The sequence below is a fragment of the Acidovorax sp. FW305-C-20-28 genome (genome assembly GCF_058783375.1).
This window is the reverse complement of sequence record NZ_JBYSYM010000030.1, coordinates 1-57671: the sequence shown is the minus strand read 5'-3', so window position 1 is coordinate 57671 and position 57671 is coordinate 1. Positions and strand designations below refer to the sequence as shown.

General features: G+C 69.7%; 40 protein-coding genes and 3 pseudogenes (1 of these 43 running past the window's edge). 25 read left to right on the top strand and 18 right to left on the bottom strand.

What is annotated here, in order from left to right; all coding sequences use genetic code 11:
- On the bottom strand, positions 1 to 478 hold the 5' portion of the coding sequence (locus AC3WOH_RS27460; protein WP_492232478.1) for a GNAT family N-acetyltransferase. The gene continues 8 nt to the left of window position 1, outside the view; the window shows 478 of its 486 coding nt (coding positions 1–478); the start codon lies at positions 476 to 478; its stop codon lies off the left edge, out of view.
- A gap of 140 nt (positions 479 to 618) precedes the next feature.
- On the opposite strand from AC3WOH_RS27460, the gene AC3WOH_RS27455 reads away from it, so the two are divergent.
- The 3 genes from AC3WOH_RS27455 (at position 619) to AC3WOH_RS27445 (ending at position 2310) form a co-directional block, all read left to right on the top strand.
- Positions 619 to 888 (top strand): hypothetical protein, encoded by a 270-nt coding sequence (locus AC3WOH_RS27455; protein ID WP_492232477.1) that lies wholly within the window; start codon positions 619 to 621, stop codon positions 886 to 888.
- Between the two features lie 586 nt (positions 889 to 1474).
- Positions 1475 to 1870, top strand: coding sequence for a hypothetical protein (locus AC3WOH_RS27450; RefSeq protein WP_492232476.1), 396 nt, complete (start codon positions 1475 to 1477; stop codon positions 1868 to 1870).
- A 20-nt stretch (positions 1871 to 1890) separates the two neighbouring features.
- Positions 1891 to 2310 carry a hypothetical protein gene (locus AC3WOH_RS27445; protein WP_492232475.1) on the top strand — a complete coding sequence of 140 codons (420 nt, stop codon included), beginning with the start codon at positions 1891 to 1893 and terminating at the stop codon, positions 2308 to 2310.
- Between the two features lie 108 nt (positions 2311 to 2418).
- On the opposite strand, the gene AC3WOH_RS27440 is transcribed toward AC3WOH_RS27445, so the two are convergent.
- The 4 genes from AC3WOH_RS27440 to AC3WOH_RS27425 form a co-directional block, all read right to left on the bottom strand.
- Entirely contained in the window at positions 2419 to 3420 is a 1002-nt protein-coding gene (locus AC3WOH_RS27440) for a hypothetical protein (protein ID WP_492232474.1), read from the bottom strand.
- 192 nt (positions 3421 to 3612) lie between these two features.
- The gene (locus AC3WOH_RS27435) at positions 3613 to 4260 is read right to left on the bottom strand and encodes a hypothetical protein (RefSeq protein WP_492232473.1); all 648 of its coding nucleotides are present in this window, start codon (positions 4258 to 4260) and stop codon (positions 3613 to 3615) included.
- A gap of 144 nt (positions 4261 to 4404) precedes the next feature.
- A complete protein-coding gene (locus AC3WOH_RS27430) occupies positions 4405 to 6243 on the bottom strand; it encodes a pentapeptide repeat-containing protein (protein WP_492232472.1) in 1839 nt (612 codons plus the stop codon).
- 44 nt (positions 6244 to 6287) lie between these two features.
- Positions 6288 to 7979, bottom strand: a complete 1692-nt coding sequence (locus tag AC3WOH_RS27425; RefSeq protein ID WP_492232471.1) for a DUF4124 domain-containing protein — start codon at positions 7977 to 7979, stop codon at positions 6288 to 6290.
- Positions 7980 to 8050: 71 nt separating this feature from the next.
- Between AC3WOH_RS27425 and AC3WOH_RS27420 the strand changes: the two genes are divergently transcribed.
- The gene (locus tag AC3WOH_RS27420; RefSeq protein ID WP_492232470.1) at positions 8051 to 9004 is read left to right on the top strand and encodes a LysR substrate-binding domain-containing protein; all 954 of its coding nucleotides are present in this window, start codon (positions 8051 to 8053) and stop codon (positions 9002 to 9004) included.
- Between the two features lie 47 nt (positions 9005 to 9051).
- On the opposite strand, the gene AC3WOH_RS27415 is transcribed toward AC3WOH_RS27420, so the two are convergent.
- Positions 9052 to 9633, bottom strand: a complete 582-nt coding sequence (locus AC3WOH_RS27415; protein ID WP_492232469.1) for a hypothetical protein — start codon at positions 9631 to 9633, stop codon at positions 9052 to 9054.
- 213 nt (positions 9634 to 9846) lie between these two features.
- Here AC3WOH_RS27415 and AC3WOH_RS27410 point away from each other — a divergent pair, with 213 nt between their 5' ends.
- Positions 9847 to 10356, top strand: coding sequence for a hypothetical protein (locus AC3WOH_RS27410; protein WP_492232468.1), 510 nt, complete (start codon positions 9847 to 9849; stop codon positions 10354 to 10356).
- Between the two features lie 70 nt (positions 10357 to 10426).
- Here the strand turns inward: AC3WOH_RS27410 and AC3WOH_RS27405 are convergent, their stop codons facing one another.
- Positions 10427 to 11323, bottom strand: a complete 897-nt coding sequence (locus tag AC3WOH_RS27405) for a LysR family transcriptional regulator (protein WP_492232467.1) — start codon at positions 11321 to 11323, stop codon at positions 10427 to 10429.
- Between the two features lie 314 nt (positions 11324 to 11637).
- Here AC3WOH_RS27405 and AC3WOH_RS27400 point away from each other — a divergent pair, with 314 nt between their 5' ends.
- The 5 genes from AC3WOH_RS27400 (at position 11638) to AC3WOH_RS27380 (ending at position 16720) form a co-directional block, all read left to right on the top strand.
- Positions 11638 to 12513: an HpcH/HpaI aldolase/citrate lyase family protein gene (locus tag AC3WOH_RS27400; protein WP_492232466.1), complete on the top strand. Its 876-nt coding sequence runs from the start codon at positions 11638 to 11640 to the stop codon at positions 12511 to 12513.
- 90 nt (positions 12514 to 12603) lie between these two features.
- A complete protein-coding gene (locus AC3WOH_RS27395; protein ID WP_492232465.1) occupies positions 12604 to 13593 on the top strand; it encodes a tripartite tricarboxylate transporter substrate binding protein in 990 nt (329 codons plus the stop codon).
- A 7-nt stretch (positions 13594 to 13600) separates the two neighbouring features.
- Entirely contained in the window at positions 13601 to 14791 is a 1191-nt protein-coding gene (locus tag AC3WOH_RS27390; protein ID WP_492232464.1) for a CoA transferase, read from the top strand.
- Positions 14791 to 15705 (top strand): amidohydrolase family protein, encoded by a 915-nt coding sequence (locus AC3WOH_RS27385; protein ID WP_492232463.1) that lies wholly within the window; start codon positions 14791 to 14793, stop codon positions 15703 to 15705. Before AC3WOH_RS27390 ends, AC3WOH_RS27385 begins: the two co-directional genes overlap by 1 nt.
- 25 nt (positions 15706 to 15730) lie before the next feature.
- Positions 15731 to 16720 carry a tripartite tricarboxylate transporter substrate binding protein gene (locus tag AC3WOH_RS27380; RefSeq protein WP_492232462.1) on the top strand — a complete coding sequence of 330 codons (990 nt, stop codon included), beginning with the start codon at positions 15731 to 15733 and terminating at the stop codon, positions 16718 to 16720.
- 148 nt (positions 16721 to 16868) lie between these two features.
- Here the strand turns inward: AC3WOH_RS27380 and AC3WOH_RS27375 are convergent, their stop codons facing one another.
- From AC3WOH_RS27375 to AC3WOH_RS27355, 5 genes are all read right to left on the bottom strand, one after another.
- The gene (locus tag AC3WOH_RS27375; RefSeq protein ID WP_492232461.1) at positions 16869 to 18059 is read right to left on the bottom strand and encodes an MFS transporter; all 1191 of its coding nucleotides are present in this window, start codon (positions 18057 to 18059) and stop codon (positions 16869 to 16871) included.
- A 173-nt stretch (positions 18060 to 18232) separates the two neighbouring features.
- Entirely contained in the window at positions 18233 to 22447 is a 4215-nt protein-coding gene (locus tag AC3WOH_RS27370) for an RCC1 domain-containing protein (RefSeq protein ID WP_492232460.1), read from the bottom strand.
- A gap of 185 nt (positions 22448 to 22632) precedes the next feature.
- Complete coding sequence (locus AC3WOH_RS27365; protein ID WP_492232459.1) at positions 22633 to 26820, bottom strand: RCC1 domain-containing protein; 4188 nt, start codon at positions 26818 to 26820, stop codon at positions 22633 to 22635.
- Positions 26821 to 26985: 165 nt separating this feature from the next.
- Complete coding sequence (locus tag AC3WOH_RS27360) at positions 26986 to 31194, bottom strand: RCC1 domain-containing protein (RefSeq protein WP_492232458.1); 4209 nt, start codon at positions 31192 to 31194, stop codon at positions 26986 to 26988.
- A gap of 164 nt (positions 31195 to 31358) precedes the next feature.
- On the bottom strand, positions 31359 to 35795 hold the full coding sequence (locus AC3WOH_RS27355) for an RCC1 domain-containing protein (protein ID WP_492232457.1): 4437 nt from the start codon (positions 35793 to 35795) through the stop codon (positions 31359 to 31361).
- Positions 35796 to 36034: 239 nt separating this feature from the next.
- On the opposite strand from AC3WOH_RS27355, the gene AC3WOH_RS27350 reads away from it, so the two are divergent.
- Positions 36035 to 38932 carry a choice-of-anchor J domain-containing protein gene (locus AC3WOH_RS27350; protein ID WP_492232456.1) on the top strand — a complete coding sequence of 966 codons (2898 nt, stop codon included), beginning with the start codon at positions 36035 to 36037 and terminating at the stop codon, positions 38930 to 38932.
- Between the two features lie 64 nt (positions 38933 to 38996).
- On the opposite strand, the pseudogene AC3WOH_RS27345 reads toward AC3WOH_RS27350, so the two are convergent.
- Positions 38997 to 39254, bottom strand: a pseudogene (locus tag AC3WOH_RS27345) (ArsB/NhaD family transporter); the annotation flags it as partial.
- On the opposite strand from AC3WOH_RS27345, the pseudogene AC3WOH_RS27340 reads away from it, so the two are divergent.
- The 7 genes and pseudogenes from AC3WOH_RS27340 to AC3WOH_RS27310 all read left to right on the top strand — a co-directional run.
- Positions 39242 to 39469, top strand: a pseudogene (locus AC3WOH_RS27340) (arsenical resistance protein ArsH); the annotation flags it as partial. The pseudogenes AC3WOH_RS27345 and AC3WOH_RS27340 overlap by 13 nt on opposite strands.
- Positions 39470 to 39567: 98 nt before the next feature.
- Complete coding sequence (locus AC3WOH_RS27335; protein WP_492232455.1) at positions 39568 to 40047, top strand: MarR family winged helix-turn-helix transcriptional regulator; 480 nt, start codon at positions 39568 to 39570, stop codon at positions 40045 to 40047.
- A gap of 46 nt (positions 40048 to 40093) precedes the next feature.
- Entirely contained in the window at positions 40094 to 40654 is a 561-nt protein-coding gene (locus tag AC3WOH_RS27330; protein WP_492232454.1) for an arsinothricin resistance N-acetyltransferase ArsN1 family B, read from the top strand.
- 16 nt (positions 40655 to 40670) lie between these two features.
- Positions 40671 to 41561: a sterol desaturase family protein gene (locus tag AC3WOH_RS27325; RefSeq protein WP_492232453.1), complete on the top strand. Its 891-nt coding sequence runs from the start codon at positions 40671 to 40673 to the stop codon at positions 41559 to 41561.
- 56 nt (positions 41562 to 41617) lie between these two features.
- A complete protein-coding gene (locus AC3WOH_RS27320; protein WP_492232452.1) occupies positions 41618 to 41935 on the top strand; it encodes an ArsR/SmtB family transcription factor in 318 nt (105 codons plus the stop codon).
- 66 nt (positions 41936 to 42001) lie between these two features.
- Entirely contained in the window at positions 42002 to 43471 is a 1470-nt protein-coding gene (locus AC3WOH_RS27315; protein ID WP_492232450.1) for an FAD-dependent oxidoreductase, read from the top strand.
- Positions 43472 to 43508: 37 nt separating this feature from the next.
- Positions 43509 to 44729, top strand: coding sequence for an MFS transporter (locus AC3WOH_RS27310; protein ID WP_492232449.1), 1221 nt, complete (start codon positions 43509 to 43511; stop codon positions 44727 to 44729).
- A gap of 600 nt (positions 44730 to 45329) precedes the next feature.
- Here the strand turns inward: AC3WOH_RS27310 and AC3WOH_RS27305 are convergent.
- Positions 45330 to 46298 carry a serine/threonine dehydratase gene (locus tag AC3WOH_RS27305; protein ID WP_492232448.1) on the bottom strand — a complete coding sequence of 323 codons (969 nt, stop codon included), beginning with the start codon at positions 46296 to 46298 and terminating at the stop codon, positions 45330 to 45332.
- A complete protein-coding gene (locus AC3WOH_RS27300; RefSeq protein WP_492232447.1) occupies positions 46295 to 47275 on the bottom strand; it encodes a nitrilase-related carbon-nitrogen hydrolase in 981 nt (326 codons plus the stop codon). The genes AC3WOH_RS27305 and AC3WOH_RS27300 overlap by 4 nt, the downstream gene beginning before the upstream one ends.
- 55 nt (positions 47276 to 47330) lie before the next feature.
- Here AC3WOH_RS27300 and AC3WOH_RS27295 point away from each other — a divergent pair, with 55 nt between their 5' ends.
- From AC3WOH_RS27295 to AC3WOH_RS27275, 5 genes are all read left to right on the top strand, one after another.
- Positions 47331 to 48095 (top strand): IclR family transcriptional regulator, encoded by a 765-nt coding sequence (locus tag AC3WOH_RS27295; protein WP_492232446.1) that lies wholly within the window; start codon positions 47331 to 47333, stop codon positions 48093 to 48095.
- 145 nt (positions 48096 to 48240) lie between these two features.
- Positions 48241 to 51792, top strand: coding sequence for an EAL domain-containing protein (locus AC3WOH_RS27290; RefSeq protein ID WP_492232445.1), 3552 nt, complete (start codon positions 48241 to 48243; stop codon positions 51790 to 51792).
- Between the two features lie 252 nt (positions 51793 to 52044).
- Positions 52045 to 52686 carry an SHOCT domain-containing protein gene (locus AC3WOH_RS27285; protein ID WP_492232444.1) on the top strand — a complete coding sequence of 214 codons (642 nt, stop codon included), beginning with the start codon at positions 52045 to 52047 and terminating at the stop codon, positions 52684 to 52686.
- A gap of 37 nt (positions 52687 to 52723) precedes the next feature.
- Positions 52724 to 53608 carry an SHOCT domain-containing protein gene (locus AC3WOH_RS27280; protein ID WP_492232443.1) on the top strand — a complete coding sequence of 295 codons (885 nt, stop codon included), beginning with the start codon at positions 52724 to 52726 and terminating at the stop codon, positions 53606 to 53608.
- A 121-nt stretch (positions 53609 to 53729) separates the two neighbouring features.
- Positions 53730 to 54608, top strand: coding sequence for an SHOCT domain-containing protein (locus tag AC3WOH_RS27275; RefSeq protein WP_492232442.1), 879 nt, complete (start codon positions 53730 to 53732; stop codon positions 54606 to 54608).
- Between the two features lie 133 nt (positions 54609 to 54741).
- Here the strand turns inward: AC3WOH_RS27275 and AC3WOH_RS27270 are convergent, their stop codons facing one another.
- On the bottom strand, positions 54742 to 55200 hold the full coding sequence (locus tag AC3WOH_RS27270) for an SHOCT domain-containing protein (protein ID WP_492232441.1): 459 nt from the start codon (positions 55198 to 55200) through the stop codon (positions 54742 to 54744).
- A gap of 273 nt (positions 55201 to 55473) precedes the next feature.
- Here AC3WOH_RS27270 and AC3WOH_RS27265 point away from each other — a divergent pair, with 273 nt between their 5' ends.
- A complete protein-coding gene (locus AC3WOH_RS27265; protein WP_492232440.1) occupies positions 55474 to 55929 on the top strand; it encodes a hypothetical protein in 456 nt (151 codons plus the stop codon).
- A gap of 52 nt (positions 55930 to 55981) precedes the next feature.
- Entirely contained in the window at positions 55982 to 56551 is a 570-nt protein-coding gene (locus AC3WOH_RS27260) for a hypothetical protein (protein ID WP_492232439.1), read from the top strand.
- 172 nt (positions 56552 to 56723) lie between these two features.
- On the opposite strand, the gene AC3WOH_RS27255 is transcribed toward AC3WOH_RS27260, so the two are convergent.
- Positions 56724 to 56966, bottom strand: coding sequence for a hypothetical protein (locus AC3WOH_RS27255; RefSeq protein WP_492232438.1), 243 nt, complete (start codon positions 56964 to 56966; stop codon positions 56724 to 56726).
- A 105-nt stretch (positions 56967 to 57071) separates the two neighbouring features.
- Positions 57072 to 57557, bottom strand: a pseudogene (locus tag AC3WOH_RS27250) (LysR family substrate-binding domain-containing protein); the annotation flags it as partial.
- Between the last annotated feature and the right edge of the window lie 114 nt (positions 57558 to 57671).

Genomic DNA, 57671 nt, shown 5'->3' with positions numbered 1-57671 from the left:
TGGCCGCCACCGAGCGCCGCATGAGCGCATTGGGAATGACGACACCGCGACGCTCCGGATACCTGTGCTCCACCACGGAGAAGCCAAATTTCTCGTAGAAGGCTTGGGCGGCCCGGCTCACATCCGAGGTGAGTTCGTCGATTCCAAGGGAGCTGGCTTCGGCGAGCAGGTGCTTCATCAGCTCGGTGCCAACCCCCCGCCTGGGGTAGGCGCCCGAGACAAAGAAGTGGTCGATGTAGCCATGGGGCTGCAGATCGGCGTAGCCGGCAATCGCGCCATCCAGTTCCGCAACGAAGGGATTGATGCCGCGAATCCTGTTCGCCCAAAGGTCCATGTCCAGGTCCCGGGGCGCCCAGGCCTGTACCTGCTCGGGTGTGTAGTGCTGGCTCGCCACGCGGTGAATGGCCGAGTGGTACACCTCGAACAAGGCCTGCTCTTCACCGGGCCTGTAGCGGCGAATGTCGATTGCTTTGTGCATAGGGCCTCCATCATCTGTGAAAAACCAGGGCATCGAACATGGGCCTGGGGGATTGCGGTGTCCGCCATCGCGTTGGGTCGCCTTCTTGGGGGCACAGGCCCTAGACTGTCGCTATCTGCCACCACCGGACCTTCGCCCCCATGACCCATTCACGAACCAAGCTGGAGGCTGCGGCGGGCAAGCTCATCAGTGCGATTCAAAAGGAGTGGCATTGCGAAGCTGGCCAACCGGAGTCGGCTGTGAGCGAGGCAGTCATGCATTCGGCCCACGAGCTGCTGCAGGCCAGCAAGTCCGGGTCGCTCGCGACGGTCATTGGCTCAGGCCCCGTATCCTCATACCTGGGCGACCCATGGGTCCAGGCGCATCCGCGAGTGGTGCCCTATATTGAGGCACTTGAAGCAGCCTGTTGAATATCAGACTGCAACCGGCCAGAAGGCGACACTGGCGGCAGTTCTAAACTCACCTGAAGCTAGGAAACATGTACGCGCTGTACCGCTTGGGCTCCGTGCATCACGACCCTGATGCCCTATGGCTTTTGTACGAATGGGGAGCCTCGTTCACAAATTCTGAGTGGCGCCCGTGCGTCGAGCATTTTGTGGGCGAAGTTGCGAATCAAGGTCACATCGTTGAGGGGATGCCATCGCCTCCGTTTGTCGAGGGTGAGGACTTCGTAGAGGTCGCCTACCTAGTAGATGGGGTGAAGACAGTTTTTACCTCAGACCATCTGTTATCGCTGATCGTCATTACATCGGAAGACTCTAGTGTCCTGCGTGGTGTGTGGAACCACATTGGTACGAAGGTCGGTTGGGTTGATTGATTGAGCAGCCAATGTCCGCTTCGGGCCCAAAGCAGCCAGCCGTCGGACCAAACTACCCCAAAGCTGCCGTTGATTCACCACCCGCTGGCTTGCAGTCCAAACCGCGCTGACCCAGCGGCCGGTGCCAGTTCACGTCAGTTTGCAAAAATGGAGCGCCTGTGCGATTTCGAACCCTCTTGATGGCTTCCGCCTTGGGCGTTGGCGTGGCATGGCTGGCGCTCAACGCTTTCGGACTCTGGGTGGCGTTCCATCCTTTCGGGCGCGATGCGGAGCGGACCGCTTGGCTTGTCCCGCTCCTTCAAGTCCTTTCCTGGCTGCCCTTCGTGGCCCTTGGAACCCTCCTCACGTCCTGGGTGTTTCGCGGGCTTTCCGTGGTGGGGGGTCTTGTCGCCGGTCTGGCCGCCTCGGCCGCCGTGCTGGGCGCTGCCTTCTACTACGCACCGGGAGAGAGCCTCGCGGACGTCGCTTCACTCGCGTGGCTCCACCTGCTGTGCCCCGTGGCACTCTTCCCCGCTTTTGTCGGCCTGCTGGCCAACAGGTCGTTCAAGCAGATGCCGCGCAGCGGTGCCGATTAACCCCAACGTCAAAACCCACGATGGGACGATCACGCATAGCCCTTGCTCTGGCAGGTGCGGCCATCGCAGCCATTCTTCTTTGGAATGTGAGCGCTGCATCGGACAACACGTGGATAACCAACACCACGGCGGCGATTGAGCCAACGGATGGGCTCCCAACAACTGTGTGGATGCACCGCGCCGGTCCTGATTTGATGGTGGAACTGAGAAACTTCCCTTCGTACAGAAATCAGTTCAAGCAGCCGGGCATTTCCAAAGGCCCAGACGGAAGTGTCACGGTGTCCTTGGAAAGTGCATCGTCTGGTTTCGTGTCCAACAAGAGCGAACAACTCACCCATGTTTCAATGAAGCTCCCCTCGCAGAGCATTCCGTCCCAAAGCAGAGTGGCATTTCGAAGCGATGACTATGACCAGGTGTTTGTGAGCGGTGTTGCGCCCTGAGCGCAGGGTGGCCGGTTGCCGAAGTCTAGCCGCCTGCGGCGGCTTGCGGTCAATGCAGGGGTGACCAGCCGTTGACGAGCTGGTTGTAGCGCCCCCGTGATGTCTGGGTCACCAGAACCTCCACGGCCATTTCCATCGTCCCGGTGGCGGTGCGTGAATCTCTGACTTCGGAGATACGGGCTTTTCTGGATCGACCACCGGGGGCGCAGGACATCCCAGTTGGACCCACTCAAGGTGCCGCAAATCGATGTATCCGATAAGTCCGGTCTTCATCGCCGTCCTCGCTGCCTCTACCCCTTCGGTTCGATAGAGCACACGAACCGCCTCGAGTTCTTTCCTCAATTCCCTGTACATGAACTCTGTCAAAGGAGGGCGCAACGGCAGTGGCACGAACGGCAGTTCATCCAGCATTTCCCGGACGCTGGTGCAGTGGGCATGAAATTTCTGCAGGTCGGGTGCCAGTGGGCTGAAGCCCCCGCACGCCACCATCGCCAGTTCAATGGCCCGGTCGGCATATTTCCACCGAGACGACGCATCCACCAGCAGCGGAAGATATTCGGGCTTGGGCGCAAGCAGCACCAGCAATGCGCCGTAGTTTGCGCCACGCCACCCGTGGTTGAGCAGCAGATCCTTCACGATCGGGAACGTGAGAGCGCCAGTGACCCTTCGGCAAATGTAGAAGGGCTCCAGAGGTTCACATCTGACGTCAGGATAGAGCTTCAAGAACTTCCGGTAGCCTGTACCCGCCTGCACCATCGTTGAGATGGTTCCCAATACACCAATGCCGCTGAGGTTGACTGCGGGCCAAGGCAATGCAGTTATCAGCTCCAGTTCATCCCCGTAGAACGCGGACCAGGTGTCGCCATGGTTCAAGGCCATCTCCGTGAAGGTAGCGTCCTCAGTGCGCAGGTTCACTCGGAGCGATGTCGAGGTGAAGGTGGCGATCCAGTGGACGGTGTTGTGGCCCTCGCGCTCGTGCAGCAACAGGGCATCGGGCTCCACATGAAGCAACGAACCTTCCAGCTCCTTGGATCTCATGAACTCCAGGGCGATGCATTCGACCTGTTGGAGGATCTCTTGCGGGGACAGTTTGCACAGGGGACGTGCCATGGATGATCGCTGGATGCGGGGAGGTCTGCTTCTGGTGGCATGGCCTTGAAAGCGCGACCGAGACGGGGGCTGCCGCCCGCTATCGGCCGATGACAGCCATCCTAGCAAGGCAGATCGTGCAGTACCCGGATGTGGGGCAGGCCCCTTCATTGCCGCTTCAACGGGGTATCCCGTCCTCTGGCGCGCCGAGGCTCAGAAGCAGACATCCGGCAAAGGGAATAGCTGCTGCGGCACCTTCTCGAAGGTGTCGCCCTGCCGCCGGAGCTTCATCGACGTGATGCACCCCTTGCCAAAGCTGACCGAGATCTGGTCACCATGCTCGCTCACCGAGAATTCGCGCTCGGACCGGATGCCCACGTTGATCAAGGGCACTGCGAAATCCAGGATGCGGATCGCCAGCTCCGTGGGCATATCGGTCGGCAGCCGGGCGGTGACGGTCATGTCGTCGATGACCCGCGTGAGCCGTTCGTGGTAGCTGCAGGTCCACTGGGCACCTGGCGCCCGTTGGCATGAGCCCAGGCGGTGGCGGCGGTGCCCTGGCCCCGTGTCGAAACCATCGATCTGGAAGCTCGCCCACTGCGCGCCGGGTGCGCCGCCGGCTGGCTCGTCGTTTGCGTACACACCGGTGACCATGAGCAGCGCATCGGGCCGTGGCAAGGCAATCGCGGCGCGCAAGCGCGCCATCTCTGCATCGCCGAGTGGGATGGTCAGCCTCTGTGGTTCGGAGGCGGGCTTGAACGGGGGCATGGCGGCCGCGCCCGCACAGGCCAGCAATGCCAGCAGTGCCAGCCCTGCATTGGCCAGCGCGCGCCCGGGCCGGAGCCCCTTTTTCGTTCGCATTGGATGTACTCCCATGGGCTTGTCTCTCTTTCTCTCTCTCTTTGGGCTGTGCAGCATTGCGCGCCGCAGGCCGTGTGCGACGGCCGCCCTCCTGCTTTGCTGCGCAGGCCTTGAGCGCATGCGCTCCAAGGCTTGCCAGGCAGCTTACCTGCAGAGCCTGGCGCCAGCCGCCGTGGCATCGAACCCTTTGGGCCAGTTCGTATCCTCCCGAAAGCAAGCGTCTCGAAGAATGGCGCCTTCCAGGTTGACGTCTTCAAGGCGGGCGCCGCTGAAATCGGCGCCGACGAAGGAGGCACCCTTGAAGCTCGCGCGGCTCACGCTGGCATTCTTCAAAATGGCGCCATCGAGCCGGACGCCCTCGTAGCTGCCACCCTGGATGTCGGCGTTGGTAAGGTTCGCGCCGCGCAGATCGCTGCCATCGAGTTGGACTCTCCAAAACGCAAATCCCGAGAGATCGCGTTTCGCAAGCCGGGAGCCCTTCGCGTCCACGCCTTCCAGCTTCGGCCCACGCTGGAACTCATAGCCTGCGGGCAATGCCGTCATGGGGGGCTCTCCATCGCAATCGCGCCAGAGCGGCAGCAGGGGGAGTGTCTCGACCTTGAGGTGCGCGGGCAGCTTCGTGCGGCAGTCGATCATGATCGCGCCCCATTGGACGTCCGTCAGGTCTGCCGTCGCCAGGTCGGCTCCGCGCCAGTCTCCAATGACTCCAGACCCACGGGAGTAACCCACCTGAGCGCCTTTGAGCGATACCCGCCGCAGTACGGCGCCGTTGAGCTTCGCGACGCGCAAGTCGGCCCCGGACAGGTCTTCCCCGTTCCAATCGACTTCGGTGAGGTCCGCCTCCCCCATTGATGTTCCCTTGAAGTTGGCACCCCGCACCGCAGCACGTTTCAATGAAGCGCGGTCAAGTCGCGCACCCTCGAAGTCGGCCTTGACGAGCACGGCATCTTCGAAATTGACGTCTCTGAGGCTTGCTTTGCGAAAGCTCGCAAACTGCGCCGCGGCCCCTTTGAAGGTGGGACCAAAGGAGCGCGTCAAGCCGTCGAACCTTGCGCGCTCCAATCGGGCACCGTTGAAGTTGACCTGGCTAATATCGGCACCGCTGAAATCAGCACCGCGCAAGTCGGCGCCGGTGAAGTCCACTCGGCCGAGTCTGGCACCTTCGAAGGACGCGCCTCGCAGGTCCATGCCGGCAAAGGAGTAGCGCTTTTCGTGGCCGCTGTCAAAACCCGCGAAATCCCTGTCCTTCGGGCCCAGTTGCTGCGGCCTGTCCAACTTGACGAGGCTCAGGGTGCGGCCACGCTGGGCTTGCGTATCGTTTGGCTGCAACGACAGCGCGAGGTCATAGTCCACCAGAGCACCCTCGAATTGCGCCGTTTGGTAGCGCGCATTGGCCCGGCCCACGAGCGCCGGCACATCGCGGGGAGCCACCGCCATGACTTTGCCAAAAGCCTCCTCGGCATCTGCGAAGTCCTTGTACCGAAAGAACAGATGCGCCCGCTCTGCCAGCGCCTCGGGGTCGGCGGGGTTCTTGGCAAGCCGCCGGTCCAGGCCATCAAGCTTGGCGCGGTAAGAGGTTAGCGCGTTCATGTAGCGCGTGTCGCCCTGCCCTGTGTAAGCGTCGAAGGGAATCATCAGGCACATGTCGGTGCTGTAGACCCCAGGAGACCAGCTGGCTGCAAAGACGGTGACCTCCTGGCCCACCTTGAAGTTCCAGCCGCAGTTGCGACCGTCGCTCGCCGTGTAGGAGATGTCCACCTCGCCAGGCGCAGCGCCCTTCCACAGCTTGTCGATCTGGAATCTCGCCCGCCTGCCGGGAGCGCTACCGCTGTTCTCGCTGAGTACTCTGCCCGTGAAGATCAGCCTTGCGGATGCAAGATACTCGTCAGGCTCGGGGTGCCAGCAGCTGCAAGCGAGTGCCTGCAGGGGGGACAGCACCAGCGCTGCAAACAGCGCAGCGTAGAAGGGCCGAAAGTTGCGCATGTGGATAAATCGTCGGTGTCGTTGGTTTGGTCGGGTCGCGCGCATCACCGCGACTGCGCCACCGGCTTGAACGCCGGCCGGCCCTCTGGGGCGGGTGCGCGCCAGGTGAGCTGCACGGCGCGGGTGGTGGTGTTGAAGGTCCAGATGGCCTGCACGGTGCTGCCTTGCACCTGGAGCAGCGCGATGCCGTTGCCGCGCGGTACCAGCAGCGGGCGGCCCAGTTTTTCGGTGGGGATGCCCATGGGCTTTTCCAGGCGGTGGCGGCTGGTGAGATCGCCCTGGGCCGAGATCACGAGCAGCTCGCCGCTCGTGGTCCAGGCGGCGTAGCCGCGGGTCACGGGGTCGTGGGCCAGGGCGGTGATGTCGATGCCGGAGACGGAGCGGTAGTCCAGCCAGCGCTCGGCGCGCACGTCGTAGCGGTACAGAAAGCCTTCGCCGCCCAGGGTGGTCAGCACCAGGATGCCGCCCACCGGGTCGTAGGCCAGGTCGGTGGGCCGGTTCACGCTCGGAAAGCTGGGCGGCAGGGGCGCCAGCGGCGTGCGGCTGCCGCCGCTGGCGCGCAGCACGTTGTCGCCCATGACCCCGAAGAGGGTGCCATCGGGGGTCTGTGCCAGCATGTTCTCGGTGAAGTAGACGCGCGCCGCGTCGCCGGACGACACCGGCCCGGCGTTGGTCCAGGCCACGGGCAGGCGCTGGTCCAGCGTGGGCAGCTCGAAGCGGATGTCCACCGACGGCGCCTCGGGCGGCGGCGGCGTGGGCACCACGCGCGCGCCCGCCGGGTCGGGGCGCTCGTAGCGCTGCACGCCGGGCAGGCGGTAGCCCGAGCGCAGCGCGTGCAGCTGCGCGGCGCCAAAGCGCGAGCGCACCAAGGCGTCCCAGGTGGCGAAGACCTCGGGCGTGGCTGCCTGCGCGGTGTAGCTCAGGTTGGCCTCCCACAGCCGCGCGCCGGGCGGCCCGCTCACGGCGCTGACCGGCTTGTGCAGCGATGCCACCAGGATGGCCTGGATGCGCGTGCCGGGCGTGGCGCTCACCTTCCACAGCACCTTCTCGTAGGTGGACAGCACCAGCACCACCTGCTGGCCGGGGCGGTCCACCACCACCTCGGGCACGCGCTCGCTGGTCTCGTAGCCGGTGACCACCAGCACCTCGCTGCCGGCCGCCACGTCCGCCGGGGGCTGCGCACCGAGCGAGGCCAGCAGGGGCAGCTCCACCGGCCGCATGGCGGGGCCAAAGCCCGGCCGGTGCATGCCGTGCACGCCGCCCGTGTCGGCAGGCGCTGGTGGTTGCGCAGGCGCTTGTGCCAGCGCGGGTGCAGGTGTGGATGTGGATGTGGATGTGGATGTGGGTGCCTGCAGCCCGGGCACCGGCGACTGCTGCGGCTGCCCCAGGCGGGCCGCGGCCTCGCGCACGCGGGCCACCTGGGCCTCGGTGGCCTGGCGCTGCACATCGGCGGCGTTGGCAGAGGGTGGGGGTGGTGCCGGCCGTTGCGGTTGTTGCTGCGCCGGCAGGTCCAGCAGCCTGTGCGTGCTGGTCGGGCCCTCGCAGGGCAGCGCGCGGTACTCGACCACGCCATTGGCGCCCGTGCAGCGGTGGATTTGGGCGCCCGCGCCCCCGGGCAGCAGCAGGGCCGCCAGGCCCACCAGGCCCATCAGGCCCAGGGCTAGCGGGGCGATGAAGGGTGCGGTGAGCGGCGCACAGGCTGGCGCGCAGCGGGGCAGGGGGTTCTTCAGCACCATGTCGGTAGAAGGTGAAGGGTGGAAAGATGGGAAGATGGCCGTGCCAGCCGCCCCGACGAATCGAAACGCCCATGACCGCCCACGCCAGCAGCAGCAACAGCAGCAGCAACGCCCACCACCAAGGCAGCCCCACCGCCCCGCCCCTGCAGGGCCTGCCCTCGCTCAAGGCGCTGCACGCCTTCGAGGCTGCGGCGCGGCACTTGAACTTTCGGCTCGCGGCCGAGGAGCTGGGGGTGACGCAGGGCGCCGTGGCGCAGCAGGTGCGCGCGCTGGAGGCCGAGCTCGGTGTGCGCCTGTTCGAGCGGCGCGCGCGCGGCCTGGCGCCCACCGAGGCGGGTGCCACCTACGCGCTGCGCGTGCGCCGCGCGCTCGAAGAAATTGCCGACGCCACGCGCCAGCTGCGCCCGGGCGAGCGGCAGCTCACCATCAGCGTGGCGCCCACGCTGGCGGCCAAGTGGCTGTTGCCACGCCTGCCGCGCTTTGCCGAGCGCCACCCCGGCACCGAGCTGCGCGTGCTGGCCACCGAGCGCGTGTCGCGCTTCCATGCCGAGGGGGTGGACCTGTCCATCCGCTACGGCCAGCCGCCCTTCGGCCCGGGCCTGCAGGTGCAGCGCCTGCTCGAGAACACCCTCATCGCGGTGGGCAGCCCGGCGCTGGTGGGGGACGTGGGCGCGCTGCCCCCCAAGCGCCTGGCCAAGCTGCCGCTGATCCACGACGCCCACGGCTCCTGGCCCGCCTTCTTTGCCCAGGCCGGCCTGCCGGCCCCGGCACCCGGTGGCACGCGCTTCAACCAGATCGGCCTGGCCATCGACGCGGCCATCGCCGGCCAGGGCCTGGCGCTGGCCAGCCCCTTCTTCGTCGCCCCCGACATCGCCGCCGGCCGCCTGGTGCGCGTGCTGCCCCAGGTGGCACTGCGCACCGGCACCGACTACCACCTGGTGTGGCCGCAGCAGGCGCGCAGCGGCGAGGCGCGCCTGCTGCTCGACGAAGTCACCACCTGGCTGCTGCAGGAGGCCGCGCGCTAAGCGATGGGCCTTGGGATGGGCCTTGGCGGCGGGCGCTGGCGGCAGCCTCAAATGCAGGCCTTCGCGGACACCGGGTGCGGGTGCACCCGCTCCAGGATCTCGCCCTTGCGCTGCAGCCAAATGGTCCAATGGCAATCCTGGGCGTCGCTCACGTTCACCGCAAACTTGCCGTCGCTCTCGGCGTTCAAGGAAAAGCGCTGCTCCTCCTTGGCCAATGGCATCGCAAAATCCAGGATGTGCAGGGCCTGGGCGGTCGGCATGGTGGTGGGCACGCCCGCGCGCACGCCCGAGTCCAGCAGCAGCCTGTCGCGGCCATCGCAGGTCCACTGCCCTTGCGCGGTTTCGCACCGGCCCACCCGGTTGCGGCGGTAGCCCGGCCCGGTCTCGAAGACCTCGGTCTCGAACCACGCACGCGGCCTGCGCGGTGGTGCGTGGTCGTGGGTGTAGATGTTCAGCACGGTGATGGCCGTGTCCGGCCGCGGCAAGGCAATGGCACCACGCAGCTTGGCCATGGCCACGCCATCGAGGTCGAACGCAAACATGGGCATGGGCCCTGCCCAGGCACCCCCGCTGGCGCTGCCCAGCAGCACAGCCAGGGTGGCGGCCCCAATCGTTGGTCGTCGTCGCATCGGCGGTTTTCCCTCTCTCTTGCCGCGGTGGCGCGAGTCTAGGGCGCCGTACGGCCCGTGGGTACCACCCAAATGGCGCAGGCGGGGCCGCGGCATGGCCGGCGTAGCGGCTGCCCGGTTGTCTGTCCGACGGCCCGGGCCATTTTTTGCTGGGCCTTGCCTGCCGGCGCTGCTACATTGCGCAGCGCCCCCGTTCCCCCTGGAAGGCCACGCATGACCCCCTGCCACCCTCGCCACACCGCCATGGCCCAGCCACGGCGCCGGGCCGCAGCGCTGCGGTGCTGGCAGCTGCCCTTGTTGCCCCTGCTCCTGGCCACCGCAAGCGCAGGTGCCCAGGCGGCGCCCGATGCCGCCCCTGTCGCGCAGCCGGGGCTGCAGGTCTGCCCCATCCTCGTCGAGGCCCGTGCGGTGCCGGGCGGGGCGGCGCTCAAGTTCCATGAGACCACCGGGGTGAGGTTCTCGGACACACTGGGCAACCAGGGGCACATCCATGGCCGCAAGGTCACCCGTTGGTCGCGCGATCCGAACGGCCCTGACCTGCCTGAAGAGCAGAGCCTCACCGTGCAGAGCGGGGCTGTGCTCACGCTGTCCGAAAGCCACTTCGGCTGCACCGTGGCGGTGGAGACAGCGGTGGACGGCCGCACCGTGCTCAAGGTCCGCAGGGGCATGAGCTACCCAGGCATACCGGCCCAAACGGCGGAGGGCGTGGTGTCGCTGCCGTAGCGGCGTGGCGGCCCACGCAACGCGGGCGGCGTGCCGGCCTGCCCCCACGCCGTGGGCTCCCGCCTCCTTGTTACCGCCCCCGCCCGCGCGCCGGCCTGGCCACCACCGCGCTGGCGCTGTCCACCAGGCCCTGGATGAGGCGCTGGCGGCGCGAGGCGCGCAGCCACAGGATGCCGAAGCGCCGCGCGTCGGTGGGCTGGGGCAGGGGGATGCGCGCCAGCCGCAGCCCCGACAGCAGGGGCGAGGCGATGTCGGGCACCAGCGACACGCCCAGGCCCTGCTCCACCATCATGGCAATGGCCAGCAGCGAGCTGAGCTCAAAGCGCTCCTGCGGAACGATGCCGGCCGCGCGCAGGTAGCGGTCGGCCTGCTTGCCGCCGCCCAGGCGCCGGTCGTAGCGCACCAGGGGCGAGCTGCGCAGCAGGGCATGCGGGTCGGCGCCGGCCAGGCGCGCCGGGGCCAGCAGCACCAGGGGCTCCTCGCGCAGCAGCGACCAGCCGAAGGTCTTGGGCAGCGCAAACGGCGGGTACAGGCACACGGCGGCGTCGAGCGTGCCATCGAGCACGGCCGCGTACAGCGTGTCGGTGGTGCCCGACTGCAAGAACACCTTGGCCGCCGGGTGCTGCTTGACGAAGCGCGCCAGGATGTGCGGCAGCACGCTGTGCAGCGCCGTGTTGATGGTGCCCACGCGCAGCTCGCCGCCCTGCTGCGCGTCGGCGGTGAGCAGCTCCTTGATCAGCCCCACCTCGCGCAGCAGCGCCTGGCCGCGCTCCACCAGCTGGTGGCCGGCCTCGGTGGGCTGCACCGTGCGGCCCGAGCGGGCCAGCAGCGGCACGCCCATCTCGCGCTCCAGCGCGCGCATCTGCTGGGCCACGGCAGCGGGGGTGAGATCGAGGCGGCGCGCGGCCTCGGACATGGAGCCCGAGTCCACGACCAGAAGAAAGCTCCTCAGAAAATCGGTTTCCATATACACCCTGGATCCAGTGGTTGACCGCTTGCATCCTCCCGGACATCCGGCTGGGCACAAGGCCTTGTTCCCTTGATAGCGTTGTTGGATGGATGAGCTCGCTATGCACCCGAGGGCACCGCGCTCGCCGCGCCATGCGGTGTTGCTCGTCCTTGCGCACATGGGTGCGCCGCGTCCTCGCGCCTTGCATGGCACACCGATCACGGCACCCTCGGGCGCATCCAACCACCGGATCCAGGGTGATAGATTTTCTATCATCTGAACATAGACCGCATGTGTTTTTCTAAAGTCCGGCGCGCCAGACACTGGCCGGCATGAGAAGCAAACTGTTTGTCCCGGGCTCGCGGCCCGAGCTGTTCGGCAAGGCCCTGGCGGGCGCTGCCGACAGCGTGTGTTTCGACCTCGAAGACGCCGTGGCCGAGCCGCGCAAGGCCGAGGCCCGCGCCGCCGTGCGCGAATTTCTGTTGAGCGGTGCAACTGCCGCCAGCGGCAAGACCGTGATCGTGCGCATCAACGCCATGGACACGCCGCACTTTGCGGCCGACATGGCCGCCGTGGCGCTGCCGGGCGTGCACCTGGTGAACCTGCCCAAGCCCGAGGGCGCGGCCCAGGTGCGCGAGGCGGCGGCGCTGCTGGCGCGGGCCGAGGCCGACAACGGCGTGGGTGGCGTGGCCACACCCATCGGCCTGCTGCTCAACATCGAATCCCCGCGCGCCCTGCGCCAGGCCGCCGAGCTGGCCGGTGCCGATGCGCGCGTGGCCGGCCTGCAGATGGGCCTGGGCGATCTGTTCGAACCGCTGGGCATGGGCCGGCGCGAGCCCGCGGCCATCCAGCAGGCGATGTTTGCCGTGCGCATGGCGGCCGGCGAGGCCGGGGTGTACGCCTACGACAGCGCCTTTGCCGACATTGCCGACGCCGAGGGCTACCGCGCCGAGGCGCAGCTGGCGCGGCGCCTGGGCTTCATGGGCAAGACCTGCATCCACCCCAGCCAGGTGGCAATTGCCAACGAGGTCTTTCGCCCCAGCGACGAAGAGATCGCCCATGCCCGCAAGGTGGTGCAGGCCGCGCGCCAGGCCGACGCCGAGGGTGTGGGCGCCTACGTGGTGGACGGAAAAATGATCGACATCCCCTTCGTGCTGCGCGCGCAGGCCGTTGTCGATAGCGCCCGCCGGCTCGGCCTGCTGGACTGAGCCGACCCCCTGATCTGCCCCGACCAGGCCGGCCGACCGCCATGCGCCGGCGGCCACCGCTTTCACGACAACGACGGAGACGACAAGCCCATGAAGACCTCTTCCATCGCACCGCGCCGCACGGCCCTGGCACTGCTCGCCGGCCTGGCCCTGGTGCCCGCCCTGGGCCATGCCCAGGAGGCCGCCTGGCCCGCCAAGACCATCACCATCGTCGTGCCCTACCCACCGGGCGGCTCGAACGACACCTTTGCGCGCCAGATCGCCAAGGAGCTCGGTGAGCAACTGCAGCAAAGCGTGATCATCGACAACCGGCCCGGCGCCAGCGGCAACACCGGCACGGGCCAGGTGGCGCGCGCCACGCCCGATGGTTACACGCTGGTGGCCGTGTCGTCGAGCATGACGACCAACGCTGCCATCCAGACCAAGCTGCCCTACGACGCGAACAAGAGCTTTGCGCCCGTGGCCATGTTTGCCAAGGGCCCCTTCATCGTGGCGGTGAACAACGAGTTTCCGGCCAAGACCCCGGCGCAACTGGTGTCGGCCATCCGCTCGGCGCCGGGCAAGTACAACTACGCCTCGTCGGGCACGGGCAGCGTGAACCAGTTCGGCACCGAGCTGCTCAAGGCCCAGGCCGGCAACCTGCACATCACCCACATCCCCTACCGCGGCATGGGGCCGGCCGTGACCGACCTGGTGGGCAACCAGACGCAGCTGCTCATCTCCAGCGGCCCCTCGCTGCTGCCCATGGTGAGGAGCGGCAAGCTGCGCGCGGTGGGCATTACCAGCCTCAAGCCCAGCCCCATCGCGCCGGACCTCACCCCCATCTCCACAGCCGTGCCGGGCTATGACTTCGAGCTGTGGTGGGGCCTGCTCGCACCGGTCGGCACGCCTGCGGACATCGTGGCCAAGCTCAATGCCGCCGTGAATGCCGCGCTGGCCAAGCCGGCCCTGGCGGCCAACTTCCTCAAGGAAGGGGCCATTGCCACGCCGCTGACGCCGGCCCAGTTCTCCAAAGTGATCGCCGAAGACGTCGAACGCTGGAAAAAACTCGCCAAACAACAAAATATCACCGCGGAATGAGCGCACCATGAGCCCTGCCCACCCCACCGATTCTTTGCCCGCGCGCACCGGCCCCCAGGGCCCGCTGAGCGGCTTGCGCGTGCTGGACCTGAGCGCCTATATCGCCGGGCCCTACGGCTGCTCGCTGCTGGCCGACCAGGGGGCCGAGGTCATCAAGATCGAGCCACCCGTGGGCGACAACCTGCGCAAGTACCCCTCCACGCTGGAGGCCGAGAGCCGCGCCTTCGTGGGCGTGAACCGCAGCAAGCTCGGCGTGGTGCTGGATTTGAAAGACCCGGCCGGCCATGCCGCGCTGCTGGCCCTGGTGCGCACGGCCGATGTGCTGGTGCACAACTTCCGCCCCAGCGTGCCGGCGCGCCTGGGCATGGCCTACGAGCAACTGGCCGCCATCAACCCGCGCCTCATCTACTGCAGCGTGACCGGCTATGGCGAGCGCGGCCCGCTCAAGGACAAGGCCGGCTATGACCAGGTGCTGCAGACCATGACGGGCATGTGCACCCTGCAGGGCAAGCGCGGCGAGCCGCCGGAGATCCTCTACGGATCGGTGGTGGACTACTATGCCTCGGCCCTGGTGGCGGCGGGCGTGGCCTCGGCCCTGTACGAGCGCGAGAAGAGCGGCCGCGGCCAGGTGGTGGGCGTGTCGCTGCTGCGCGCCGCGCTCACCATGCAGTCGGCCCGCCTGGTGTGGGCCCAGGGCGAGCCCAAGGACGTGGGGCGCGACATGCGCTCGGGCGGCATCACCGGCATCCACCCCACGAAGGAGGGGCATATCTACATCTCGGCCAACACGCCGCATTTCTGGGCGGCGCTGTGCGAGAAGACCGGCCTGCCCGCGCTGGCCGCGAGCGAGCGCTACGACTCGGTGCGCAAGCGCGCCCAGCATGTCGACGAAATCGTGCCCCAGCTGCGCGCCGCGCTGGCCACACGCACCGCGCTGGAGTGGGAGGCCTGGTTCGGCGAAGCCGTGCCCTGCGCGGCCGCGCGCTCGGTGGAAGACATGTTCGACCACGAGCAGGTGCTGGCCGAAGACATGGTGACCACCTTCACCCACCCCACGCTGGGCTCGTACCGGGGCTTCACCCGCCCCATCGAATACGGCCGCACGCCCGGGCCCGAGCCGTTTGCGGCGCCCACGCTGGGCCAGCACACCGGGCTGGTGCTGGCGGCGCAGCAGGCGCCAGCGGGCGAGGGCGGCTGATGGCCTCGCTCCACAGCAACGGCACTGCGCCACCGCGCACGCCGGTGCCGCCCGGTGCCTGCGATTCGCACATGCATGTCTACGACGCGCGCTTTGGCTTCACCGGCCCGGCCTCCGCCATGCTGCAAGGGGCCACGGCCTCCGATTACCAGCGCCTGCAGGCCCGGCTGGGCACGCAGCGCACGGTGGTAGTGCAGCCGCGCGTGCATGGCACGGACAACCGCGTGACGCTGGCCGCCATAAAGGCGCTGGGCCCTGCACGCACGCGCGGCGTGGCCGTGGTGGGGCTCGATGTGGCGGATGCGCACTTGGCCGAGCTGCATGCCGGCGGCATCCGCGGCATCCGCTTCACGCTGTACACGCCCGCGCATGCGGTGACCCGCTTCGACATGGTGGAGCGCCTGGCGCAGCGCGTGCACGAACTGGGCTGGCATGTGCAACTGCACTGGACTGCGGACCAGGTGGTGGAGCACTCGGACCTGCTGGCGCGCCTGCCGGGCGCCGTGGTGTTCGACCACCTGGCCCGGCTGCCGCTGCCGCAGGGGCACGCGCACCCGGCCTATAGCGTGGTGCGCCGGCTGCTCGACAACGGGCGCACCTGGGTCAAATTGTCCGGCGTCTACCTCGACTCGCGCGTGGGCGCGGCGGGCGGCTATGCCGACCTGCAGGCCGTTGCCAGCGGCTGGGCACAGGACGCACCCGAGCGCGTGCTCTGGGGCAGCGACTGGCCGCATTCCACCGAGCCCGCCGACGCCAAGCCCGACGACGCCGCGCTGCTCGACCTGCTGGCCCAGTGGGTGCCCGGCGAGCGCGCGCGCCAGCGCGTGCTGGTGGACAACCCGGCCGTGCTCTACGGCTTTGGCTCCCACAACGACGCCGGCAACGAATCAACGACAACGACGGAGACAACGTGACCATGAATTTTCTGAACACCAGGCCATGAATTTTCTGAACACCAGGCGGGCCTTTCTGCGGCAAGGCGTGGCCACCCTCGTGGCGGCTGCCATGCCCCTGGCGGCATCGGCTGCCGCCTGGCCCGACAAGCCCATCCGCATGGTCGTGCCCTACGCCCCCGGCGGCGGGGCCGACAACACCGCGCGCATCGTGGCGCAGCACCTGGGCACAGTGCTGGGCCAGCAGGTCATCATCGACAACAAGCCCGGCGCGGGCGGCGTGATCGGCGCCGACGCCGTGGCCAAAGCCCCGGCCGATGGCTACACCGTGCTGTACGACGCCTCGGCCTTCTCGGTGAACCCGAGCCTGCGCAAGCTGCCGTTCGATGCAGCGCGCGACTTCATTCCCGTCTCGCTGGTGGTCACGGCGCCGCAGATCCTGGTGGTGCCGGCGGCTGCGCCGTACAAAAGCTTTGCCGAGTTCATGGACTTTGCACGCAAGAACCCGGGCCAGCTCTCGTTCGCCTCGGCCGGTGGCGGCACGGGCTCGCACCTGGCGGCCGAGGCGCTCAACGAGCAGGGGCGCATCAACCTCATGCATGTGCCCTACCGCGGCGGCGCGCCCGCGCTCACCGATGTGATGGGCGGCCAGGTGGCCTCGTACTTCGGCAACGTGGCCTCCACGCTGGGCTATGTGAAGGCGGGCAAGCTGCGCGCCCTGGCCGTGAGCTCGGCCACGCGCGTGCCCGGCCTGCCCGACACCCCCACCCTGGCCGAGCAGGGCCTACCCGGCTACCACGTGGTGGAGTGGAACGGCATCTTCTTGCCCAAGGGCACACCGCCCGAGGTGGTGGCCCGCCTCACCGCCGCCGTGCGCGCCACGCTGCAGGACACCAAGGTCAAGGACAAGCTGCTCGCCATGGGCCTGGAGCCCGCCGCAGCAGGCACCACACCGCAGGAGTTCGCGGCCTTCGTGTCCACCGAGATCACGCGCGTGGGCGCGCTGGTCAAGGCGCGCAATATCAAGGTGGATTAGCGGGGGCCTCAGTCCGCGATCTGCACTCCCTGCACCTGAGTGCCGAGTTTCAGGTACAGCACGCCATCGGCACCCAGGCGCCAGGGCGTCGTCTGTGCGCCTGCGCGGCCGGCCAGGCCGGTGGGGGCGAGCGGCGCGCGGGGGACTCCTAAGCCACCGCCGCGGGCATTCCCCGCAGTGCGCCGATCTGCGGCCGCAGAATCAAGAGTGCCTGCACCGTGAAGCCCGCCATCGCCATCCACAGGCAGGCACTTTCTCCCCAGCGCTCGCCTGCGAGCGCACCCAGGGCCGCGCCCACGGGCCGTGCGCCGGCGTTCACCGTCAGAAACAACGCGCCGACACGCGCCAGCATGTTGCCGGGCGTGAGGCCCTGGCGCAGCGTCGTCGACGTGATGGTCCACACGATGGGCCCGGCACCGAACAGGAAGAAGGCGGTGGCGGCCAACCAGGCGCTGGGCACGGCGAGCGTCGAGACCATCACCGCGGCAGCGAGCATGGAGACCATCGGCCCGACCTGGATCGCACGCCCCAGCGACAGGATGCGGACCATCCGCGGTGCCAGCAGCGCCCCGACCACCATGCCTGCGCCGTAGGCACCCAGGGTGATGCCGACCGCGCCGACGTCCAGGCCGAGCACCCTCATGGCATACGGAACATAGGCCGCCTGCAGCACGAACCAGGCGATGTTCCACGCCACCGCGGTGAGCACGAGGGGCCGCAGCAGCGGGCTGCGCCAGACGAACAGGGCACCGTCCTGCACTTCGCGCAACGGGTGGCGTGGCGCGCGCGGCAACGCGGCCGGCTCATGGAGCCGCCACAGCAGGGCCATGGCCGCCAGCGACATCACGGACGCCAGCACAAACGCCGCCGGCGCCCCGGACCAGGACACCATGGCGCCACCCACGGCCGGCCCGCTGGCGAAGGCCACGCTGCGCGCCAGCTCGAGCCGCCCATTGGCCTGCGCCAGCGATGCGCGGGCAACCAGCGTGGGCACCAGGGCGGGCGCCGCCACGCTGAACGCCACCGTGCCCACTGCGCCGACAAAGCCGAGCACCGCCAGGTAGCCGATCGACAGGTGCCCCAGCACCACCCCGGCCAGCAGGGCCATGAGCGACGCGGCGCGCAGCCCCTCCGCAGCCAGCATGAGCCGGCGGCGGGGCATGCGATCGGCCACCAGGCCCAGCGGCAACGAGAGCAGCAGGAAGGGGAGGGTCTGCACTGCGGCCAGCAGTCCGATCTCGCCAGGCCCCGCGTTCAGCAGGAGCACGGCGACCATGGGGACGGCCGCCAGGCTCAATTGCTCGGCGAACTGTGCCGCCAGGTTGGCACCGGTCAGCATGGCAAAGGGATGGGGCAGCGGCGAGGTCGTGGCAAGGCTCCTGAAACCCCGATGGTCCGCGCTGCTGCGCCGGCCTGCTGGCCACTTGCGGACCTGTGATCAGCGTGCCCGAATCGCAACCTGCCCTGTGCCCTGTGCCCTGTGCCCTGTGCCCGATGGCCCACCCACACCCCTCAATCCGCGATCTTCACCCCCTGCACCTGGGTGCCGAGCTTGAGGTAGAGCACGCCATCGGCGCCCATGCGCCAGGGGGTGGTTTGCGCGGCATCGTTGCCGGGCAGCACCCACAGCGGCACCAGGCGCCACTGTGCGTTGCCCAGGGTGAGGGTGAGGGAGCCATCGCTCACACCCGACTTCACGGCCAGGGCGGCGCCGGGCAGTGCGGCAGTGAAGATGGCCTGTGCTTGCGTGGGGCTCAGCAGCGCGGGCAGCAGCAGTTGCTTGGCGCCCGTGCCGATCTGCAGGTAGATGCGGCCCTGCGCATCCATGCCGATGCTGGGTGTGCCCGTGGTGGTGCCCGCTCCGGCCCAATCGGGTTTGAGCACATAGGTGGCGCCACCGGTCGTCAGCTGGATCACGCCCTCGGCACCGAGCTTGATCTTCGCATCGGGCAGCAGGGCCGTCACCGCGCTGGCCAGGCCTGCGAGGTCGGCCACGGCGGGCGCGAACTGCACCACGACCCCACCACGCACCCAGCGCAGCAGGCCCAGCGGTGTGAAGCTCACGCCATCGGGCAGACGGGCGTCGATGGTGATGGGCTGGGTGGGCAGCAGTTGCAGGACTTGCGTGCCATCGCGCAGCAGCAGTACGCCCGAGGCCGTGACTTCGAGGCCTTGCGTGAGGTTGGCACCGGCCAGGCGCGGCACGGTGCCCGCGATGCGTGCGAACACCTTGCCATCCACGGTGATGGACGCAGGCAGGTTGGCGAAGGTCATCGCATCACCCGGCTGCGTGCCATCGCCCTTGATCGAGCCGAGCGTGATCGCAACAACCTTGCCGGTCGCATCGATCTGCAGCCGCTCGCCCGCCATCAGCCCCTTGTCGCCCAGTGCGGGCAGGCTGCCTGCAGGCGGTACCAGCGAGCCACTGACCACGGCCACCGCCAGCGGCTGCGCATCGATGCGTGTACCGGCAGCGCCCGAACTCAGCAGCACCTCGCCCGCCAGCGACATGGGCTGGCCCGGGGCGGTCGAGGTCATCGACGCCGAGCCCTGCAGCACCACCAGCACCAGCACCGTCTGGCCCTTGACCTGGGCGACTTGCAACTGCGTGCCGGGCAGCGCGGTCACGCTCATGGACTGGCCGTTGACCGCCAACTGCAGCGTGACCGGTGTGGTGCCCGTGCCCGGCAGCGCAATCACCGCACCGGCCGCGCCTGCACCCACGGTGACGGGCTGCGTGGGGTCGGTGATGGTGGTGGTGCCGCTGCTGTTGATGGTGACCGTGGCCGGGCCGCCGCCGCCCGAGGGGGCTTCTGCGGGGCGCACGGCCGGGCTGGTGGGGGCCGATTCCACGCTGTCGCCCACGGCGTTGGTGGCGCGCACGGTGAAGGTGTAGGGCGTGCCATTGGTCAGGCCCGGCACGGTGCAGGTGGTGGGCAGGGGGCTGCCGGTGGTCACGCTGCAGGTCTTGGCGGTGTTCTCCACCGTGGTCACGGTGTAGCCGGTGAGGGCGTAGCTGCCGTCGTAGGCCGGGGCCGTCCAGCGCACCGTGGCGCTGGCTTCGCCTGCCGTGGCGGCGACGGCGGTGGGCGCATCGGGCAGGCCCGAGTGCACCAGCAGCAGCTGCGTCTGCGGGCGGGCCGTGACAAAGCCCGCGTCCTGCGCGCCCGTGCCGCCGCTCTGGCGGGCGCGCACGCCGCACCAGTGGCCGGCCTTGCCGGGCTGCACCTGCAGCTGGCTGCCGGCCAGGGTGCACACATCGGGCGTCCACGACTCGAACTCCACGGCCAGGCCGCTGCTGGCCGTGGCCACCAGGTTGGTGGCGCTGCCCTGCGCGGGCGGGTGCGCCAGCACGGGGAAGTCGATGGTCTGCCCCTGGGCCGTGGGGGTGGCCAGCAGGCGCTGCGTGGCACTGACATTGCCGCTGCCCAGCTGGCGAAACTGGTTGTCGCCCCAGCACTGCAGCCCGCGCCCGCCCGCCGTGGTGATGGCGCAGGCGTGCCCATGGCCGGTGGTGAAGGTCTCCACGCCATTGCCCAGGCTGACCACCGCCTGGGGCGTGCTGGCATTGGCCGTGCCGCCGTTGCCCAGTTGCCCCGTGCTGTTGTCGCCCCAGCACCACAGGGCGCCCGCGCTGGTGCGGGCGCAGGTGAAGTCCCGGCCCGCGCCGATGGCGGCGATGCCGCTGGGCGGGCTCACCACGTCCTGCGGCGTGTCGGCCGCGGTCTGGCTGTTGTCGCCCAGTTGGCCAGACGCGTTGGCGCCCCAGCACTTGAGCACGCCGGTGCTGGTCAGTGCGCAGCTGTGCTCGCGGCCTGCCGTGACGGCCGCAACGCCGCCCGCGAGGCCCGCGACCGCCTGGGGCGTGTTGGCATTGACGCTGGTGCCGTTGCCCAATTGGCCCGCAGCATTGATGCCCCAGCACACCAGCGCGTCGGCCGCGTCGATGGCGCAGGCATGGCCATGGCCTGCCGCCAGGGCCTTGGCACCGCTGGCCAGGCCCTGCACGGCCTGGGGTGTGCTGGCCGGCGTGTTGGTGTTGTTGCCCAACTGGCCCCAGATGTTTGCGCCCCAGCAGAGCACCGCGCCGCTGGGGGTGATGAGGGCGCAGGTGAAGTTGCTGCCCGCCACAATGGCCTGGGCCGCGCCGGGCAGGCTGGTCACCGCCGTGGGGGTGAGGGCCCCGGTGGTGGTGCCGTCGCCCAGTTGCCCGCTGGCGTTGTCGCCCCAGCACTGCACGCTGCCATCGCTGGCCAGTGCGCAGCTGTGGACCTCGCCCGTGGCGACCGATGTGTAGCCGCTGTAGAGGCCCGTGACCGGCTGGGGCAGCGTGGCGGTGATGGTGTCGCCCTTGCCCAGCTGGGCTGAGTCGTTGCGGCCCCAGCACAGCACCTGGCCGGCGGCGGACACGGCGCAGGTGTGCGATGCGCCCCCTGCGATGGAGGTGGCCGCGCTGCCCAGCGCGCCGCCCAGCCGGAGCACATGCTGCGGGGTGTCGATCGAGCCGGGGGTGCTGCTGCCGATGCCCAAATCGCCGTAGCCATTGGAGCCCCAGCACTGGAGGGCCCCGGCCGTGGTGACCGCGCAGCTATGGGCGGCCCCGGTCCCGATGGCTGCCATGCCGCCCGAGAGGCCCGTGACGGGCTGGGGCGTGGTGGCATACATGGAGTTGCCGTTGCCCAGCCCCAGTTGGCCATTGTTGTTGCGGCCCCAGCACTGCACGGCCCCCGCCGTGCTCAGCGCGCAGGCGTGCGCGCCCCCGGCCGAGATGGCCGCTACACCGCTGGAAAGGCCCGTGACGGGCTGGGGCGTGCTGGCATCGGTGGTGCTGCCATTGCCCAGCTGGCCGGCGTAGTTCAAGCCCCAGCACCGGGCCGCCCCCGCCGTGGTCATTGCACAGGTCAGAGACCCTTTCGCGGAAATGGCCGCCACGCCGCTGGCCAGGCCCGTGACGGGCTGGGGCGTGTTGGCATCGGTGGTGCTGCCATTGCCCAGCTGGCCGCTGTTGTTGGCGCCCCAGCACTGGGCCGCCCCCGCCGTGGTCACCACGCAGGTGTGCCCACCGCCCAGGGCCATGGCCGCCACGCCGCTGGAAAGGCCCGTGACCGGCTGGGGTGTGAGGATATTGGCCGTGCCATTGCCCGCCTGGCCGTAAGCGTTGTAGCCCCAGCACAGCATGGCACCGGCCGTGGTCAGCGCGCAGGTGTGAGCGGTCCCCGCCGCGATGGCGGCCACCCCGCTGGTGAGGCCCTGGACCTGCTGGGGCGTGCTGGCGTTGGTGGTGCTGCCATCACCCAGGCTGCCATACATGTTGTTGCCCCAGCACTTGACTGCGCCCGCCGAGGTCAGCGCGCAGGCGCTGACCTCGCCCACCGCAATGGCCGCCACGCCGCTACCCAGGCCCGTAACCGGCTGGGGCGTGTCGGCATTGGCAGTGCCGCCATTGCCCAACCTGCCGTCGTACCCATCGCCCCAGCAGTACACCGCCCCCGCCGCCGTCAACGCACAGGTTTGCCGACTGCCCAGGCCCACCTGCTGCACCGGATCGCCCAGGATCGAGGCCGGCACCGCCGTGGCCTGCGCGCGCGCCGGCAGGGCGGTGCCCAGGGCCAGCAGCAGCAATAACAGCCCCGCCAGCCAGGCCATTGACCAGCGGGCCAGGGTGCGGTGGGGTGCGGGGTGGGGGCTGCAGGGTGAAGGGGAGGGCAGGCGGGCAAGGGCGCTCATGGGCGGACTTTCAGGGGAGGCATCGAACGATCGAACGGACCAACAAGCAACGGCCAGGTAGGGGCGTGCCTGCACGCCGGCACGCCTGTCTGCACCGTTGGTTGCTTGTTACCGCGCGAATCTAGATGTTTCCGGCCCGCCTGTCTGTCCCTAGTTCTTGTGACAAGGCCCTGGCTTGGTGGGGGTCAATCCGCTATCTTGACCCCCTGCACCTGGGTGCCCAGCTTGAGGTAGAGCACGCCATCGGCACCCAGGCGCCAGGGCGTGGTCTGCGCGGCATCGTTGCCGGTGGGCAGCACCCACTGCGGCACCAGGCGCCATTGCGTACCACCCAGCGTGAGCGTAAGTGAGCCATCGCTGCTACCCGAACGCAAAGCCAGTGCGGAGCCGGGCAGGGCGGCAGTGAAGAGGGCTTGCGCCTGCGTGGGGCTCAGCAGCGCGGGCAGCAGCAGTTGCTTGGCGCCGGTACCGATCTGCAGGTAGATGCGGCCTTGCGCGTCCAGGCCGATGCTGGGCGCGCCGGTGGTGGTGCCTGCGCCCGTCCAGTCGGGCCTGAGCACGTACGTCGCACCACCGGTGGTCAGCTGGATCACGCCCTCGGCGCCCAGCTTGAGCTTGGCATCGGGCAGCACTGCCGTCACCGCTGTCGTCAGGCCTGCGAGGTCGGCCACGGCGGGCGCAAACTGCACCACCACGCCGCCGCGCACCCAGCGCAGCAGGCCCAGGGGCGTGAAGCTCACGCCATCGGGCAGGCGCGCATCGATGGTGATCGGTTGCGTGGGCAGCAACTGCAGCACCTGGTTGCCATCGCGCAGCAGCAACACACCCGAGGCCGTGACTTCGAGGCCCTGCGTGAGGTTGGCGCCAGACAGGCGCGGCACGGTGCCAGCGATGCGCGCAAACACCTTGCCGTCCACGGTGATCGAGTTCGGCAGATTGGCAAACACCATCGCATCCCCCGGCTGCGTGCCATCGCCCTTGATGGACCCCAGCGTGATCGCCACGAGCTTGCCAGCGGCATCGACCTGCAGGCGCTCGCCGGCCATCAGGCCCTTGTCGCCCAGCGCGGGCAGCGAACCGGCTGGCGGCACCAGCGAACCGGTCACCACGGCAACGGCCAGCGGCTGCGCATCGATGCGCGTGCCCGCAGCACCCGAACTCAGCAGCACCTCCCCCGCCAGCGACATGGGCTGGCCCGGGGCGGTCGAGGTCATCGAGGCCGAGCCCTGCAGCACGACGAGCACCAGCACCGTCTGCCCCTTGACCTGGGCCACCTGCAACTGCGTGCCGGGCAGCGCGGTCACGCTCATGGACTGGCCGTTGACCGCCAACTGCAGCGTGACCGGCGTGGTGCCCGTGCCCGGCAGCGCAATCACCGCCCCGGCCGCGCCTGCGCCCACGGTGATGGGCTGCGTGGGGTCGGTGATGGTGGTGGTGCCGCTGCTGTTGATGGTGACCGTGGCCGGGCCGCCGCCGCCCGTGGGGGCTTCTGCGGGCCGCACGGCCGGGCTGGTGGGGGCCGATTCCACGCTGTCGCCCACGGCATTGGTGGCGCGCACGGTGAAGGTGTAGGGCGTGCCGTTGGTCAGGCCCGGCACGGTGCAGGTGGTGGGCAGGGGGCTGCCGGTGGTCACGCTGCAGGTCTTGGCGGTGTTCTCCACCGTGGTCACGGTGTAGCCGGTGAGGGGGCGGCCGCCGGTGTAGGCGGGCGCCGTCCAGCGCACCGTGGCGCTGGTCTCGCCTGCGGTGGCGGCGGTGGCGGTGGGCGCGTCGGGCAGGCCCAGTTGCACGCGCAGCAGCAGCAGCTGGGGCGGGGCGGCGGCATAGCCCGCATGCTGTGCGTTCGTGCCGCCGCTCTGGCTGGCTTGTACGCCGCACCAGCCGTCGGTCATGTTGGGCAGCACGGTCAGCGTGTCGCCGCTCACGCTGCACACATAGGGCGTCACCGAGGTGAACTGCACGGCCATGCCGCTCGTGGCCGTGGCGGCCAGGGTGGTGCTGCTGGTGCCCTGCGCGGGCAGGGGCACGGGCGCGGCGAAGGCAATGGTCTGCCCTGTGGCGATGGGGGTGGGCAGGTTGCGGCTGGTCGTGTTGCCATTGCCCAGCTTGCCAAGGCCGTTGTCGCCCCAGCACTGCAGTGCCCCGCCCGCCGTGAGCGCACAGTTGTAGCTGCCGCCCACCGTGAGGGCCTGCACCCCGCTGGCCAGGCCCTGCACCGCGACCGGCGTGGACGAATTGGCCGTGCTGCCATTGCCCAGCTCACCGGAGCTGTTGCCGCCCCAGCACCACACGGCGCCCGCCGTGGTGCGTGCGCAGGCATGGAACAGGCCGGCCCCCACCGATGCCACGCCGCTCGTGAGGTTGGGCACCTGCTGCGGCGTGTTGGCGTTGGTCGTGGTGCCGTCGCCCAGCTGGCCCGAGGAGTTGTTGCCCCAGCACAGGACGGCGCCCGCCGTGGTCACGGCGCAGGTGGTGTCGTTCGCCATGCCGATGGCCGCCACGCCGCTGGCCAGGCTGGGCACGGCCTGGGCGGTGCTGGCGTTGGTGTTCGTGCCGTCGCCCAACTGCCCGAAGAAGTTGCGGCCCCAGCACACGAGGGCGTCGGCCGCGGTGATGGCGCAGGCATGGTGGTTGCCGGCCGCAATGGCCTTGGCCCCGGCGGGCAGGTTCTGCACCCGCTGGGCGGTGGTGGCGTCGGTGGGGGCGTTGCCATCGCCCGCCTGGCCAAAATTGTTGGCGCCCCAGCAGTAGACCTCGCCGGTGGCGTCGGTGAGGGCGCAACTCAGCGCGTAGCCTGCCGCAATGGCTTTCACCGCGCCGGGCAGGCCCTGCACGGCCACGGGCGTGTTGCGGTTCGCCGTGCTGTTGTCGCCCAGTTGCCCCTGGGTGTTTTCGCCCCAGCAGTGCACCGCGCCTGCCGTGGTCAGCGCGCAGGTATGGCTGTGGCCTGGGGCCACCGCGGCCACCCCGCGCGCCATGCCCCCCGCCGGCTGGGCCGTCCAGCTGTCGGTGTTGTTGCCGTTGCCAAATTGGCCCTGAAGGTTCTGGCCCCAGCAATGCAGGCCACCCGCCGCGCTGATGGCGCAGCTGTGCCGGTTGCCCGCGGCGGCAGACACCAGCGCGCCGCCCAGCACGGCCACGGGCTGGGGGGTGTTGGCATCGGTGGTGGTGCCGTTGCCCAGGTGGCCGTTGGTGTTCATGCCCCAGCACTGCAGGGCCCCTGCCGTGGTGGCCGCGCAGGTGTAGCGGTGGTTCAGATCCACGGCTGCCACGCCGCTGGCCAGGCCCGGCACGGCCTGGGGGGTGTTGACGCTGCCACCGGTGGTGCCGGCCCCCAGCTGGCCGTAGTCATTGACGCCCCAGCACAGCAGGGCCCCCGCTGTGGTGATCGCGCAGGTGTTGCGTTCCCCCGCCGCAATCGCCGCCACGCCGCTGGCCAGGCCGGGCAGGGGCTGGGGCGTGTCGGCGCTGGTGGTGTTGCCGGTGCCCAACTGGCCGTAGAAATTCCAGCCCCAGCACCATGCCGCGCCCGCCGTGGTCCGCGCGCAGGTGTGGGCGGCCCCCGCATCGATGGCGGCCACGCCGCTGGAAAGGCCCGTGACGGGTTCCGGAGTGACCGCATACATTGCACCGCTGCCGTTGCCCAGCGAGCCTGCATTGTTCAAGCCCCAGCACAGCACCGCGCCCGCCTGGGTCAGCGCACAGGTGTGGTTCTCCCCGGCCGAAATGGCTGCGACACCGCTGGTCAGGTCCCTCACCTGCCGGGGAATGTTCCAAGCCAGCGGAACGTTATAGCCGCCGAGGCCATCGCCCACCTGGGCCTGGGAGTTGTCGCCCCAGCAAGACACCGCACCCGTCGTGAGCAGCGCGCAGGTGTGCTGGAATCCTGCCGTGATGGCCACCACATGGAAGCTGAGGCCAAAGACCTCCCTGGGCACGATGGCGGTGCCGGTGGTGTAGTCGCCCACCTGGCCGAAGCTGTTGGCGCCCCAGCACAGCGGCTTGCCGTCCGTGGTCACCGCGCAGGTGTGCCTGCCCCCCGCCGCAATGGCCATCACCCCGCTCCCCAGGCCCGTGACCGGCTGGGGCGTGCTGGCGTCGACAGAGCTGCCATTGCCCAACTGGTAGGAGCTGTTGTCCCCCCAGCAGTACACCGCCCCCTCCGCCGTCAGCGCACAGACATGGTTGCCGCCCGCCGCCACCTGCTTGACCGGGCTGCCCAGTATCGACGCGGGCACCGCGCTGGCCTGCGCCTGTGCAGGCGAGGCCGCGCCCAGGGCCAGCAGCAGGCCGGCCAGCCAGGCCAGGGCCCAGCGGGCCAGGCTGCGGTGGGTGCCAGGAGGCGTGTGAGGGAGGCGGGCAGAGGCGCTCATGGGGGAACCATCGCTTTCAGGATTCGAACGGGCACACCGGAGCGCGCGCTGCGCCGGTGCTTTGTTACCGCAGGAATCTAGATGTTTCCGCCCCGCTTGTATGTCCCTAGTTCTTGTGACAAAGGCTCCCGCAGGAGCCTTTGTCAGAGGGGGGCGGCCAGGGCCTCAGTCCGCGATCTTCACGCCCTGCACCTGGGTGCCCAGCTTGAGGTAGAGCACGCCATCGGCGCCCAGACGCCAGGGGGTGGTCTGCGCGGCATCGTTGCCCGGCAGCACCCACTGCGGCACCAGGCGCCACTGTGCGCCGCCCAGGGTGAGGGTGAGTGAGCCATCGCTGCTGCCCGAGCGCACAGCCAGTGCGGAGCTGGGCAGGGCAGCGGTGAAGAGGGCTTGCGCCTGCGTGGGGCTCAGCAGTGCGGGCAGCAGCAGTTGCTTGGGCCCGTTGGCGCCGATCTGCAGATAGATGCGGCCTTGCGCATCCACGCCGATGCTGGGCGTGCCCGTGGCCGTGCCTGCACCGGCCCAGTCGGGCCTGAGCACGTAGGTCGCGCCACCGGTCGTCAGCTGCAGAACACCCTCGGCACCCAGCTTGATCTTGGCATCGGGCAGCACGGCCGTCACCGCGCTGGCCAGGCCCGCGAGGTCGGCCACGGCGGGTGCGAACTGCACCACCACGCCGCCACGCACCCAGCGCAGCAAGCCTAGCGGCGTGAAGCTCACGCCATCGGGCAGGCGCGCGTCGATGGTGATGGGCTGCGTGGGCAGCAGTTGCAGCACCTGGTTGCCATCGCGCAGCAGCAGCACACCCGAGGCAGTCACTTCGAGGCCCTGCGTGAGGTTGGCACCGGCCAGGCGCGGCACGGTGCCCGCGATGCGGGCAAAAACCTTGCCATCCACGGTGATCGAGGTCGGCAGGTTGGCAAACACCATCGCATCCCCCGGCTGCGAGCCATCGCCCTTGATGGACCCGAGCGTGATCGCAACGACCTTGCCGGTGGCATCGATCTGCAGGCGCTCGCCCGCCATCAGGCCTTTGTCGCCCAGTGCGGGCAGGCTGCCTGCAGGCGGCACCAGCGAACCACTGACCACGGCAACGGCCAGCGGCTGCGCATCGATGCGCGTGCCCGCAGAACCCGAACTCAGCAGCACCTCCCCCGCCAGCGACATGGGCTGGCCCGGGGCGGTCGAGGTCATGGACGCAGAGCCCTGCAGCACGACGAGCACCAGCACCGTTTGCCCCTTGACCTGGGCCACCTGCAGCTGCGTGCCGGGCACAGCGGTCACGGTCAGCGACTGCCCGTTGACGCTGAGCTGCAGCGGCACGGGCGTGGTGCCGGTGCCGGGCAGCACGATGGTGGCGCCCACGGCCTCGGGGCCCACGATCAGGGGCACGGTGGGGTCGGTGATGGTGGTCGTGCTGCCGGGGCTGTTGATGGGCAGGCCCGCGGGGGCGCCACCGCCGCCGCCACCGCCAGCGGGCGCGGCCGTAGGCGTGACCGGGGCGCTGGCGGCCGATGGGTCGCTGTCGCCCGCGGCGTTGGTCGCCTTCACGGTGAAGGTGTAGGCCGTGCCATTGGTCAGGCCGTTCACCGTGCAACTGGTGGCGGTGGCAGGCACCGGGGTGCAGGTCTTGCTGCTGTCCTGCACGGCGGTGGCGGTGTAGCCGGTGATGGCGCCGGTGCCTGGGTAGGTGGGCGCCGTCCAGCCCACGGTGGCACGGGCGTCGCTGGCGTTGGCCGCCGCGGCGGTGGGCGCATCGGGCGCGCCGGAGTGCACCAGCAGCAGGCGCAGCTGCGAGCGGGCGCGGGTGAAGCCCGAGCCGTCGAAGGTCACGGTGCCGGGCAGCACGTAGCGCGCGCCGCCGGGCTGCGTGGCGTGCACGGCGCACCAGTGGCCGGCCGTGCTGGGCTCCGCGGTAAGGGTGGTGCCGTTGCCCACGCTGCACACCGAGGGGGTCAGCGACACGAACTCCACGGCCAAGCCGCTGGTGGCCGTGGCGTCCAGGGTGATGCTGGTGCCCTGCACGGGCATGCGCGCCAGCGCGGGGAAATCGATGGTCTGCACCTGGGCAATGGGTACGGGCGCGGGGGTGAGCCAGTTGCCGCCACTGCCCACCAGGCCCATGCTGCCATCGCCCCAGCAATGCAGCACCCCGGCGGCGCTGAGCGCGCAGGCATGGGTGTTGCCGAAGGCGATGGCCTGCACGCCGCTGCCCAGGCTGGTGATGGCCACGGGCGTGCTGGCGTTGGCCGAGCCGCCGTTGCCCAGTTGCCCGGAGCTGTTCTTGCCCCAGCACCACAGAGCGCCCGCCGAGGTGGTGGCGCAGCTGGAGTCACTGCGCACCGCGATCGATGCAACACCGCTGCCCAGGGGGGCCACATCCTGCGGCGTGTTGGTGTTGGTCATGCTGCCGTCGCCCAACTGGCCCTCGCTGTTCTGGCCCCAGCATTTCACCGCGCCGCCCGTGGTCAGCGCACAGGTGTGCCCGCCGCCTGCGGCAACGGCGGTGACGGTGTCCGCCAAGACCGTGGGTCGGGGCTGGTTGGCATGGTTGTTGGTGCCGTCCCCCAGGGCGCCAAAGAAGTTGTAGCCCCAGCACACCAGCGCATCGGCCGCGGTGATGGCGCAGGTGTGGCTGGCGCCGGCCGCGATGGCCTTGGCGCCGCTCAGGCCCTGCACTGGCTGGGCGGTGTTGGCGATGAGGATGACGATGGTGCCGTCACCCAATTGGCCAGAGCTGTTGTCGCCCCAGCAGTACACCGCACCGCTGCCGGCCATGAGGGCGCAGGTGTGGGAGCGGCCCGCCGCAATGGCCTGCACCGGGGCGGCCGGCAAGCCGACCACGGCCCGGGGTATGCCGCCATTGCTGTAGGTGCCATCGCCCAGTTGCCCGTAGCCGTTGAACCCCCAGCACTGCACCGTGCCGTCCGTGCCCAGCGCGCAGGTGTGGGCGAAGCCCGTGGTCACCGACGCCACCCCCGTGGCCAGGCCCTTGACCGGTTGGGGCGTGTAGGCGTCGTTGAGGCTGTCATTGCCCAGCTGGCCAAAGCCCCCCGAGCCCCAGCAATGCACGCCGCCGCCCGTGGTCACGGCGCAGGTGTGGCCATACCCAGCGTCAAGCGAGGCCGCCACCGTGCCGTCCGCCAAGCCCATGGCCTGGGGACTGCTGGCATCGGTGGTGCTGCCGGTGCCCAACTGGCCGTAGGCATTGGCGCCCCAGCAGCGCAGGGCCCCGGGCGCGGTGACCGCACAGGTCTGGCCGTAGCCCGTGCCCACGCCCAGCACACCGCTGGCCATGCCCGGCACGGCCTGGGGCGTGCTTGCGCCGCCGCCCGTGCTGCCGTTGCCCAACTGGCCGCTGCTGTTGTCGCCCCAGCAGCGCAGGGCACCGGCCGTGGTCACCGCGCAGCTGTGGCGCTCACTGGCCGCCAGGGCCGCCACGCCGCTGGCCAGGCCGGTGACGGCCTGGGGCGTGTTGGCGCTGGTGCTGCCGCCGTTGCCCAGCTGGCCAGAGGCATTCGCGCCCCAGCACCAGGCGGCCCCGGCCGTGCTCAGCGCGCAGCTGTGGCTGGCCCCGGCCACCACGCTGGCCATGGCGGGCAGGCCCGTGACCGCCTGGGGCGTGGTGCCCAGCGGGGCGGCGCTGCCGCTGCCCAACTGGCCCGCAGCGTTGTTGCCCCAGCAGCGCACGGCCCCCGTGCGGGCCATCACCGCGCAGCTGTGGTACTCGCCGGCCGTGATGGCCGCCACGCCGCTGGAAAGGCCCGTGGGCGCGGCCCCGAGCCGGTAGCTGCTGCCCGCGCTCGTTCCAATGCCCCACTGGCCATGGCTGTTGTCGCCCCAGCAAACCACCGCCCCGGTGGTGTCGAGCAGGCAGGAGTGGGCGCGCCCGGTGGCAATGCCGACCACCGTGCCCGAGCCGGTCACCGGGCTCGCGGGCCGGGTGGCATAGGTGCCGAACTGGTAGGCCGACTGGCCCAAGCTGTTGTCGCCCCAGCAGGCGACCCCCATGGTCGAGGACAGCGCGCAGGTGTGGCTGTGCCCCGCCGACAGCGCGATCACGCTGTTGCCCAGGTCCCAGGTCGGTTGCGGCGTGCTGGAGTCGATGGTGGTGTTGTTGCCCAGCTGGCCCAGGTTGTTGCGGCCCCAGCAGTACACCGCGCCCGCCGCCGTGAGCGCGCAGCTGTGGTGGGCACCCGACACCACCTGCTGCACCGGCTGGCCCAGCCACGAGGCGTCTTGCGCGCGCGCCGCGGGCGCCGCCACCAGGGCCAGCAGCGGCAACAACAACAGCAGCAGCCAGGCCGGCAGGGCCCGGGTGCGGCGCAGGGCAGTGCGGGGGGAGAGGTCGGGGCGGCAGGCAGGGGCGCTCATGGGGGAACCATCGCTTTCAGGATTCGAACGGGCACACCGGCGCGCACGCTGCGCCGGTGCTTTGTTACCGCAGGAATCTAGATGTTTCCGCCCCGCTTGTATGTCCCTAGTTCTTGTGACAAAGGCTCCCGCAGGAGCCTTTGCCAGGGGGCCGCGGCCAGGCCTCAGTCCGCGATCTTGACCCCCTGCACCTGGGTGCCGAGCTTGAGGTAGAGCACGCCATCGGCGCCCAGGCGCCAGGGGGTGGTCTGGGCAGCGTCGTTGCCGCTGGGCAGCACCCACTGCGGCACCAGGCGCCATTGCGTACCACCCAGCGTGAGCGTAAGTGAGCCATCGCTGGCGCCCGAACGCAAAGCCAGTGCGGAGCCGGGCAGGGCGGCGGTGAAGATCGCCTGGGCCTGCGTGGGGCTCAGCAGCGCGGGCAGCAGCAGTTGCTTGGCGCCCGTGCCGATCTGCAGGTAGATGCGGCCTTGTGCGTCCACACCGATCTGCGGCGTGCCGGTGGCCGTGCCCGCTCCGGCCCAATCGGGCCTGAGTACATAGGTGGCACCACCCGTGGTCAGTTGGATCACACCCTCGGCACCGAGCTTGAGCTTGGCATCGGGTAGCACTGCGGTCACCGCGCTGGCCAGGCCTGCGAGGTCGGCCACGGCGGGCGCGAACTGCACCACGACCCCACCCCGCACCCAGCGCAGCAGGCCCAGGGGCGTGAAGCTCACGCCATCGGGCAGGCGCGCGTCGATGGTGATGGGCTGGGTGGGCAGCAGTTGCAGCACCTGGGTGCCATCGCGCAGCAGCAAAACACCCGAGGCCGTGACTTCGAGGCCCTGGGTCAGATTCGCCCCTGCAAGGCGTGGCACGGTACCGGCGATGCGCGCAAACACCTTGCCATCCACGGTGATCGATGTCGGCAGGTTGGCAAACACCATCGTATCACCCGGCTGAGTTCCATCGCCCTTGATCGAACCCAGGGTGATGGACACCAGCTTGCCGGTCGCATCGATCTGCAGCCGTTCACCGGCCTGCAATCCCTTGCCGCCGAGTTCAGGCAGCGAGCCGTTGGGCGGCACCAGCGAACCCGAAACGACCGCCACCGCCAGCGGCTGCGCATCGATGCGCGTACCGGCGGCACCGGACGACAGCAGCACCTCCCCCGCCAGCGACATGGGCTGGCCCGGGGCGGTCGAGGTCATCGAGGCCGAGCCCTGCAGCACGACGAGCACCAGCACGGTCTGGCCCTTGACCTGGGCGACCTGCAACTGCGCGCCCGGCAGCGCGGTCACAGTGAGCGACTGGCCATTGACGGCGAGCTGCAGCGTGACCGGCGCGGTGCCCGTGCCGGGCAGCACCAGGGTGGCGCCCGCCGCATCCGGGCCCACGGTGATGGGTTGCGTGGGGTCGGTGATGGTGGTGCTGGTGCCGGGGGTGTTGATGGTGACCCCGGCAGGGCCGCCGCCACCACCGCCGCCGGCGGGCGGGGCCGTGGGCGTGGCCGGTGCGCTGGCGGCCGAGGGCACGCTGTCGCCTGCGGCGTTGGTGGCCTTGGCGGTGAAGGTGTAGGCCGTGCCATTGGTCAGGCCCAGCACCGTGCAGGTGGTGGCCAGCGGGCTGCCGGTGGTCACGCTGCAGGTCTTGGTGCTGTCCTGCACGGCACTCACCGTGACCGCGGTGAGGGCGCTGCCGCCGTTGCTGGCGGGCGCTGTCCAGCGCACCACGGCCTGGGCATCGCCGGCGGTGGCCGCCAGGGCCGTGGGGGCGCCGGGCACGGTGGCGGGCACCACGGGCGTGGTGCTGGGGGCCGATGCCTCGCTGTCGCCCGCCGCATTGGTGGCCCGGGCGGTGAAGGTGTAGGCCGTGCCGTTGGCCAGGCCGGTCACCGTGCAGGTGGTGGCCAGGGGGCTGCCGGTGGTCACGCTGCAGGTCTTGGTGTTGTCTTCCACCGTGGTCACGGTGTAGCGGGTGAGGGCGCTGCTGCCGGCGTAGGCCGGCGCGGTCCAGCCCACCGTGGCCTGGGCATTGCCGGCGCTGGCCACCACGGCGGTGGGCGCGTCGGGCACGCCGGACTGCACCCGCATCAGCCGCGCCTGCGCGGGGGCGGCGACGGGGCCGGTGCTCAGCCCGGGCTGGCGGGCCTGCACGCCGCACCAGTGGTCGGTCTTGCCGGGCAGCACGGTGAGGGTGGTGCCGCTCACCGTGCACACATCCGGCGTCCACGACTCGAACTGCACGGCCAGGCCGCTGCTGGCCGTGGCCGCCAGGGTGGTGCTGCTGGTGCCCTGCGCGGGCAGGGGCACGGGCGTTGCGAAGTCGATGGTCTGGCCCGCGACGATGGGGACGGGCTGGCGCTGGGGGCTGGCCACGCTGTCATTGCCCAACTGGCCCGCGTTGCCCTTGCCCCAGCACTGCAGCGCGCCGGCGGTGGTGAGCGCGCAGGCGTGGTTGTGGCCGGTCATGAGGGACTGCACGCCGCTGGCCAGGCCGGTGACGGCCATGGGGCGGCTGGCGTCGGGCGAACTGCCGTTGCCCACCATGCCGGTGTTGTAGTTGCCACCCCAGCACCAGGCGGCGCCGTCGGAGGTGATGGCGCAACTGGAGATCGTGCTGGTGGCGATGGCGGTGACGCCGCTGCCCATGCCGACGACGTCCCTCGGCGCGATGTTGTAGGGGACCATGGTGCCGTTGCCCACCTGGCCATAGGCGTTGTCGCCCCAGCACTTGACCGCGCCGGCCGTGCTCAGCGCACAGGTGTGCATGCCGCCCGCCGCCACGGCGGCGAAGCTGCCCGACAGGCCGGGGTTGGTGATGGGCGTGTTGTAGCTGCTGCCCGTGAGGGCGAAAGCGCCGGCGTAGTTCTCGCCCCAGCACACCACCTCCTGCGCCGCGTTGATGGCGCACAGGTGTCTGCCGCCTGCCGAGAGCGACGTGGTGCCGCTTTGCAGCCCCTGCACGGGCACGGGCGCGGTGGAGTAGCTGGTGTTGGTGCCGTTGCCCAGTTGGCCGGACACGCCCACGCCCCAGCAGTAGACCGCGCCGCTGGCGGCGATGAGGGCGCAGCTGGTGCTGCCGCTGGTCACCACGGCCTGGGCCGGGCCGGGCAGGCCGAGCACGGCCTTGGGGGTGGTGGACCGGGTGGTGGTGCCGTCGCCCAGCTGCCCGCCAGCGTTTTCGCCCCAGCACTTCACTGCGCCCTCGGTGGTCAGTGCGCAGCTGTGCCCGTAGCCCGCGGCCACCGCCGCCACCCCGGTGGACAGCCCCGTGACCGCCTGGGGCGTGCCGGTACTGGTGAAGCCGCCATTGCCCAGCTGCGCCCCACTGTTGCTGCCCCAGCAGTACACGCCCCCGCTCGCGCTCACGGCACAGGTGTGCTCAAACCCCCCGGCAAATGCCTTCACCGCCCCGCCCAGCACGGCCACGGGCTGGGGGGTGTTGGCATCGGTGGTGTTGCCGTTGCCCAACTGGCCGTAGTTGTTCCAGCCCCAGCAGTGCACGGCCCCCGCCGTGGTCACGGCGCAGCTGTGGTTGCCCCCCGCCGCAATGGCCCTTACCCCGCTGGCGAGGTCTGCCACGGCCTGGGGCGTGGTGAAGGTGGCGGTGGGGCTGGCGTTGCCCAACTGCCCGTTGGAGTTGCTGCCCCAGCACTGCAGGGCACCGGCCGTGGTCAGCGCGCAGGCGTGGTTGACCCCGGCCTCCAGCGCTGCCACCCCGCTGGCCAGGCCGCTGGCCGGCTGGGGGGTGCTGGCGTCGGCGCTGCCGCCGTTGCCCAGTTGGCCGTAGCTGTTCTGGCCCCAGCACTGCACCGCCCCGGCGGAGCTCAGGGCGCAGGTGCTGGTCCCCCCCGCTGCGATGGCGGCCACCCCGCTGGCCAGGCCGGTGACCGGCCGGGGCGTGGTGGCGCTGGTGGTGCTGCCATCGCCCAGCTGGCCGTTGTCGTTGTACCCCCAGCACTGCGCCGCACCGGCCATGCTCAGCGCGCAAGTGTGTCTGCCGCCCGCCGCGATGGCGGCCACGCCGCTGGCCAGGCCGGTGACCGGCTGGGGCGTGCTGGCGTCGGTGGTGCTGCCATTGCCCAGCTGGCCGTCACGGTTGACCCCCCAGCATTGCACGGTGCCGGCCGTGGTCAGCGCGCAGGTGTGCTCATCGCCCGCGGCCAGGGCCGCCACCCCGGCCGACAGGCCTGGCACGGGTTGGGGCGTGCTGCCCACCGGAAAACCCCAGCACTGCACGGCCCCGGCCGTGGTCAGCGCGCAGCTGTGCCAGGCCCCGGCCACCAGGGCCACCACGCCGGACGCCAGGCCCACCACAGGCCGGGGGAGCGGGTTGTCCACGGTGGTGCCATCTCCCAACTGGCCCGCATGGTTGCGCCCCCAGCAGTACACAGCCCCTGCCGTCGTCAGCGCGCAACCGTGGTACCAGCCCACCGCCACCTGCTGCACCGGCTGGCCCAGGATCGAGCCGGGCACCGCCGTGCCTTGCGCACGCGCCGGCAGGGCTGCACCCAGGGCCAGCAGCACCAACCCCGCGAGCAGGGCCAGAGCGCGGCGCAGGGCCAGATGGGGGGAGGGCAAAAACAACAAGGCACAGAGGCGGGCAAAGGCGCTCATGGAGAGGGGCTTTCGGGCCGGAGCCGAAGGCGCGCCGGCGGTGTGTGGACATGTAACTGCGCGCGAATCTAGCGGGTTTGGCCGGGCCTGTCTGTCCCTAGTTCTTGTGACAAGCCAGGGCTATCGGCGGCGCTGTTACATCCATACACTTGCGCCTTCGCACACACACGACACAGGGGCTGCCCATGGGCAAGGCGTTGCAGACGATGGGGAAAATGGTGGGGCTTTGGCGCGCGCGCATGGGTGCCTTGGGGGCGGCACTGCTGCTGGTGGCAGTGGTCGCGCTGGGCTTGCTGCCCCGGCAGGCCGCGGCCCAGGGCTTTACGGAGAGCTTCGACGACGTGAGCACCCTGGCCGGCAGCGGCTGGGTACTGCAGAACAACAGCAGCCCCGTGGGCAGTGCCGCTACCTGGCTGCAGGGGGGCGCGACGCTGTTCAACGCGTACAACGGCGCGTCCACTGCGTACATCGAGGCCAGCCTGAACAATGCGGCCGCCGGTGGCGACATCAGCAACTGGATGCTCACGCCCAACCGCACCTTTCGCAATGGCGATGTGCTGACCTTCTACACCCGCAGTGCCGGCGCTGCCAGCGACCGCCTGGAAGTGCGCCTGAGCACCAATGGCGCCAGCACCAACGTGGGCGCCACGGCGACCAGCGTGGGGGACTTCAATACGCTGCTGGCGGCCGTCAACCCCACGATGGTGTCCTTCGGATACCCGAACAACTGGACCCAGTACACCGTGACCCTCTCCGGCCTGCCGGCGCCCACCTCGGGCCGCATCGGCTTTCGCTACTTCGTGAACGCGGCGCAGCAGCCCACCTCCAGCACGGTGGGCATCGACGAGGTGCAGTACACCCCCTACGTCTGCCCCACCCTGACCCTGAGCCCCGCCACCTTGCCAAACGGTGGCTGGGGCGTGGCCTACAGCCAGACGCTGAGCCAGACCGGCGCGCTGGGCACGCCCAGCTATGCGATCACCACGGGCGCCCTGCCGCCGGGGGTCACGCTGTCGGCCAGCGGCACCACCTCCGGCAGCCCCACGGCGACCGGCAATTTCAGCTTCACCGTCACGGTGTCCGACGCCAGCGGCTGCAGCTACTCGCGGCTCTACAGCATCATCGTCTTGGTGAGCCCGCCCTCGGCGCCGGGCATTGTTGGCGTGGTGCCGGGCGATGGCCAGGCCACCGTGTCCTGGACGGAACCCCTCTTCGAGGGCGGCGGCTTCTTCTACGAATACTCGGTGACGGCCGTGCAGGACAACACCAAGGGCTGCGCGGTCTACTATCCGGCCACCAGCTGCAGCGTGACGGGGCTCACCAACGGCCAGGCCTACAGCTTCAACGTGGTGGCGAACAACTTCTACCACAACTCGCCGCCGGCCACCACTGGCACGGTCACCCCGGCGGGCACGCCCGGCGCGCCGCAGGGCGTGGGCGCCAGCCCCGGCGATGGCCAGGCGCGCGTGGCCTGGCAGGTGCCGCTGACCAACGGCGGCAGCCCCATCACCGGCTACACCGTGGTGGCGGTGCAGGACGCGAGCAAGGGCTGCACCACCACGGGCGCGCTGCTGTGCACCGTGGCCGGGCTGGCCAACGGCTCGGCCTACAGCTTCCGCGTCACGGCCAGCAACGCCCAGGGCGCGGGCACGCCATCGGCCGCCAGCACCACCGTCATGCTCCCCGTGCCCGACGCCGGCGGCGGCGCGCCGCCCGCGCCCGAGCCCGTGGTGCTGGCGCCCGGTGCCAGCGGCAGCCTGGCGGCCCCCACCAGCGCCACGCTGGGCAGCGGCTCGACGCTGACGGTGCAGCCCTCGGCCGCAGGCGGCAGCATCGTGCCGCCGGCGCAGGGCAGCGCCACGGTGCAGCTGGGCAGCACGGGCGGCAGCCTCACCGTGGCCCAGTCTGGCGGCGGGCAGGCCAGCGTGCTGCGGGCCGGCAACGGCACCCCCGTGCTGGGCCTGGGCAACAACACCACCGGCAGCCTGCAGGTGGCCAGCCGCCAGCCCGACCAGGTGCTGCTCGACGTGGGCCCCGCAGGCCCGGGCGCCAGCGCCAGCGGCCGCCAGGTGGTGGCCGGCCTGGGCGGCGCGCGCATCGAAGCCCAGCGCCAGGCCGATGGCAGCCTGGTGGTGCGCGTGCTCGAAGGCAGCGCGGTGGTGCAGTGCGCCCCGCCGTGCAGCAACAGCAACAACAACGGCCAGGGCAGCGTCTCGCTGCTGGTGGGCGAGCAGGCCCGCATCTCGCCCCAGGGCCTGGTGCAACAGGTTACGCTGCAGACCAGCACCCTGCCCACCCCCTTGCCCAACGGCCTGCAACTGTTGGGCACGCCGGGCGGCGCCTTCGCGCTCGACGGGCCCGCGCCCGCCCGCACCCCCGGCAGCAGCCTGCTGGCCCAGGCCGGCGCCGCGCTGCGCAGCCTGCTCGGCCTGCCCCTGGCCAGCAGCGGCCAAAGCAGCCTGGGCACGGTGCTCTTCACCCTGCCCGACGGCACCACCCTGGGCCTGCTGCCGCTGGCCGCGCCCGTGGTGGATTTGAGCGTGCCCAACGGCGCCAGCATCGCGCCCGACGGCACCCTGCGCATCGCCCACCAGGGCGTGGTGCAGACCTTCGGCCCCGCGCCGCTGGACCTGGGCGCCGCACTGCAGGCCCTGCAGGCGCTGCTGCCCGGCGCACGCTTGAGCATCGGCAGCGCGGGCACCTGGCGCATCGACGTGCCCGGCGGCACCGCCCTGTCGCTGCGCCCCGGCTGGGTGGCCAGCGCCGGCACGCCGCAGGGCGGCACCCCCCGCATCGAGCCCACAGGCCCCGGCGGCCAGCCCATGCTGGTGCAGCCCAACGGCCTGCGCACACCGCTGCAGCCCGCCCTGGCCGAGCCCGCCGCACTGCTGGCCCTGCTGCGCAGCGCCGACGCCCAGGCCCAGTGGCAAATGGGCCTGGACGGCAGAGTGCGCCTGGTGCTGGCCGGCAGCGCCTACCTGCTGCAGCCCCAGGCCGAACTGGCCCAGGTGCCTGCGGGCGGCAGCGGCACGGGCACGGGCAGTGTGTGGCTGGAACAGTCGCCCGGCGGGTCCGTGCTGCTGCGCGTGCGGCTGGCGGACGGGCGGGTGCAGACGGTGGTGGTGGCCGGGCCATAGGCCTTGGGCCTCGTCTTGCTGCGGATGCCAGGCAAGGCCGTGGCCGTTTCTTTATTGCGCTGGTCTACCGCAAGAGGGACAGCCGCAGCGCCAGCGCCGCCAGCGTGACCAGCAATACGGGCGCGGTGAGCACCACCCCCACCCGGAAATAGGTGCCCCAGCCGATGCGGATGCCCTTGCGCTCCAGCACGTGCAGCCACAGCAGTGTGGCCAGTGACCCGATAGGGGTGATCTTGGGGCCCAGGTCGCTGCCGATGATGTTGGTGCAGACCATTGCATCCTTCACCACGCCGGTGGCTGCAAAGGCGTCGACGGATAGGGCGCTGCATGCGCATGCGCACGATCCCCAACCAGTCCTCCGTGGCCAAGGCCTTCGAGGGGTTCGGCGACGACGACCGCATCGTGGACGTGATGGAAGAACCCGTGAAGTTCACCCTGCTCACGCGCGACGTGTCGCCTTACCTGGTGGACCGCTACAGCGAGCGCAAGGAATCGGGCGAGGCGCTGATGCGCCGGGTCAACCAGGCGTCGATCTGATGCCCCGCCAGCTACTCGGCTCACGCAGGTAGTTGCTATTGACAACGAAGAGCCGGGTGGCTAATCTGCACCCCATTAGGTGCTACACACAACCAAATATGACCGCCACCAACCCAGGAAGCGTGCTGCGCGAAGTCGCCCGCATCTACACGCGGGCCCAGCGTGTGGTGGCCGAGTGCAGCAGCACCACCAACACCCAGTGCCACCTGTTGACCGAGCTGGGGCGCTCGGGCCCGTTGCCCTTGTCCGAACTGGGCGCGCGCGTGAGCCTGGAAAAGAGCTGGGTCTCGCGCGCCGTGGAGGCCATGGCCGAGCGGGGCCTGGTGACCAAGGAGCCCAACCCGCAGGATGCCCGCAGCTGGCTGGTCACCCTCACCGCCGAGGGGGAGCGCAAGGTCCACGAACTGAACACCACCCTGGACGCCCATGCGGCGCAGCTGCTCGGATGCCTGAGCGGGCGTGACCGTGCTGCCGTCGAGAAGTCGCTGCAGCTGCTGCTCAAGGCGCTGCGGCAGGACCAGGCCGCGCCTTGCTGCAGCTTGCCGAGCCCTCCGAAGGGCGCGGACCCGTGCTGCTGAGCGGCACTGCGCTCCTCCTTCACCCCGCCACCATCAGATGTTTCCCATGACCATCCGCACCGCCAGCACCGCCGACGCTGAAGCCATCACGGCCATCTACGCGCCCATCGTGGCGCACACCAGCATCTCGTTCGAGCTGGAGGTGCCGACCGTGGAGCAGATGCGCGAGCGCATTGCCAAGACCCTGCAGGAGTTGCCCTGGCTGGTCAGCGAGGACGCGCAGGGCCGGGTCAACGGCTATGTGTATGCCAGCAAGCACCGTGAGCGCGCGGCCTACCAGTGGTCCGTGGACACCACGGCCTACATGCGCGAGGACGCACGCGGCCAGGGTATCGGCAAGCGGCTGTATGGGGAGTTGAAGCACGCCCTGATCGGGCTCGGCTACTGCCAGGCCTTTGCCGGCATTGCCTTGCCCAACCAGGCCAGCGCGGCGCTGCACGAGTCGGTCGGATTCGAGGCGCTGGGCGTGTACCGCAAGGTCGGCTTCAAGCACGGGCAGTGGCATGACGTGGGCTGGTGGCAGTGCAGCCTGCAGTCGCCAGCCCATCCCACCGTCCCTCTGAAATTCGATGCCCTGGCCTTCCGCGCCGAAACACTCCAGGCCTGAAACACAAGGACCGACCATGCCCGCCTTCCTGTCCCGCTACCTCTTGGTCCTGGTCTTTGTGGCCGGCCTCGGCGCCTTCGCCGTGGCCCGCGATGCCGGTGGACCGCTGGAGCCCGTGGTGCTGATCTGCTCGGCTGCGGCGCTGCTGCTGGCCAGTGTGCTGGAACGCTGCTTTCCCTACCGGGCAGGCTGGAACCAGCCGGATGGCGACCGCGCCACGGACTGGGCCAGCGCAGCCACCATGGTCGCCGTGGTGGAGCCGCTGCTCAAGCTGCTGGGCACACTGGCGCTGCTCGCGGTGTATGGGCAGGGCGGGCCGGGAACTACCGGCACATCGGCGTGGTTGCAGGGCTTGCCCTTTGCGCTGCAGGCCCTTCTGGCCACGCTGTTCATCGAGCTCGGCAAGTACGGGGCGCATCGGCTGCACCACACGCTCCGGCCGCTGTGGTGGCTGCATGCCATGCACCACAGCAGCGAGCGCCTCTACGCACTGAACAACCTGCGCTTTCACCCGCTGAACTACGCGATCAATTTCGCCCTGTCCATGCTGCCGGCGCTGCTGCTGGGCTTCTCGTCCGAGGCCATCCTGTGCTACCTCGCCATTTCGCAGCCGGTGCTCATGCTCCAGCATGCCAACCTCGATCTGCGCAGCGGCTGGGCCAACTATGTTTTCAGCACCAACGAGCTGCACCGCTGGCACCACTCCACGAACAGCAGCGAGGGTGACTCCAACTTCGGCAGTGCCTTCGTCCTGTGGGACCAGGTCTTCGGCACCTTCCGCTACACGCCCGCGGGCAATGACCCTGCGCGGGTGGGTCTGTTCGCGTCCAGCGCGGGTTATCCGGCGCGTTCGAGTTACTGGGTCCAATTGAGGTCGATGTTCGGGCCCGCGTGCTGCCGCGCTTGACACGCGTCGTGCAAGGATCGATCATTCGTAAAAATACGAATTAAGAGAGATGCCGTATGTCCTGCTGCCCTGGTGACGAAGAAGAGGTGCTGGTCCTGCTGGACGACGACCGCACGGCCGAGCTGGCCATGCTGCTCAAGGCACTGGCCCACCCGGCGCGCATCCAGTTGCTGCGCCATCTGTCGAGCTATGGACAGTGCTACTTCGGCAGCCTGGCCGATGTGGTGGGCCTGGCACCGTCCACCACGTCACAGCATGTGAAAGTGCTCAAGGAGGCGGGTCTGATCCTGGGCTCCGCCGAGGAACAGCGCACCTGCTACTGCATCAACCCTGCGCGGCTTGCCGAACTCAAGCAGTTGGTCCAGTCGCTGTGAGGAGGCCCAGGCCTCTTCTTTTTGTCATGAATGTTCGTTAATCTACGAAATACGAAGGAGCTAACCATGGCTGATTCCACATCCCCTTGCGCATTCACCGTGGCCGTGGTCGGCGCCGGTCCCATCGGGCTGGCCGCCGCAGCGCACCTGGTGCGCCGTGGCCTTGGGGTAGAGGTCTTCGAGGCCGGGCCGGGCGTTGCCGCCCACCTGCAGTCGTATGGCCATGTGCGCCTGTTCTCGCCCTGGCGCTACAACGTGGACAGCGCGGCGCGCGCGCTGCTGGAGGGCACCGGCTGGGCCATGCCCGACCCCGAAGGGCTGCCCACCGCCGGCGAACTGGTGGAGCGCTACCTGGGGCCGCTCGCAGCGCACGGTGCACTGCAGCCGCACCTCCGTTTTGGCCATCGGGTGCTGGGTATCTCCCGCGTTGGCTTCGACAAGCTCAAGACGGCGGGGCGCGAGCATGCGGATTTTGTGCTGCAGGTGCAGACCGCAGACGGTGTGAAAGAGGTCCGGGCCCAAGCGGTCATCGACGCATCGGGCACCTGGGGCCAGCCCAATCCCATGGGCATCCATGGCTTTTTTGCCCTGGGCGAGCGTGCGGCGCGGGAACACATCGCCTATGGCATGCCGGACATTCTGGGCGCTGGCCGCAGCCGCTATGCGGGCCGCTCGGTGATGGTGGTGGGCGCGGGCCATTCGGCCGCAGGCAACCTGCTGGCGCTGGCCGCACTGGCTGATGAAGAACCTGGCACCCGCGTGCACTGGGCGGTGCGGGGCAAGGACCTGCGCAAGATTTTCGGTGGTGGCAGTGCCGACGGGTTGCCGGCGCGCGGTGCCCTGGGCACCCGGCTGCGCGACCTCGTCGAGCGCGGGCGCATCGTCCTGCACCAGGGCTTCGGGGTGCAGGCCATCGAACGGGACGGGGGCCGCATGACCGTGCGCGCCATCGATCCCGACGTGGCCCCTGTGGCTGGCATTGAGGAGATCATCGTGGCCGCAGGCTCGCGCCCCGACCTGTCGCTGGCGCGCGAGCTGCGCACCCGGCTCGATCCCTGGATCGAAAGCACCGAGGCCCTGGCCGACCTGATCGACCCCAACCTGCACAGCTGCGGCACCGTGCGCCCCCATGGGCACAAGGAGCTGGCACACCCGGAGCCCGGCTTCTATGCCATCGGCGCCAAGAGCTACGGGCGTGCCCCCAACTTCCTGATGGCCACGGGGTATGAGCAGGCGCGTTCCGTGGTGGCCGCCATTGCCGGCGACTGGGTGGCCGCCAACCAGGTGCAGCTCGATCTGCCTCAAACGGGCGTGTGCTCGGTGGACCTTTCCGAGCCGGCAACGGGGCAGACTGCCACTGCATCGGGTTGCTGCGGCGGCCCGGCGGTGCAAGACACGTCGACCTGCTGCGCGCTGGACGAGACAGAGAAGGCCAAGGGCAGCGGGGGATGCGGCTGTCCTCCGGCTGCGGCTCCCACGGCGTCCAAGGCCGTCTCCTTGCAGGTGGCTCCTGCCAAGGCGTCATGCTGCGGCTGATGCCCGCCGTCCCATGGATTAGCCGAGGGGATTCCTCTTGCCACGCCTGACATCAGCAACCACCGTCGCCAGCCTGGGCACGGCCCAGACCCTGGCCTGGGCCTCCACCTACTACCTGCCGGCCATCCTGGCGGTGCCCATGGCCCGGGAGCTGGGGGTGTCGGTCCCCACGGTGTTTGCCGCCTTCTCCTGTGCGCTGGTCGTCTCCGCGCTGCTGGGGCCGTACGCGGGCCGCAGCATCGACCGCTGGGGTGGCCGGCCGGTGCTGATGGCCACCAGCCTGGTGTTTGCGCTGGGCCTGGCGGCGCTGGCGATGGCCCAGGGCGTCTGGGGCCTGTTCGCCGCCTGGGTACTGCTGGGCGTGGGCATGGGCAGCGGGCTGTATGAGGCGGCATTTGCCGCGCTGGTGCATCTGCATGGCAAGAACGCGCGCAACTCGATCACGGGCATCACCCTGATCGCCGGCTTTGCCAGCACGGTGGGCTGGCCGCTGTCGATGTGGATGGAGTCCCAATGGGGCTGGCGTGGCGCCTGCGGGGCTTGGGCGGCGCTGCACCTGGTGGTGGGCTTGCCGCTCAATGCCTGGACGCCGCGCCGACCGCAGGCCGAAGCGGCGGCTGCCATCACTGCACCGCCACATGCTGCCCAGGCCAGCGCCGCCGGCCAGGAGCCGGTGCATGCGCGCCAGGCCACCCTGCTACTGGCCTTTGTGTTCGCGGCCACCTGGTTCACCAGCACCGCCATGGCCTCGCACCTGCCGCGCCTGCTGCAGGAGGGCGGCGCCACGCTCGCGACCGCCGTGGCCGTGGGCGCCCTGGTTGGCCCGGCGCAGGTGGCGGGGCGCCTGCTGGAGTTCGGTTTTCTGCGCCATGTGCACCCCCTGCTGTCCGCCCGCCTGGCGGCGCTGATGCACCCGCTGGGAGCCGGCCTGCTCGCGGTGGCTGGCGCGCCGGTAGCGGCGGTGTTTGCGCTGCTGCATGGCGCGGGCAACGGCATCCTGACCATTGCCAAGGGCACGCTGCCACTGGTGCTGTTCGGGCCGGCGGGCTACGGGCACCGGCAGGGTCTGCTCATGGTGCCGGCGCGCATTGCCCAGGCGGCATCCCCCTGGCTGTTTGGGCTGTGCCTGGACCGCCTGGGCGCGGGGGCGCTGTGGGTGTCTGCAGGCCTGGGGGCTGCGGCGTTTGGGGCACTGCTGGCGCTGGCTGCACCTGTGGAGTCGCCGCAGAACACGCCGGCGGCCGGGCCAGCGCGGTAGCTGCGGTCGGGCTTTGGGTGAAGAACTGCACGCCGGCTGAGGGAGAAATAGAAAGCGCAACAGAGTGCCCCAGACACAGAGCCACCAAGGCCAGGACGGGTGTTGCGGCAATGGCCAGACAGAGCGGCTTGCCTAAGGCCTTTGCGGGCCGCTTCAGTTGACGGAGGTAGTGCTGTGTGTCCATGAGATAAGTCTCCTGTCACGACTCGCGGATGCAAAACCCTACTGGGGGTCTCCCGCTGCGTGAACCCGATGGACCAAGCATGCCGCTGAAGCCTGAAAAGGCTCCGCCCTATACCGGTTTGCCGGCTTGACCCTTCACCCCCTGTAGGGTTTGACAAAGTGGTGGTCGTGGTGCAGGACGTTTGCACCAATCTCAATGGGTGTCCTCGCCAAGCCGCCAACTCCCATGGCCCCTTCGGCTTGCCCGGTTGCCCCTGGAGCGGGTGACAAGTCCCCCAGCGCTGGGACACCTATCCCGAGTTGACCGACGAGAAGCACGCAGCGTCGGACCACGCGGCGCTGTGGGTGGATCTGGATCTTTGACGGGCCACTCGGGGCCATCGGTGCAGGCGGAGGCGGCAGCAGCCGCCAGCCGCCTCAAGTCGCCCCCGGCGCCACATTGCCCCCGCACACCACCAGGCACACGCTGGCATCGGGCCCCAGCCCCAGCTCCCGCCCCAGTTGCCCGCTGCGTGCGGCGGCCAGGGGCACGGCGGCGGCGGGTTCGACCAGCAGGCGCAGCTCGTCCCACAGCGCGCGCTGGGCGGCGGTGATGGCTTCTTCCGACACCAGGCAGCTGGCCACGCCGTTGGCGCTGAGCACCTGGTAGGGCTCGGCCCCCAGTTCGCGGCAGCCCAGGGCGTCGGCGGCCACGCCGCCGGTCTGCACGGTGACCGGGCCGCCGGCGCGCAGGGCTTCGTGCAGGGTGGGGCAGCGCGCGGGCTCGGCGCCGATCACCCGGGTGCTGCGGCCAAACCAGCCCGAGATGCCGCCGATGAGCCCGCCGCCGCCCACGGCCACGATCACGGCATCGGGCAGGCCGGTGTCTGCCGCCATCTGCTCCTCGATCTCCTTGGCGATGGTGCCCTGGCCGGCCAGCGTGTCCGCATGGTCGAAGGCGTGGATGGACCAGGCGCCCGTGGCCTGGGCCCGGCGCTCGGAGGCCTCCAGCGCCTGGGCGAACACCTCGCCATGCTCGATGACGGTGGCGCCGCAGGCCTGCAGCCGCTCGCGCTTGAAGGCCGAGGTGACGCTGGGCACATACACCTCGCAGGGCACGCCAAAGCGCTGCGCCGCATGGGCCAGCGCCATGCCGTGGTTGCCGCCTGAGGCACACACCAGCCCCGCGGCCGGGATGGGCGTGCCCGCGGCCAGCAGGCGGTTGAACACCCCGCGCGGCTTGAACGAGCCGGTGCGCTGCAACTGCTCCAGCTTGAGCGTGAGGCGCCACGGCACCCCCAGCGAGCCCGCGGGCAGCGTGGCGCAGGGCGTGCGCAGGGTGAAGGGCGCGATGCGGTCGTGCGCGGCGGCAATGCGCTCGCGCCAGGTGGCCATGGCGTGGTTCATGCAAACGGCCCTGCGCTGGTGGTGGTGGCAGTGGCAGTGGTCGTCGTGGTGGTGGTCACGACTTCCTGCGCGCGCTCGTTGACGAAGAGCTGGAACACATCGGGCCGCGCGTAGTGGCCGGTCACATCCAGGTCGTACTTGCCGCGCACCGTGTCGGCCAGGTCGATGGGGGCCAGCAGCACGGCCTCGCCCTCGAAGTTGGGGCCTGCGAGGAAGTTGCCGAACGGGTCCACGATGCAGCTGCCGCCGCGGCTGAAGGGCTGGCCCTGGTCGGCGTTGCCGGCGTTGACATAGCCGGCCGGGTAGTCGGCCGCCGTGGCGTACTGGTTGGCGCTGAAGACGAAGCAGCGCCCCTCGATGGCGATGTGCTGCATGGACGCGGGCCAGCTGTCGCGCCCGTCCAGCGTGGGCGCGCAGTACAGCTCGATGCCCTTGGCGTACATGGCCGTGCGCAGCAGGGGCATGTAGTTCTCCCAGCAGATCACGGCGCCCAGCTTGCCCAGGCCCGTGTCGTACACCGGCAGGGTGGAGCCATCGCCAAAGCCCCACACCGTGCGCTCGCTGCCCGTGGGCATGAGCTTGCGGTGCTTGCCCAGGTAGCTGCCCTTGTCGTCGAAGAACACCACCGTGCAGTACAGCGTGCCGCCCGCGCGCTCGATGACGCCGGTGACCAGGTAGATGCCCAGGTCGCGCGCGAGGGCGGCCAGCGCGTCGATGTAGGGGCCCGGCACGTCGATGGCGTTCTGGTGGTAGCGCAGGAACTCGTCGCGCCCCCGCGGGCTGCGCCCGCCCACGTAGGCGCCGAAGGTGCTGCCCTTGGGGTAGGTGCCGAGCATGGCCTCCGGGAACACGACCAGCGAGGCCCCCTTGCTGCGCGCCTGGTCGGCCAGGCCCTTCATGCGCTGCAGGGTGCGTTCATTGTCGAAGGCCACGGCGGCCGATTGCACGACGGCGGCCTGGAATTGCGGTGTGAGCATAATGGTATGTATAATGAACTAGTGGTATCCAAATTGCACTTTGGAAGATCGGATTATGCACACCGACAAAAACGTTTCAAGCGCGCCGGGCGGCGGCGAGCGCCCGCCCCTGGTCAACACCGTGAGCCATGCCGTGCTGATGCTCGAAGCCTTTGCCGCGCAGCCGGTGCAGGGCCTCAACGAGCTGAGCCGCGCCGTGGGCCTGCCGCGCGCCAGTGCGCTGCGCATCCTGCGCACGCTGATGGCGCACGGCATCGTGGGGCGGGCCGACACCAAGTACCGGCTGACGCGCCGGCTGATGGAGCTGGGCGCCGCCGCCGGCACGCCCGAGGCCCTGCAGAGCGCTGTGGCCGAGGTGCTGCAGGCCCTGGTGGCGCAGACCGGCGAGACCTGCCACTTCGCCCAGCTCGAGGGCGCGCAGGTGGTCTACCTGGCCAAGCACGACTCGCCCCACCCCATCCGCATGAACAGCCATGTGGGCTGGCGCGGGCCGGTGTATGCCACGGCGGTGGGCAAGGCCTTGCTGGCCCTGAAGCCCGCCGACGAGGTGCGCCGCCTGCTGCCCGCGAAGCTGGAGCGATTCACGGCCAAGACCCTGGTCTCGCGCGCCCGCCTGCTGGACGAGTTGGCCCAGGTGGCCACGCGCGGCTACGCGGTGGACGATGAGGAACTGATCGACGGCCTGCGCTGCGTGGCCGTGGCCGTGCCCGCGGGGGGGGGCGCCGTGTCGGTGGCGGGGCCCGCCAGCCGCATGGGGGACGAGCGCCTGGCCGCCATCGTGGCGCAGATCCAGGCCACGCTGCAGGGCTGGCGCCCCTGAAATCCCGGGCGGGCCCGGGCCCGCGCCGCCGGTGGCATTGTTTCGGTTGACCGGGCCGGTGTTCTCGCATCCAATGGTTTCAGAGGGGGGCGTGGCGCCGTGCCTGGCGCTGCCTTTGGGGCTGGCTGTATTCCAGGGAGGCTGCGTGGCAACGGTGCTTGTGGCGGACGATGACCCTGCCAACCGCGAGCTGGTGGTGACCCTGCTGCGCTATGCCGGCCACACGCCGCTGCAGGCCGAGGACGGGGCCCAGGCGCTGGCCCTGGTGCTGCAGCACCGGCCGGACCTGGTGGTCTGCGACATCCTCATGCCCACCATGGACGGCTACGCCTTTGCGCGCCACCTGCGCGAGAGCGCGGACGCGCGCGTGCAGGCCACCGAGGTGATCTTCTACACCGCCACCTTTCTGGAGCACGAGGCGCGCGCGCTGGCGGCGGCCTGCGGCGTGCACACGGTGCTGGCCAAGCCGAGCGAGCCCGAAGCCATCTTGCATGCCGTGGAGCACGCGCTGGCACCGGGCGGGCTGGCCCAGGCGCCCACCGAGCGCGGCGCCGCGGCGTTCGAGCGCGACCATGTGCAGCTCATCACCGACAAGCTCATCGACAAGCTGGCCCTGCTGGAGCAGGCCAACGCGCGGCTGCAGGGGCTGTCGGGGCTGAGCCTGGGGCTGTCTTTCGCGCGCGACCCGCAGCAGCTGCTGGAGACCTTTTGCCACGGCGTGCAGCGCCTGTTTGCGGCGCAGGCCGCCATCACCGCCGTGGCACGTGCGGGGGAGGGCGGGGGCCTGCACTGGTGCGCCACGGGCCCGCACACCGAGCCCCCGGGCCTGCGGCCGGCCGTGGCCGCGGCGCTGGCCGACATGGCCGACCTGGGCCATCTGGAGGGCCAGGAAGACCAGGAAGGCCAGGAAGGCCAGGAAGGCCAGGAAGGCCAGGAAGGCGCAGGGGCCCTGGACGACCCGCCGGCCACGCGCCGCATCGACCTGGCCCGGCCCGACAGCTGGCAGGGCGGCGCGGCGCTGGCGCAGGCGCTGCGGGGCTACCTGCCGCAGGCGCGCTGGGCCTGGCTGGTGCCCATTGCCGCGCACACCGCCTGCGATGGCCTGGTGCTGCTGCTCGGCACGCAGGAGGACGAGCCGGCGCTGCAGCCCGGCAGCGGTGGCAGCAGCGGGGCGCAGGCCCTGGAGGCGCAGGCCGCGCACTTCGGCCGGGTGTTCGAGAACATCCGCCTGTACGCCCAGGTGCAGCAGCAGCTGGACCAGCTGCGCGCGCAGGAGCGCGAGCGCGAATGCACCGATGCCCTGCTGCGCCTGGAGCATGCCGCCGCCAGCGCGCTGGCCGGTGCGCAGGCGCTGGACGCCGGGGCCCAGGCGGTGCTGCGCATCCTGTGCGAATCGCAGGGCTGGGTGTTTGCCCGCTTCTGGCTGGCCGACGACGCGCGCGGCGTGCTGCGCGTGGCCAGCTACTGGAGCCTGCCGGGCATGGAGCCGCCCGAGCCGCCCGAGGGCCTGGCCCGGCTGGTGCTGCACAAGGGCGAAGGCCTGGCCGGGCGGGTGTGGGCCAGCGGCGAGCCGCTGTGGGTGCCCGACCTGCTGGCCGACGCACGCGTGGTGCAAAAGGGGCTGGTGCAAAACGGCGCGGTGGCCAGCGCCAGCCTGCTGCCCGTGGTCTCGGGCGGCCAGGTGTTCGGCGTGCTGGCGCTGCTGGCGCACGGCCCGCGCACGCCCGATGCGCGCCAGCAGGCCTCGGTGCAGGCCATCTGCCAGCAGCTGGGCCAGTTCGTGCGCACCAAGCTCGGTGAGCGCCGCGTGCAGCGCCTGCACCGCGTGTCCAGCGTGCTCAGCGACATCAACTCGCTCATCGTGCGCGCCACCGACCGCGACGAACTGTTTGCCGAGGCCTGCCGCATCGCGGTGGAGACGGGGCGCTTTCGCAAGGCCTGGATCGGCATGCTCACGCACGCACCCTGGCGCCTGCAGACCATCATGGCCGCGGTGAGCGACGCGCCCCTGACCTCCGAGGCCCTGCTCTCCATCCGCGAAGCCATGCAGTCGCAGATACAGGGCGGTGGCAACCGCCTCACGCAGCTGCTGGAGCAGGGGCAGCCGATCTTCGAGAACGACATTGCCGCCAGCGACTGGCCCGGTGTGCGCGAGCGCGCGCTGTCTGCGGGCTCGCGCTCCCTGGCCATCTTGCCGCTGGTGGTGGAGCGCCGCACCGTGGGCCTGGTGGTGCTGCACTCGCTGGAGGTCGGCTTCTTCGACGACGAAGAGTGCCAGCTGCTGCTGGAGCTGGCGGGCAACCTGGCCTTTGCCATGGAGCACCTGCGCCGGGCCGAGCAGATCAACCGCCTGGCCTACTACGACGCGCTCACCGGCCAGGCCAACGGCATGCTGTTTCGCGAGCGGCTGGCGCAGCACCTGCAGGCGGCGGCCGAGCGCCAGACCCTGGTGCTGGCCATGGTGGACATCGAGCGCTTCAAGTCCATCAACGACTCGCTGGGGCGCCACGTGGGCGACGAGGTGCTGCGCCAGATCGGCGAGCGCATGGCGCGGCTGCTGCACGGCGCCAGCCACATGGCGCGCGTCGGATCGGACCAGTTCGCCGTGCTGTTCGACGAGGAGGGGGCCGAGATCGAGGTCGCCCGCATGCTGCAGGACTTCTACCGCCAGTGCTTTGCCGACCCCATCGTGGCCAGCGGCACCGAGCTGCGCGTGAGCGGGCGCATCGGCGTGGCGCGCTTTCCGGTGGACGGCGACAGCGCCGAGGCCCTGTACCACAACGCCGAGGCGGCGATGAAGCGCTCCAAGAGCTCCATGGACCAGGTGCTGTTCTACGACGCACGCATGACCGAGGTCATCGCCGCCAAGCTGGCGCTGGAAAACCGCCTGCGCCGCGCGCTGCAGGCCGGCGAGTTCACGCTGCACTACCAGCCCAAGGTGGACTGCGTGGCGCGCCGCACCGTGGGGCTGGAGGCGCTGATCCGCTGGCACGACCCCGAGCGCGGCGTGGTGGCGCCGGGCGAGTTCATCCCGCTGATGGAGGAGACCGGGCTCATCGTCGAGGTCGGCGCCTGGGCCCTGCGCCAGGCGCTGGCCGACCGGCGCGCCTGGCAGGCCCAGGGCCTGGCCCAGCCGCCGCGCGTGGCCGTCAACGTGTCGGCCATCCAGCTGCGGCGCGCCGACTTCCTGGACCTGGTGCGCACCCTGCTGGCGCAGCAGGCGCCGGGCGACGATGCCGGCATCGACCTGGAGATCACCGAAAGCGCCGTGCTGCAGCAGGTGGACAAGACCGTGCACACCCTGCACGCCCTGCGCGCGCTGGGGCTGGACATCGCCATCGACGACTTCGGCACCGGCTACTCCAGCTTGGCCTACCTGGCCAAACTGCCCGTGCAGGTGCTCAAGATCGACCAGTCCTTCATCGCCGCCATGGCCAGCGACGCCGACGCCCAGACCCTGGTGGACACCATGGTCTCGCTGGCCCACGCCCTGCGCATGAAGGTCGTCGCCGAAGGCGTGGAAACCGAAGAGCAGGCCGCCCTGCTCAAGATGCTGCGCTGCGACGTGATGCAGGGCTACCTCATCAGCCGCCCCCTGGCCCCGCAGGCCCTGCTGCCGTGGCTGCTGCAGCAGCAACAGCAGCACCCGGGCGCTGCGCGCCAGGGCGAGCTGCGCGACATGCGCCACACGGCCTAGGCGGCAGGGCCTGGCGCTAGACTCGCCTCCATGAAAAAGCCCTGCCTTGCATTCGGTGCCGCCCTGGCACTGGCCGCCCACCTGTCTGCTGCCCATGCGGTCGATTTCAAAAGCGCCGTCGTGGGGCAGCCCATTGCGGACCGCACCTTGACCATCGGAAAGTTGTCGGTGCAGCTGCCAAGCGGTGAATGGGTTTTGGCCGCGAAGACGCAAGTGGGAGGCGGATCACAGCCCAACATGCCGGCACCACCATTGCACAGGTTCGCCGTGGTGCAGGTGCAGGACAAGACCATCTCTGCCGTCATCACGTTCAGCGGGCCCGCCTGGAGCTATGCCGCCAACCAGTGGAGCGATGAGTCATGCAAGAACGTGACCTCCTACATCGCCAAAAGCACCTTGAACCAGACCTGGGCCATGCCCGAATGCTTTGTCGTTGTCAACACGAAGGCAGGCGCGTTTGAAGCCCTGTCAGACACCCACAGAGAGGTTGCACGCTGGGCCCACAACAACGGCTATGCGGTCCCCTTCCCCATGCTTCAGGTGCACCATTCCAAGTACCACAAGGAAGATTTCTTCAGGCTCAACGTGCACTTCGCGGCAGGCCCCGACTCCGCACCTGCCGCAGTGGCCTGGGGACGCGAGGCGGTCGCGTCGCTCACCGCCATGATCACCCGGGCCACGCCCCTGGGACAGTTGCCCGATCTCCCCGCATTCGCCTCTACTCCAGGGGCCACACAAGCTGTCGCGGCACAACCCATGGCCGGCAGCGCGGCCGCTGCCGCCCCTGCCTCGGCCGAAGCGCGCCTGCGCCAGCTCAAGTCCTTGCTCGACAGCAAGCTCATCACGCCCGAAGAGTACGAAGGCAAGCGAAAGAATCTCGTCGAGGAGCTGTAGGCCGCTTGCGCTGGGACAACACACTAAACTTGCCTCCATGAAAAAGCCCTGCCTTGCATTCGGTGCCGCCATGGCACTGGCCGCCCACCTGTCTGCCGCCCATGCGGTCGATTTCAGAAGCGCCGTTGTGGGGCAGCGCATTGCGGATCGCACCTTGAGCATCGGCAAGTTGTCGATGCAACTGCCCGGTGGCGAATGGATCCTGGCCGCCAAGGCCCAGGGGGCGGGAGTCAGCCCGGGCAACCTCCCGGCCCCTACACCCACACAGCACACCTTCGCTGCCGTGCAGGCACAGGACAAGGCCATCTCGGCGATCGTCGTCTTCAGCGCGCCGGCCTGGAGCTACAACGTCAGCCGATGGAATGATGAGCCCTGCAAGCACGTGAGCTCCTACATCGTCAAGAGCACGTTGAACCAGACCTTCGCCATGCCCGAATGCTTCGTCATCGACAACGAGACGGCGGGATCGTTTGGGGCCTCGGCATCCGTCCACCAAGACCTGGTGCGCTGGGCCAGCAGCAACGGCTATGCGGTCCCCCATGCGATGGTGAAGGTCTTCCACACCAAATACCATGGCGGAGACTTTTTCCGGTTCAACGCCTACCTGGCCGGGGGCCCCGGCTTTGCGCCGGCTGCAGAAACCTGGGGCCGCGAAGCGGCGGCGTCGCTCGCTGCCATGGTCACGCGGTCAAGCTCCCGGGCAACGCTGCCCGAACTCCCCGCCTTCGTCGCCGCCCCTGCCAGCGCCACGCCCGCGGCCACCAGCGCACCGCCGGTGGCGGGCAGTGCCGCCACCAACGCGGCTGCGGCCCCCACGTCGGCCGAAGCGCGCCTGCGCCAGCTCAAGTCCTTGCTCGACAGCAAGCTCATCACCCCCGAAGAGTACGAAGGCAAGCGCAAGAAGATCGTCGAGGAGCTGTAGGCCAGCCTGGCCGCCGGGGGCGACGCAGTCTGCCAGTGCCCCCTTGCCCTTGGCGGATTGCGCGGCCTTGCTTGCCGGCGCGGGAGTCGCTGTCGCAGGATCTGACGGTAGACTCGTCTCCATGCAAAAGCCCTGCCTTGCCTTCAGCACTGCCATCGTATTGGCGGCCCACCTGTCCGCCGCGAAGGCGATCGAATTCAACAATGCGGTCGTGGGCCAGCCCATTGCCGACCGCACATTCACCATCGGCAAATTGTCGATGCAGCTCCCCGGCGGTGAGTGGATTCTGGCCGCCAAGACGGAGGAGAAAGGGGGCATACAGCCCAACACCTCGGCTCCGCCACGGCACAGGTTCGCCGCCGTTCAGATCCACGACAAGACCCTGACTGCCATCGTCGTCTTCAGCGCCCCCGCCCGGAGCTACTACTACGTCACCCGATGGAATGACGATCCGTGCAAGCAGGAGACTTCCTTCATCACCAAAAGCACGCTGAAGCAGACCATCGCGATGCCCGAGTGCTTTGTCGTTGCCAACCCGGCCACAAGCAGCTTCGAAGCCGCCAGCGCCACCCACAAGGAGCTGGTGCGCTGGGCCCAGGACAACGGCTACGCGCTCCCCAACCCGATGCTCCGGGTGTTCTACACCAAGCACCACCAGGGCGACTATTTCAGGCTCAATGCGTACTTCGCAGGCGACGCAGGCTCGGCACCCGCCGCAGAAGCCTGGGGGCGCCAGACCGTCGCCTCTCTCTCGGCCATGGTGACCCGACCCACCAGCATGCAAGGCAAGCTGCCGGACCTCCCCTCTTTCGTGGCCACCTCCGTGGGGGCGCAACCGCCGGCCGCCCGCGTGCAACCTGCTGCCTTCAATGCCAGTGCCAGTGCGGTCCCCGCCTCGGCCGAGTCACGCCTGCGCCAGTTGAAGTCCTTGCTCGACAGCAAGCTCATCACCCCCGAAGAGTACGAAGGCAAGCGCAAGAAGATCCTCGAAGAGCTGTAGATGCAGGCGGGCGTCGCCCCCGGCGCTGTCTACGGATTTGCATTCGACCGTATAACTAGGCGGGAAGCCGCAGACAGTGCTGTAGCACGGCAAGGCGAACCAACGACGTTAGACGGTTGAAGGCAAAGCCGTATCAAAGTCCGTCCAGCACCTTTTTGCGCTTGGTGTCGTACTCCTGCTGGGTAATCAATCCATCGGCATGCAGGCGCCGCAGGGCTTCCAGCTGGGATTGGGCCGCGGACGTGGGCGCTGCTGCTGCAGGGGCTGCCGACGGCGCAGGTCCTGCTGCGGCAACGGCTGCAGCCGGCGCGGGCGCCGCCTGCATGCGCGGGGCGGCAAAGTTGTTGTTGTCGCACCGGTTCTTGATCTGCGCGGTCTCCAGCGCTTCGATCTCGCCCTTGGCGCGTGCGACATCGGCCTCATGGTCGCCGGACATCTTGCTGAACGGCACGCCCAGCAAGAAAACGCCCACCGCGTCGTTGTTGGCCTTTTGCTCCTGCAGCACCGAGTAGCGGGCCAGGTCGTGGCGCGCCGACACCAGGCGGTCCCGGAGGGCGGGGCACTCCAGCGCGATGAAGCGCTCATGCGACACAAACGACGGCTTGATGCTGGACGGCCGATTGGCGCAAGCGCTCAAGCCAACGGCCAGACCCACAATGATTCCCACACGCAGTGCCACCATGCAACAACCCTCCCAAAGCCGATGGTTTTTTCTTGAATGGCACGAGCATATGCGAACCTGGGCTCGATGGGGTGACGAGGGTTGTGAACAGGCCCTGGTGATCCCCCACTCCCGGGCGGCGCGTTCATCCACAATGGCCAGGTCCGTACCACCATCACCATCACCACCCCGGAGACACGACGCATGGCCTATGGAAACCTGCCGCCCGAGTTCTACGTACCGCCCCCGGGCCCTAATGGTCTGCCCGACCTGATCATCATTGCCGTCCAGTTCTCCCGCAACCACGGCGTGGCGCGGGTGTTCATCGTGCCCTCCGATCCCGCTTCAACGGGCTACTGGTGCGAGCGCTTCGAAGCCGATGGCGACGAGGCCATCAGATGGAGCATGCGCTTCGCCACCCAAAAAATCCGGCAGTACTCGCATGAGCAGCGCGCCGGCTCGCCGGCCGCCCTGGCACCGTTCACGCTCACCGTCTTTGACGACTGGGTGACCCTGTCGGTCCAGCACCGCCTGGGCTACTACCCCATGCTGCAAGCCGCAGCGGCCCAGGCGCAGCCCGTGGCCGCCCAGGAGTACCTGGGGGAGAAGCTCAAGGTCCCTGAGGTGCAGATCACGCCGGAGCATTTTCAGGGGGCGTGAGCAGTGCCTCTCGGGCGCCATGGTGGCCCGTTGCACTGCTATGCTGCAAAGCATGAAGACCCTCGGATCCGTGCTTGCGTTGCTCGCCATGGCCGGATGCGCAACGCATCCGGACAGCCTTCGTCTGGTGAAGCGTGATGTAGCGCTTGTGGACTATGTCGCATACGTGCCAAGCCAGCCCTCGGGCACGCTTGCCATCGCCTTGCACTTCGAAGGCAACGCCCCGTATGCCGCCATCGCCAACGAGGGGCGGCAAGCGCAATTTCGCTGCCATGCGCTGAGCGCCGCGGGCGTTCCACTCACGGATATCGATTCTGGTTGGGTTTTCTTTGTTGGCCAGGCGACTCCAGAAACTCCCGCAGACCAGGCAACACCTCTCTTCCACAGCGAGCTCACCTCTCAAGGGGACCGCTATCGCTACCAGGCGATTCTGTACCCCGGCCTCAAGGCCAACACGGCCATCAATCAGCCGGCAGACTTCGACCTCCTGGCGCGCGACTACGACCGCATCCAATGCCAGTTGGTCGGTGTCCGAATGGTGGGCGGGTTCATGTACTCCAACGCGTTGCACGTTTCCCGCGCCGAGCTGGTCGAGCTGGTCGGGCGCAATTCCACGAAGTAGCGGCCCGCCGTGCTGATTTGCCCGGCACGGGCTGCGCGAAGCCTGGCAAGCAGCGTGCCCCGGCCATGCTGCATGGAGCGCTGCATCCCGGCAGCAATGGCCGTGGTGATGACCGACCGCAACGCCATCTTCCCTGCGAGGTTCTTCGGCCTACGCGGGTTCTCAATTCAATTCACCACGCCACCACCACCCAGACCACCACCGGCACGATGCAGGCCACCCCGCCCACAAAGGCGGTGCTGCGGTTGGTGAGCACCCGTTGCCCGTCGCGCACAAAGCTCAGTGCGCCGGTTGCGCCGTGGATGCGGGCTTCGTCGGCGCCGCGCTCGCCGCGCCAGTGGCCCAGGGTCAGTACATAGACGATGGCCTTGCCGATGTAGACGAAGCCATAGGTCACCAGCACATGGAGAAGCAACTCAAAAAGGCTCTCGAAAAAAAACAACAATGTGCGTGCTCCTCTGCAGGCGTGTGGCTGCCATGGTAGCGCAGCGGCAGCGGCCGGGCACGCAGGCCGTGACCGTCAGCGCAGCACCGGCATGCGCGCCACCGCAGCCAACTGATCGCGCAGGGCCGGCCGGTCGCGCGGCGTGGCCAGGCCGATGCCGACGGCCAGTGCATCGCCCTCGTCCAGCGCGCGGTAGGCCACGCCCGCGCGCCGCAGCCCGGTGAACGAGCGGGGCAGCAGCGCCATGCCACGCCCGCTGGCCACCTCGCCCAGCAGCACATGGTGGTCGGTGGGCTCGCGCAGCTTGGGCGGGGCAAAGCCGTGCTGTGCAAACACCTTTTGGCAGTGGTCGTAAAACGCCGGCTGGCGCGCGCGTTCGAACCAGAACACGGGCTCGCGCGCCAGGTCGGCCAGGCGCAGCATGCGGCGCTTGGCCAGTGCGTGCGACGAAGGCAGGGCCAGCACCATGGGCAGGCGGTCGAGCGCCAGCACATCCAGGCCCTGCGCGTCGGTGGGCAGTGCGATGAAGGCCGCATCGAGCTTGCCCGCGCGCAGCTGGCGCTAGGGCCTGTTCACACTAATTTCGGGGATCGCGTTGCCCGGCCTGGGGGCTGGATGCTAGGCGCCCGTGCGCAGCAAGGTAGGCACCTTGCAAGCGCGGGCAACGCCGCAGAC

Excerpts from the sequence above, each read along its gene's own strand:
- AC3WOH_RS27455 (WP_492232477.1), top strand. The coding sequence starts at position 619 with ATGACCCATTCACGAACCAAGCTGGAGGCTGCGGCGGGCAAGCTCATC.
- AC3WOH_RS27450 (WP_492232476.1), top strand. The coding sequence starts at position 1,475 with ATGGCTTCCGCCTTGGGCGTTGGCGTGGCATGGCTGGCGCTCAACGCT.
- AC3WOH_RS27445 (WP_492232475.1), top strand. The coding sequence starts at position 1,891 with ATGGGACGATCACGCATAGCCCTTGCTCTGGCAGGTGCGGCCATCGCA.
- AC3WOH_RS27440 (WP_492232474.1), bottom strand. The coding sequence starts at position 3,420 with ATGGCACGTCCCCTGTGCAAACTGTCCCCGCAAGAGATCCTCCAACAG.
- AC3WOH_RS27435 (WP_492232473.1), bottom strand. The coding sequence starts at position 4,260 with ATGCGAACGAAAAAGGGGCTCCGGCCCGGGCGCGCGCTGGCCAATGCA.
- AC3WOH_RS27430 (WP_492232472.1), bottom strand. The coding sequence starts at position 6,243 with ATGCGCAACTTTCGGCCCTTCTACGCTGCGCTGTTTGCAGCGCTGGTG.
- AC3WOH_RS27425 (WP_492232471.1), bottom strand. The coding sequence starts at position 7,979 with ATGGTGCTGAAGAACCCCCTGCCCCGCTGCGCGCCAGCCTGTGCGCCG.
- AC3WOH_RS27420 (WP_492232470.1), top strand. The coding sequence starts at position 8,051 with ATGACCGCCCACGCCAGCAGCAGCAACAGCAGCAGCAACGCCCACCAC.
- AC3WOH_RS27415 (WP_492232469.1), bottom strand. The coding sequence starts at position 9,633 with ATGCGACGACGACCAACGATTGGGGCCGCCACCCTGGCTGTGCTGCTG.
- AC3WOH_RS27410 (WP_492232468.1), top strand. The coding sequence starts at position 9,847 with ATGACCCCCTGCCACCCTCGCCACACCGCCATGGCCCAGCCACGGCGC.
- AC3WOH_RS27405 (WP_492232467.1), bottom strand. The coding sequence starts at position 11,323 with ATGGAAACCGATTTTCTGAGGAGCTTTCTTCTGGTCGTGGACTCGGGC.
- AC3WOH_RS27400 (WP_492232466.1), top strand. The coding sequence starts at position 11,638 with ATGAGAAGCAAACTGTTTGTCCCGGGCTCGCGGCCCGAGCTGTTCGGC.
- AC3WOH_RS27395 (WP_492232465.1), top strand. The coding sequence starts at position 12,604 with ATGAAGACCTCTTCCATCGCACCGCGCCGCACGGCCCTGGCACTGCTC.
- AC3WOH_RS27390 (WP_492232464.1), top strand. The coding sequence starts at position 13,601 with ATGAGCCCTGCCCACCCCACCGATTCTTTGCCCGCGCGCACCGGCCCC.
- AC3WOH_RS27385 (WP_492232463.1), top strand. The coding sequence starts at position 14,791 with ATGGCCTCGCTCCACAGCAACGGCACTGCGCCACCGCGCACGCCGGTG.
- AC3WOH_RS27380 (WP_492232462.1), top strand. The coding sequence starts at position 15,731 with ATGAATTTTCTGAACACCAGGCGGGCCTTTCTGCGGCAAGGCGTGGCC.
- AC3WOH_RS27375 (WP_492232461.1), bottom strand. The coding sequence starts at position 18,059 with ATGCTGACCGGTGCCAACCTGGCGGCACAGTTCGCCGAGCAATTGAGC.
- AC3WOH_RS27370 (WP_492232460.1), bottom strand. The coding sequence starts at position 22,447 with ATGAGCGCCCTTGCCCGCCTGCCCTCCCCTTCACCCTGCAGCCCCCAC.
- AC3WOH_RS27365 (WP_492232459.1), bottom strand. The coding sequence starts at position 26,820 with ATGAGCGCCTCTGCCCGCCTCCCTCACACGCCTCCTGGCACCCACCGC.
- AC3WOH_RS27360 (WP_492232458.1), bottom strand. The coding sequence starts at position 31,194 with ATGAGCGCCCCTGCCTGCCGCCCCGACCTCTCCCCCCGCACTGCCCTG.
- AC3WOH_RS27355 (WP_492232457.1), bottom strand. The coding sequence starts at position 35,795 with ATGAGCGCCTTTGCCCGCCTCTGTGCCTTGTTGTTTTTGCCCTCCCCC.
- AC3WOH_RS27350 (WP_492232456.1), top strand. The coding sequence starts at position 36,035 with ATGGGTGCCTTGGGGGCGGCACTGCTGCTGGTGGCAGTGGTCGCGCTG.
- AC3WOH_RS27335 (WP_492232455.1), top strand. The coding sequence starts at position 39,568 with ATGACCGCCACCAACCCAGGAAGCGTGCTGCGCGAAGTCGCCCGCATC.
- AC3WOH_RS27330 (WP_492232454.1), top strand. The coding sequence starts at position 40,094 with ATGACCATCCGCACCGCCAGCACCGCCGACGCTGAAGCCATCACGGCC.
- AC3WOH_RS27325 (WP_492232453.1), top strand. The coding sequence starts at position 40,671 with ATGCCCGCCTTCCTGTCCCGCTACCTCTTGGTCCTGGTCTTTGTGGCC.
- AC3WOH_RS27320 (WP_492232452.1), top strand. The coding sequence starts at position 41,618 with ATGTCCTGCTGCCCTGGTGACGAAGAAGAGGTGCTGGTCCTGCTGGAC.
- AC3WOH_RS27315 (WP_492232450.1), top strand. The coding sequence starts at position 42,002 with ATGGCTGATTCCACATCCCCTTGCGCATTCACCGTGGCCGTGGTCGGC.
- AC3WOH_RS27305 (WP_492232448.1), bottom strand. The coding sequence starts at position 46,298 with ATGAACCACGCCATGGCCACCTGGCGCGAGCGCATTGCCGCCGCGCAC.
- AC3WOH_RS27300 (WP_492232447.1), bottom strand. The coding sequence starts at position 47,275 with ATGCTCACACCGCAATTCCAGGCCGCCGTCGTGCAATCGGCCGCCGTG.
- AC3WOH_RS27295 (WP_492232446.1), top strand. The coding sequence starts at position 47,331 with ATGCACACCGACAAAAACGTTTCAAGCGCGCCGGGCGGCGGCGAGCGC.
- AC3WOH_RS27280 (WP_492232443.1), top strand. The coding sequence starts at position 52,724 with ATGAAAAAGCCCTGCCTTGCATTCGGTGCCGCCATGGCACTGGCCGCC.
- AC3WOH_RS27275 (WP_492232442.1), top strand. The coding sequence starts at position 53,730 with ATGCAAAAGCCCTGCCTTGCCTTCAGCACTGCCATCGTATTGGCGGCC.
- AC3WOH_RS27265 (WP_492232440.1), top strand. The coding sequence starts at position 55,474 with ATGGCCTATGGAAACCTGCCGCCCGAGTTCTACGTACCGCCCCCGGGC.
- AC3WOH_RS27260 (WP_492232439.1), top strand. The coding sequence starts at position 55,982 with ATGAAGACCCTCGGATCCGTGCTTGCGTTGCTCGCCATGGCCGGATGC.